This window comes from Janthinobacterium sp. BJB426 (assembly GCF_002735705.1).
Classification (GTDB): Bacteria; Pseudomonadota; Gammaproteobacteria; order Burkholderiales; family Burkholderiaceae_D; genus Janthinobacterium.
This window is the reverse complement of the sequence record NZ_PDZL01000003.1, coordinates 168422-226092: the sequence shown is the minus strand read 5'-3', so window position 1 is coordinate 226092 and position 57671 is coordinate 168422. Positions and strand designations below refer to the sequence as shown.

Sequence of the window (57671 nt, the reverse complement as noted above, 5' to 3'; positions counted from 1 at the left end):
TCGTCTACGATCTGGACCAGCACCACTCCGTGTATGCGAGCGGCACGCAGATCTTCCAGCCGCAAAGCGTGCTCGATGTCAAAGGCAATACCTTGCCGCCGTTGAGCGGCACCAACCTGGAAGTGGGCGTCAAGGGAGAATATTTTGGCGGCAGGCTCAACGCCAGCGGTGCCTTGTTCCGCATCCGGCAAAACAACCGCGCCATGACCGATGAAGTCAATTGCCCCACGGGCGGCCCCATCTATTGCGCCCGCGCGGCCGGGCAGGTGCAGAGCGAAGGCGTCGACTTGCAATTGTCGGGCTCGCCATTGCCGGGCTGGCAGATTTCGGGAGGCTACACCTATGTGCTGGCCAAGTACACGAAGGATAGCGTGGCCGCCAACGTCGGCCAGCGCATCGCTACCGATGAACCGAAGCAATTGTTCAAGCTGTACACGAACGTGCAGCTGAGCGGCAGCCTGGCGCAATGGAACCTGGGTGCCTCCGTGTATGCGCAGGACAGGATCGACCGCCGCGACAAGGCTTACCTGACGCAGCAGGGTGCTTACGCCATCGTCGGGCTGACGGCTGGCTATCGCATCAATGAGCAGCTGCAGCTGCGCGTGAACATCGATAACGTGCTCGACCGCCGCTACTACCAGGCGCTCGGCTATTCCTGGTCGGGCGGCCTGGAGCGCTACGGCGCGCCGCGCAGCGTGCTTGTCTCGCTGAACTACAAGATGTAGCGGCTGCGCCAGCAGAGCGCGCCCGTCCGGGCGCCTCTGCTACACTGCCGCCGTCTTTATCTTTCCACTTTGCCATGACCGCCATCCCTGTCCTTACGCCCCTGAAAAGCGCCTTCCAGCAATCGCGCGCCGAGAATAACATCGAGCTGATCCTGCCTGAACTGCTGGCCGCGCAATTGCACGTCGTTATCGGCGGGCAAAGCGAGCAGATCGACCTGTTCCTCGTGCCGTCGCCGAATCCCGAGCGCCGCTGCGTGACGGTGGCGGAAGACCCGACTTTCCTGGCCGGTATCAATTTCCCCAAGATTCCCGTCACGGGCGCGCAGCTGATCGCCTCGATTCCGCCCGAGATCGAAATCGTCCTGCTGCATGGCGATGGCGCCAATTACCTGACGCGCGAGCAACTGGCGTGGTTCCGCGGCATGCTGGCGCAGAACGCTTGAGCGGCATTCCCGCCAGGCGCTTCAAGCCGGCGCGTGCGGAATGGATACGCTTTGCGCCGGCCGACGATGCAAGCTCGCAAGCGGCGATGATGGCCAATCTGCGTCCCGTGCTGTGGCGCAGCGTGCTGCTGGGCGGCTGCGCCCTGATCCTCGCCTTTGTCGGGCAAGCCGTCTGGCGCGATGCGGCATACGCGGGCGATGCAGTGCTGCTGCTCCTGCCGGCGCTGGCCGCATGGATCGTCGCCCTGTTCGTGCTGACTGGCCCCGCTCTGTCTTTTCATGTCGAGATCAACGACGCCGGCCTGCTGCTGCGCCGGGTGACGCGGCGCCTGCCTGGCCATGACAAGGTGCTGCAACTGGCGCCGCGGCAGATACGCGCGCTCGAGGTGGTCACCTACGCGGGCGCCGTGAATGTCTACCGCGGCGGGCCACCGATGGCGCGCGTGGAGCTGCTGCTGCACACGACCCTCGGTGACTGTCCGCTGATCCGCGTGGTGGGCATGGATCTGCCCGTGCCGCAGCGCTGGTCGTTGCGGCAAATCAAGGACGAGCTGAGCCGCCGCTGTACACTGGCCGGTATCCCTGTGGCCGTGCGTGCCGGTCCGACTTATCAGGCATCTGCCGCCATACGCGCGCAGTGGCCGCCAGCTTGAACAGACGAGCGCTGTCGCATCGCGACCTCAGAATATTGCCTTCCTTGTCATAGTATTGCTGAAGTCCTATGAATATGTTCGCAAAGCAACTATACTCATGGCTCTTTAAAAAATCATCGTCACGCTGGCGGCCAGCCATCCGCGCCAGAGTTCGTACGCATTCCGCTTTTTCCCTCTGTAAAAAGCACCTTTCCCCCGCGCGGCAGGCGCGGGCGTGATGACCGAGCCTTGCCCTGGTCGACTGCTACCGTTGTCTTTTCCGCTGTGTTGCCGCTTTAGTAAAAAGCGTGGCGCCGGCGCGCGCGGTGCGCCGTCATGTTTTGCGACGTCACGTTTCACTCTATTGAGTTCACGACAGTATGCTGAGTTCCATCTTTGCCGTATCGACCGATACCATGCAGTACATCTATGGCACGCACAATGCGTGGCTGGTGCTGTTTTCCATCGGCATCGCCATCTTTGCCTCGTTCATGGCCTTGCAGATCGCCGGCATGGCGCGCAGCAGCGAGCGCGGCTTCCAGCGCCAGACGGCCATCATCACGGGCGCCATCGCGCTGGGCGGCGGCATCTGGTCGATGCACTTCATCGGCATGCTGGCTTTCGACATCTGCACGCGCGTCTCCTTCGACCCCAGCCTGACCTTGCTCTCGATGCTGCCCGGCGTGGCGGCCTCGTGGGTGGCGCTGCACATGCTGGCGCGCCCGAGCATCAACTGGCGCCAGCTGGTGGTGGGCGGCGTGCTCGTCGGCGTGGGCATCGGTTCCATGCATTACAGCGGCATGGCCGCCATGCAGACCTCGCTGACCCTGCATTATCAGCCGTGGCTGTTCGCCCTGTCGCTGGTGGTGGCGGTCGTCATGGCCATGCTGGCCCTGTGGATACGCTTCGGCCTGAGCGCCATGCGTTTGCGCCTCACTCCCTTGGCATCCTTGCTGGTCAGCAGCGTCGTCATGGGGCTGGCCATTTCCGGAATGCATTACACGGGCATGCTGGCGGCGCGCTTTTCCGGCACGCCCACGGCGGGCGACAACACGATCACGGTGCAAGCGTCGTTCGTGGCCCTGGCCGTGGCCCTGATCACCGTCACCCTGACCGTCTTCGTGGCCGCCGCGAACGGCTTGCTGCGCTACCGCCAGCTGCTGCGTCATGCGAATGCCAGCGAATCGCGCCTGCGCGCCATTGTCGATACGGCGGCCGACGGCTTGATCACCATCGATGGCCAGGGCAAGGTGCGCTCCTTCAATCCGGCCGCGGAAAGCCTGTTCGGCTGGCGCGAAGCGGATATCGTGGGGCGCGACGCCAGCGTGCTGCTGCAGCAGGCCGACGCGGCCGAGTACGAGGGCTATCTGCGCGACTACCTGGAAACGGGCGCCTCGCGTATCCTCGACAGTGGACGCGAACTCGATGGCTGCCACAAGGATGGCACGGTGCTGCCCATGCGCGTGGCGATCGGCAAGATCGACACGCCGGGCCAGCCCCTGTTCGTGGCGTTTGTCACGGACATGCGCTCGTCGCGCAGCATGGAGCAGGCGCTGAAAGACAGCGAGCGCCAGTACCGCACCCTGATCCGCAATATCCCCGGCGTATCCTTCCACTGCAGCTTCGCGCCCGAATGGAAGATGATCTTCATCAGCGACGCCGTTTTCAACCTGACGGGCTGGATGCCGCAGGACTTCGCCGAAGGGCGCGTCAGGCTGTTCGACCTGGTGCACCCGGACGACCGCCAGCGCGTCAACGACACCTGCGTGCAGGCGGCCGGCGAAAAGCGCGACTTCGAGAACGTCTACCGCATGATCCACCGCGACGGGCGCGAGCGCTGGGTGCGCGAAAGCAGCGGCCCCGTGCTCGATAACGACGGCGTGGTGCGCTGGATCGACGGCGTCATCCTCGACATCACGGAAAGCGAATTGCGCAACGCCGAATACGAAGGCAAGGTGACGGCCATCTCGCGCGCGACGGCCGTTGCGGAGTTCGACCTGCAGGGGCGCATCCTGGCGGTCAACCAGAACTTCCTCGACCTGGTCGGCTACCGGCTCGACGACGTGCTGGGCCTGCACCACAGCATTTTCTGCGAGGCGGGCTATGTGACCTCGCCCGATTACATCGCATTCTGGCAGCACCTGGCGCAAGGTGAATTCAATACGGGCGAGTACAAGCGCATCGGCAAGGATGGCCGCGAAGTGTGGATACAGGCCTCGTACAACCCGATCTTCAACACGGACGGCAAGCCGTTCAAGGTGGTCAAGCTGGCCACGGACGTGAGCGAACGGCGCGCCATGCAGGAAAACCTGCGCGCAGCGAAAGACCGCGCCGAGCTGGCCGCCGAATCGAAGACCAGCTTCCTGGCCAACATGAGCCATGAAATCCGCACGCCGATGAACGCCATCATCGGCTTCACGGAAGTGCTGCTGGGGACCGCCCTGGACAGCCTGCAGCGCCGCCACCTGGGCACGGTGCGCCAGTCCGCCCGTTCGCTGCTCGAGCTGCTCAACGACATCCTCGACACGGCCAAACTGGAAAAGGGCGCCACCGAGCTGGAACTGGTGGACTTCTCGCTGCCCGACCTGGTCGATCACGTGGCCGCGTCCCTGCGCGTCACGGCGCATGCGCGCGACCTGGTGCTGCATGTCGATGTCGATCCCGGCATGGGCCAGTTCTTCCTGGGCGACGCGCGCCGGGTGCAGCAGGTGCTGACGAACTTGATCGGCAACGCCGTCAAGTTCACGGAAGTGGGCCATGTGCGCGTGGCTGTCGACATGCAGGGCGAGCAGGTGCATATCGCCGTGCACGACACGGGCATCGGCATCCCGGCCGACCGCCTGGATAAAATCTTTGCCCCGTTTACGCAAGCCGATTCCTCGATGAGCCGGCGCTTTGGCGGCACAGGACTGGGCACGACGATTTCGCTGCAGCTGGTCGAGCTGATGGGGGGCACCATCACGGTGGAAAGCACCCTGGGCGTGGGCAGCGTGTTCCACGTGCTGCTGCCGCTGGCGCCGGGCAAGGCCGTGGCGCGCCGCAGCGAGCAGCCCGTGGTGGCCTTGCCGCCGCTGCGCATCCTGGCGGCCGACGACGTGCCGCAGAACGTGGAGCTGCTGTTGATCAGTCTGGGCGCGGCCGGCCACCAGGTGATCGCCGCCAGCGATGGCGAGAGCGCCGTGCGCGAGTTCAGCAAGGGCAGTTTCGACATCGTCCTGATGGACGTGCAGATGCCGCGCATGGATGGCCTGGAAGCGACGCGCCTGATCCGCGTATTCGAGCGCGAGCAGGGCCTGAAGGCGACACCCATCATCGCCCTGACGGCCAGCGTGCTGGAACAGGACCGGCGCGCCGCGCAGACGGCCGGCATGAACGGCTTTGCTTCGAAGCCGCTGGAAATGCACAAGCTGACGGCGGAAATCGCCCGCCTGCTCGATATCGCCGTGGCCATGCCGCCGCCGGCATCGGGCGCGGCGGCGAGAGTGGCGTCCGGCCAGGTCGACTGGCAGCGCGGCATCGCCCTGTGGGGCGGACGCGAAGCCTTGCAGCGCGCGATTGGCCGTTTCGTGCAGGCCAATGGCGATTGCGCCGCCATGCTGGCGGCGGAACTGGAACGCGGCGGCAGCAGCGTGGCCGGCCATCTGCTGCACCGTATCAAGGGCGCGGCGGGCAACCTGTGCCTGGTGCAGCTTGAAAGCCTGCTGGGACGCATCGAGCAAGCCATCGCGCGCCAGTTGCCGGTGACGGAATTGCTGGTGCAGCTGGCGGCCGCCTTCATGGCACTGGCCGGCGAGCTGGAAGAGGTGGGCCTGCCCGCCGTGGCCATGGCGGCGCCGGCCGCCAGCGCGCCCCTCGATGCCTCCGCTGCGGGCGCCTTGCTGCGGCAAGCCATCGCCAGCCTGGAAGGCGGACAGCTGGACGACGCCTTGATGGCGCAGATTGCTGCCGTGCTGGCGCCGCACGGTCAGCAGCCGCGCCTGCAGGCGCTGGCCAGCGCCATCGACGACTTTGAATTTGCGCGCGCCGCGGGCGTGCTGCGCCAGCTGCTGGCATGGCTGGAAGCGCCAGCGCCGGCCGACCTTTCCTGATATTGGGCTAACGATGACCTTACACGAAGACAAACCGATCCTGCTGCTGGTCGACGATGAAGCGACGAATCTGCAGGTGCTGCGCCAGATTTTGCAGGACGATTACCGCCTGCTGTATGCGAAGGATGGCGAGAAGGCGCTGGAACTGGCGCAGAACAATCCCGTCGAACTGATCCTGCTCGACATCATGATGCCCGCCATGACGGGCTATGAAGTGTGCCGCCAATTGAAGGCCATGCCGGCCACCGCGTCCATCCCCGTCATTTTTGTGACGGCACTGTGCGACGTGAAGGACGAGGCGGACGGTTTCGACGCCGGCGCCGTCGACTACATCACGAAACCTGTCAGTCCGCCCATCGTGCGCGCCCGCGTGCGCACGCATCTGTCGCTGGTGGACGCCGAGGAATTGCGCCGCTCGCGCCTGCAGGTGATCCAGACCCTGGGCCAGGCGGCCGAATACAAGGACAACGAGACGGGCATGCACGTCATCCGCATGAGCTATTACGCGCGCCAGCTGGCACTGGCGGCCGGCTACAGCGCGGCCAGGGCGGAAGATTTATTGAATGCGGCGCCCATGCACGACGTGGGCAAGATCGGCATCCCCGACGCCATCCTGCAAAAGCCGGGCAAGCTCGATGCGGACGAATGGCAAGTCATGCGCCGCCACGCGGAAATCGGCGCGGCCATCATCGGCGAGCACGCGGGCGGCCTGCTCAAAATGGCGCGAACCATCGCCCTGACGCACCACGAAAAATGGGATGGCAGCGGCTATCCGCAAGGCTTGAAAGGCGACGAAATCCCCCACGAAGGCCGCATCGTCGCCATCGCCGACGTCTTCGACGCCCTCACCAGCGAACGCCCGTACAAGCGCGCCTGGACCATCGACGAAGCCATCGCCACCATGCAGCGCGACAGCGGCACGCACTTCGACCCGGACCTGCTGGCGCTGTTTGTGGAACAGCTGCCAGCGATGCTGGAGATCAAGGACAAGTGGCGCGAGCCGGTGTAGGGCGCCTCAGGTCAGGGCGGATCCACGCGCAGGCGATCGCACAGCAAGCGTGAGTATGCCTCAGTGTCGCCGAATGGCAGCTGTGAGCACGCCATGGCCTGGCCCAAGGTTGCCATGTGGCGCGATGAAATGCCATAAGCTAGTTTGCCGGGCTGGCGGCGCGATGGATACATGAAACCGTGAATCGCGCCGGCTTCCTGTGCGATGATCTGATCCAGCTGCCAGCCCAGCCATTGGCACCAGCCGTGATCGGGGCTGCGCAATTGGTCAAAAATACCGAGCCGGCTGGCGGCCAGCCCTGTCAGATCGAGCAATTGCAGCGGGGCGCTGAATGACAAGGTCGCGATCAGCGCTTGTTGCGCGCCATGCGCGATGTAAAACGTGCCCGGGCGCGTGACGTCGTTGCGGCAAAGCTGGGCTTCCCATGCTGCCGTGCAGGTATCTTCCGCGATATATATCCAGTGATAGGGGAAACCGTTTGAGTCAGCCGGCTCGGCGGGCGGGCCGAAGCGGTAGGTGCGTTCGACCTTCGCGGGCCAGACGGATGCCGCGTTCCACGCTGCGCGTACCAAGGGTTGGCCTGCTTGATGGGTGGCAAGATTGCTTAATAATTCAACGCGCAACGATGTCAATGCCGGCAGGCGCGCAGCCATGTCCGGCGGGACGGGGGACGTTGTATGTCCGAGTTGCATGTTAACCTACGATGTCAGCCATCCCCCTATGCTGCCATTTCGCCACCGCAAGCACCTTGCGCAATCTCTCGTTTGCCGGCAGATTCAGCAGCGCCTGCTGGCCTGGATGGATTTCGGCCCGCGTCTCGAACGATTTGCCCGCAAGCATCTCTGCTGGCGACAGTTCATTGAGTTCGTCTGCACCACTGACCCAGAAGGCATGGATTTCACTGCTGGGCTGGCCGGCAAGGATGGCCAGTACCGGCGCGATCAGTTCCGGTACGGGCTGGACAAATTGCCATGCAGGAAATTCCTTGCCGATACTGCGCCCCTTGGGCGTCACGCAATAAAACCGATTGTTTTCCACCGAGCGATACAGCGACGCCTGCGACAGTTCCACCCATCCTTGTCCGATGACATCGGATACCTTGAGTTTTGACCCTGGGAGCTGGAGCGGCGTGAGCGGCGGCGGGGCGCCCAGCGAGGCGCGCGCCTCATGGAGCGCGCGCGTGGCCAGGTCGATCAGGCGCGGGCGCTCGGGCCCTTGCGCCAGTATGTCGAGCTGTGCGGTCACGAGGCGCGAGAATTGTTCCACCACCCGCAGGTCGTTATCCGTTAATGCCTGAAGCTCGGGCGCCAGAGTATCGTGATGCAGATGCGCTGTCATGATGATTCCTTTGCAGTAGCGTGGTAAAGAACACTATATACAAGATTCTCATGTTTCGCAACTTTATCATGCGATGTAACTTTCGTATCCAGCGATAAAGCATGCGGAAAGAATGCCAAGTGCATCAGGGCAAGGTGTCAGGCAGCCGCAAAATCCGCCGTATCTCCAGAATCGCCTGCGGACTTTCCTGCACGCTGTGCCACGAAGGGATGACTTTTTCCGACAGGGCGCCGTCGAGGTGGGCGCTGGCGTAGGGCACCACGCCGTCGCTCGATTCCGCCAGGGGCAGCTCCGGCGTGTCGTTGCCCATGATCGAGTAGTAGCGCACGTTCGGACTGATGGGCAGGTCGGCCACCAGGCGCACGAACGGGTCCTTGTCGCTGAGGTTATCGATGCTGTTGGGGATGCGCAGCGGTTCGCTGCTGCCCGTGTCGAGCTGCGCCAGGCTGCCGGCCGCGTCGGACAACTGGTCGAGCATGTTGATGGGCAGTGTGATCAGGTTGGCGATCCAGCGCGCCACCTTGTGGTTGGCGAACGAGGTGCCGCGGTGCGGCGCGGCGATGAAGATGGCGCGGTTCACTTGCGGCATGGCTGTGAAATTGAGGTAAGGCGCCAGGCCGGCGCGCACTTTTTCCGCCTTCTTGCCCTTCAAATTGTATTCTTCCGTGATGGCGTCGAGCAGGGTGTTGCTGGCGTCGGAGACCATCAGGCGCGCCAGCACGCCGCCCATACTGTGGCCGATCAAGACCATGTCGTTGGCCGCGTCGGCCTTGGCCGAAGGGTCGAACTGGGCCAGCGTCGCGTTCAGTGCCTTGCGGATGGCGGCGTTGTTGGCCGCCAGCGGCGCATTGCTCGGGTAGTACACTTGCCAGATCTGGTAGCGGCGGCGCAGCTGCTCGTCGCCCATCAGTTCATTCGCCACATTGATCCACGCTTCCGGGCTGCTGGCCAGGCCGTGCAGCATGACGATGGTGCGCTTGTTCGGGTCGTAGGGCTGCATCAGGTGCACCTGCGGGCGCGAGATGCCGTCGGCGCGGCCGAACAGCGTGCGCAGCGCTTGCACGCCGAAGCCGGAACGGGCCAGCCACAAACCATAGCCGGCCGTGAAATTGGCGGCCACGGGCAGTTCCTGGCCTGCCATGCGCGTCGATTCGCTACGCGTCGGGTCGACCAGCATCACCAGCAGTTGCTGCGTGGCCAGCACTTCCTGCAGGCTGTTGCCGTCGAAGCGGATCAGCGCCGTGACGACGGGGAAGCGGGTTTCCTGATAGGGCACATACTCGCCTTTCGAGGCCTGGGGCTTGGGCATGACGGCCACCAGGTCGGCGCCGAAGCCGTCGCGCCGGTACACATTGCGCAGGCCGGAAAACGACAGCGAGGTGGCCGGCAGCAGTTCTTCCGGCAGGGTGCCGTCGTCGGGCAGGCGCAGGGCCGACAATTCGCTGTCGATCTGCCAGCCGGCGACGCGGATCACATGGCCGTCCGGGCGGTATTCGCCCCGGTGGCGGAACAGGTTGCCGACGGCTTTTTGCACGGCGTAGTTATAGTAGTCGCGGATTTGCGTCTGGCGTTCTTCGAAGGCGCGCTGGCCCGGCGTGCGCGTCGTGTAGAACAGGTAGGCATACGCATAGCGGGCCGATTCGAGCCAGGCGGCCAGCGTTTCCGCACTCGGGTGGCCGCCCTGTTTTTCTTCCGCCAGCGCGCTTTCCAGCCACAGTTCGGACAGGGTGGCCAGGCGCTGCTCGTCGCTGAGCAGCTCGGAACGGGCCAGGTCGGCGCGGCAGCTGCCCGTATTGGCTTCGCAGGCGGCGATGTCGCTGCCGATGATGCGCAGCACGTCGCTGGCCGAGGCGCTGAGTTTGCCCGTGGTGAGGATGTCGCCGCGCCGCTGCTGCAGGTAGTCGGCTGGAGAAATGGCGCTGACGGTGACGGCGGCGCAGCCGCTCAGCAGCGCCGCGGCACAGAGCAGGGCGCCCAGGCGCAAGCGCCGCATCAGCGTGGCCGGCATCTCAGAACGAGTAGACCAGGGTCAGCGACGTTTGCGTATCCGTGTTCTTCTTGTCATCCGGTACGCGCGTGTCGTTGCGGGCGCTGAAGGCGGCCTTCATCTGCATGGTGCCGTTGATCTTGGTGCTGAGCGCTGTTTCGGCGATCGAGTGCGTATTCGATGTGCCCCGTTCCACGCTGATCGTCTGCGTAAACATGGCTGACTGGCTGATCTTCCACTTCATGGCGGCCGCGCCGCGCACCGTCAGGCCGTGTTCCGATTCGCCCGCGTCGTTGGTGCCGCTGAAATAGCCAGGACCGACTTCCACGTCGACGCTCTTGTCGCTGGACTGGTACCAGCGCGAGCCATGACCGACGGCCAGGGTCGAGTACTTGGTGTAGGCGCCGAACTTGTCGTTCACGTGCGAGGCCAGCACGAACAGTTTTTCATGGTCGGCCATCAGCTTGTAGGCGGCCTTGGCGGAGGCGGAAAAGCGTTCGGCCGAGCGTTCGCGCACTTTCTCGCCGTCGTCGTTGGTTGTTTCGTCTTCCTTGAAGTAGCCGCTGAAGATGTACTGGTTGCTCCAGTCATCGAGTTCCTGGCGCGCGTCGATCTTGCCCGTGACGGAGGTGCCGACCGTGTTGCCCGAGGTGGTGATGGCGCCCAGTTCGGCGGAGGTGCTCCAGCTGCCGATGGGGATTTCATCGAACAGCATGCTTTGCTTGGTGTCTGCGGCGGCGGCGCTGCCGCAGGTCATGGCCAGCGCCAGTGCGAGAGAGTGGGTCGATTTCATGGCTGTATTGGTTTTTGGCGCGCGCCAGGCGCGCCTGATATTCGTTAGTGGCAGTGGTGGTTTGCAGGCCGCGGCAAGCCGGGAGGCGCCGAAAACATGCGCACATCAGCATGCGCGCGCGGGCGCGGCCAAACATTGTCGAGGCTGTATTGTACCCGACCCTGTCATCGCGCGCCGCACGCGGCGGGGCTGGCAAGTGGCGCGCGCCTGGCGTATGCTGCGCATGTTTGCTGTCCCGATCTTTACAAGGAACTCCCGTGCGCTGCCTGGTCATCGAAGACGAAGCTGAAACTTCCCGCTATATCTGTGCCGGCCTGCGCGAGGCTGGCCACGACGTCACCGCCTGCGACAATGGCATCGACGGCATGCGCCTGGCCTGCGGCGAAGACTGGGATGCGCTGGTGCTCGACCGGCTGCTGCCCGGCGAGATCGACGGCCTGGCCATCGTCGCGCGCCTGCGCGGCTTGGGCCGCAACACGCCCGTGCTGGTGCTGTCGGCCCTGTCCAGCGTCGACGAGCGCGTGCGCGGCCTGCGCAGCGGCGGCGACGATTACCTGTCAAAGCCGTTCGCCATCGCCGAACTGCTGGCGCGCATCGAGGCACTGCTGCGGCGCGCCGCGCCCGTGCCCGAATCGACGCAGCTGCAGGTAGCCGACCTGGTGCTCGACATGCGCACCATGCGCGTGACGCGCGCCAACCGGCAAATCGCCCTGCAGCCGCGCGAATTTCGCCTGCTGGAATACCTGATGCGCCACCAGGGCCAGTCCGTCACGCGCGCCATGCTGCTCGAAGCCGTGTGGGACTACCATTTTGACCCGCAGACGAACGTCATCGACGTGCAGGTAAGCCGTTTGCGCACCAAGGTGGACAAGGAATTTTCGCCGCCGCTGATTCACACGGTGCGCGGCGTTGGCTACACCCTGGGCGTGATCGACAGTGCGTAACTGGCACCGCTCGATCGCGGCCCGCCTGGCGCTCGGCTATGGCGTGCTGGTGGTCGTCTCGATCAGCATCGTCTGCGCCGTGTTCTATTTCGGCACCATCGGCGTGCTCGATCGCAGCGTGGACCGCAAGCTGACCCTGCTCTCGGAGCGCCTCGCCGCGCTGTACCAGCAGGGTGACAGCAGCCGCACGACGGCGGAAATTGCCCATCTGCTGACCGACCGCACCGACAGCGACACGGAGATCTTCTTGCTGGTGGGCGCCGATGGCCGCCGCGTGGCGGGCAATCTGTCGTCCTGGCCCGACGTGGACAGCCCCGTGGGCCGCTTGCTGCACCGCGACGTCACGCGCGAAGGACGCCGGGTGCCCGCGCGCATGCTGATCCGCGACCTGGAGGGCGGCGCGCGCCTGTTCGTCGGGCGTGACATGGAAGAGGGCAAGTCGATTCGCTCGCTGGTGCTGCGCTCGCTGGCCTATGGCGGCGGGGTGGCCATCCTGCTGGTGGTGGCGGGCGCGTGGCTGTTCCGCCGCCAGCTCGAGGCGCGCATCGGCCAGATCCGCCGCACGGCGGGAGAAATCGAGGCCGGTGACCTGAGCCGGCGCATTCCCGTCGCCAGCGAAGATGAATTCGGCTTGCTGAGCCGCGACATCAACCGCATGCTCGACCGCATCGAACACTTGATGGAAGGCGTGCGCCACGTGTCGAACGCCATCGCGCACGACCTGCGCACGCCGCTGGGCCGCATCCGCAACAAGCTCGATGGCGCCTTGCGCCAGCAGCCGGGCGTGGCCGGCTACGAGAGCGCCGCGCAGGCGGCCATCGACGATATCGACGACCTGACGCGCGTGTTCGACAAGCTGCTGCAGATCGCGGCGGCCGAATCGGGCATGCGCCCGGAGAATTTCGATGACATCGACCTGCAGCAGATCGGCGCCGACATCGTGGAAATGTACGAAGCCACGGCCGACGAGCAGGGCGTGCTGCTGGTGCAGATGTATGGCGAGGGCGTGCCGGCGCGCGGCGACCGCAACCTGCTGGGCAGCGCCCTGGCCAGCCTGGTCGACAACGCCATCAAGTACGCGGGGCCGGGCGCCACGGTGGAGGTGTCGGCCGGCAGCGATGAACAGGGTAGCTGGCTGGCCGTGCGCGACAACGGCCCCGGCGTACCAAAGGAAGAATTGCCGAAGCTGACGCAGCGTTTTTACCGGCTCGACAAGAGCCGCCATTTGCCCGGCAATGGCCTGGGCCTGTCCATCGTGGCGGCCATCGCGGCCCTGCATGGCGGCAGCCTGGAGATCGAGGATGCGGCGCCGGGCTTGCGCTTGCGTTTGCGGCTGCTGCGCTAGCATGGCGTATCGGCACATTACCAACTTGTAACCCCCTTCATTTTCGCCTCCCCCTATCATCCGTTCTACCCGGCGTAGAGCGGCTGCGTGCGCGCAGCCGCCTGTTCCGGGCTGCCCGCGGCCTGCCGCGGCTTGCCTGTTCCGACACGTCGTAGAGCTGTTTTCATGCATACATTTACCGCCACCGGCGACAACGCCGCGCCGCAGCAGGTGCCACTGCGCCAGCATGGTCACCGCCTCAAGGCCGCGCTGGGCGCCATCGTCTTTCCCGTGCAGCGCGCGCGCTGGCAAGCGGTCATCGTCGGCACGCCGGGCCTGGCGGCGCTGGCGCAAGCCCATCCCAGCCTGCTGTACAAGATTTATCGTCCCTACGCCAGCCGCCGGTTGGGCTGCGCGGCGAGGGTGGACCTGCTGTGCGGCCATTACCGTTTCCTGTGGCAGGCGGGCGCACGGGCGCTGGTGGAATACGCGGCGCGGCGCGCACTGGTGCTGGCAGCCATCGAGGGCAAGGATGGCGGCACCTACCGTTTGCAGCTGACGGCCATCCACGATAGCCACCGCGAAGGGGAGCTGTGCCTGCGCCTGACTCGCGACGGCGTGCCGCTGTACCTGGCCAGTTTCCTGTTCCGTCCCCAGCCTGGCGGCGCCGTCATCCAGCTGGGCGCCTTGCAGGGTTTGCGCTCGCCTGCCGGCGCGCAGGCGGTGAAAGAGGCCACGCGGGCGCTGCATGGCTGCCGGCCGAAAAACCTGATGGTGACCGCCTTGCGCGACCTGGGCGATTTTTTCGGTTGCGGCCACCTTGACCTGGTCAGCAACGCCAACCGCATCGCGCTGAATTGGCGCCGGCGCCGGCATATCTCGTGCGACTACGACCTGGCGTGGCGGGAACTGCATGCGCTGCCCACCAGCGACGGCAATTACCGCCTGCCTTGCGGCCCTTGCCGGATGCCGGATATCGAGCTGGTGCCGTCGAAAAAGCGGGCGGACGCGCGCCGCCGCGGCGCCATGCTGGTGCAGATGGCGGCGGACATGCGCTGGCAAGTGTCGGCCCTGCTGCACGCGCAATGACGGCTCCGGGCGGGGTTTCTTGACCTGCGCGGCTTTTTTGCCGTGCAGCCCGGCGCAATCGGCGTGATCGGCGTATACTTGCTGGCGTTGTTAACCTGAAGCCAGTCACCCCATGCCAGCACACTACCCAACTTCGCGCATGCGCCGCCTGCGCGCGACCCCGCAACTGCGCGAGCTGTTCCGCGAAACCGAGATCAATCCGCGCGACCTGGTCTTGCCGATCTTCGTCGACGAAGGCAGCAGCGATTTCATCGACATCAAGTCCATGCCCGGCGTGCGCCGCATTCCCGAAGCGAAGCTGGCGCAGGAAGTCGAGCGCTACGCGCGCGCCGGCCTGCGCTCCGTCATGACCTTCGGCATTTCGCACCACAAGGACAGCCACGGCACGGACACGCTGAACCCGGACGGCCTGGTGGCGCGCATGTCGCGCATCATCAAGGACGCCGTGCCGGAAATGGTGATCATGTCCGACACCTGCTTCTGCGAATACACGGACCACGGCCATTGCGGCATCCTGCATGGCGATACGGTCGACAATGACAGCACGGTGCTCAACCTGGGCAAGCAGGCCGTCATCGCGGCCCAGGCGGGCGCCGACATCATCGCCCCCTCGGCGGCCATGGATGGCCAGGTGGCGGCGATCCGCAGCGCCCTTGATGCGGCCGGCTTCCACGACACGCCCGTGATGGCGTATTCGACCAAGTTTGCCTCCGGCCTGTACGGCCCGTTCCGCGACGCGGCCGGCAGCACCCTGAAGGGCGACCGCAAGACCTACCAGATGGACCCGATGAACCGCCGCGAAGCCGTGCGCGAGTCCTTGATCGACGAAGCCGAAGGCGCGGACGCGCTGATGGTCAAACCCGCCGGCGCCTACCTGGACATCATCCGCGACCTGCGCGAAGTGACGCGTTTGCCGATCGGCGCCTACCAGGTCAGCGGAGAATATGCGATGATCAAGTTCGCCGCGCAAGCGGGCGCCATCGACGAGCGCCGCGTGGTGCAGGAAACCCTGGGCGCCATCAAGCGCGCGGGCGCGGACATGATCTTTACGTACTTTGCGATGGATGTGCTGAATAACCCATATTAAGTCAACGCGGGGCAGGGCAGCCGCCTTTTCAGCTATCATGGCGCGCTGCCCAACCGGGTCTTATTTGTAGCTTCCCATGCCCCTGAAAATCTCCCGCATCCTGCACGCCGGCTATGTCTTCGAATGCGAAGGCACGGCCATCGCCTTCGACCCCATCGTCGAAAACCCGTTCAGCCGCAACTGCCACGCGTTTCCGCCCGTGCGCTTCGACCTCGACGCCGTGCGCCAGCTGTGCTGGGATGCCGTCTTCATCTCGCACTTCCATGACGACCACTGCTCGCTCGACAGCCTCGATGTGCTGGACCGCGCCACGCCCATCTATTTGTACTGCGTCTTCGACGAACTGTTCGCCATGCTGCGCGCGCTGGGTTTTAGCCGCGTCGAGCGGCTGCACGTGGACGTGCCGGTACAGGTGGGCAGCATCGAGGTGATCCCGCGCCGCGCATTCGATGACGATGTCGATTCGCTGTTCCAGGTGCGCGCCGCCGGGCTGAATGTGCTCAACGTGGTCGATTCCTGGATCGGCCCGGAAACCCTGGCGCAGCTGGCCGCTTATGCGCCGTGGGACATGGTGCTGTGGCCATTCCAGCCCATGCGCGAGATCGCCGTCATCGCGCCGTCGCAGGCGCAGCCTGGCCCGGTCGAGCTTCCCGACGACTGGGTGCCGCAGCTGCGCGCGCTGGCTCCCCGTTACCTCGTGCCCAGCTCCTGCCAGTTCGTGCAGGAAGACTGGTCCTGGTACAACCACGCGATGTTCCCGATCACCTACCGCCAGTTCGCGCAGGAGATCGGCGCCGCGCTGCCGGACGCGCACATCTTCCGCCTCGACCCATCGACGGCCGTGCTGCTCGACGCGCACGGCATGGCGCCGGCCGCGCCGCTGCCCTGGGTCATTCCCATGGGGCCGCAAGACGTGGATTTCGACTACCGCCCCGACGCGCCGCCGCCCGCCACGGCGGACATCGCCCGCCGTTTCGCCCCCTTGAGCGCGGATGATGCCGCACTGGTGCTCGATTTCTGCCGCAACGCTTTGCTTGAGCGCTACCGCGACATGGAACTGCCCGAGGATAGCTATTTCCAGGCTCCGCGTGTGTGGCGTCTGGCGCTGTACGGCCATGACGGCGCGGCCACCATCCTGCATTACCGCACGCATGGCGACTTGATCGACCTCGTGCCGGACACGGGCGAGGCGCCCGGCTGGACGACGGAAGTGCCGCTGGTGAAATGCCATGCGGCGCTGGTGCTCGGTGAATCGCTCACCTCAATGTACATGCGCATCAATGATGGTCCATTCGATGCGGCCACGCGGGCCGGACTGGCGGAAGCGGATATCGTTGACGACCCCTTGATCCGCTGCTTGTTCAACGACGCCATCGGCGCCTACCAGGCGGCGCAGCTCAAGCGCTTGCTGGCCCGCTGAAGAAAACGCCGCGACAGGGTAAGATGGACGATTGATACCAGTATCTCAGATCAAGGAATGATCAACATGACACAAAACAACGAAATCGCGATCCTGGCCGGCGGCTGCTTCTGGGGCGTGCAGGACTTGCTGCGCCGTTATCCGGGCGTGATCGCCACGCGCGTGGGCTACAGCGGCGGCGACGTGGCCAACGCCACTTACCGCAACCACGGCACGCATGCGGAAGCCATCGAGATCATTTTCGACCCGACCACCATCAGCTACCGCAAGATCCTGGAATTTTTCTTCCAGATCCACGACCCCAGCACGGAAGACCGCCAGGGCAATGACCGCGGCACGAGCTACCGTTCGGCCATCTTCTACACCAGCGACGAGCAAAAACGGGTGGCCGAAGACACCATCCGCGACGTCGACGCTTCCGGCCTGTGGCCCGGCAAGGTGGTGACGGAACTGGCGCCCGCCGGCCCGTTCTGGGAAGCGGAACCGGAGCACCAGGATTATCTGCAGCGCTTGCCGCACGGCTACACCTGCCATTACATCCGGCCGGACTGGGTCTTGCCGCAGCGCGGGCAATAAGGAGCGAGGCATGCGTTACTGGCGCGTCGAGCGGCAGCCGGCGGAAGGGCAGCTGGACTTCGGGCGTACCCTGGAGTTGATGGCGGCCATCGGCCATGCGGACGTGAATGCCGTTGCCGGGGCCATCCTGAAGACGGTCAGCACGGTCGCACCGATTGCCCAGTGCACGATCTTTGCCTATGAATTCGGCAACCGTCCGCGCACGGTCGCCGTGGCCGACCGGCGCGGCGGACGCTTCCTGCAGGATATTGCCGACAGCTATGCGCGCCATTACTATGCGCTCGATGGCAACCAGCGCGTGATCGCGCCGGCGCCGGGACGGAAAACCGATCCCGCCATCGTGCTGCACCAGCAGGCCAGCGACGAGATCGACCATCCCGGCTACCGCGCCGCCTGCTATCAAAAACCGCATGTCTCGGACCGGCTATCGCTGCTGCTGCAGCCGGCCGGCGATATCTGGCTGTCCGTCAATTTCTACCGCGACAGCAGCCAGGGCAAGTTCCTGCCAGGTGAAGTGGCGGGCATCGAAACCCTGTCACCGCTGTTTGCCCATGCTGTCAAGCATCACTACAGCCTGAACGGCCAGAATACGCAGGGCGTCGCGCCCATGATGCTGGCACGGCTGCGCCAGCATTGCCCGGCCTTGAGCAAGCGCGAACTGGACGTGCTGCGCTGCGTGCTAGAAGGCCTGACGGCCGTGGAAATCGCCGAGACCATGGGCGTGCAACCGTCCAGCGTGATCACTTATCAGAAGCGGGCCTATAAACGCCTGGGCATTTCCAGCCAGCGCCAGTTGTTCGCCCTGTGCATGGCGCCGGTCTAGTTCCTTCGGCGTAGGGATGGCTCCGCCTTTTTGACTGTTTTAGCCGCGAAACGTCCCCAAAATGGGGACAGCCGCCGGCATTGTCGTCTGCATACTGTGTTTCAAGCCGGGATCACCCGGCCGCTCTCACCCAATAAAATCAACAAGGGGAGGGCGACACCTTATGGAGACAAGCATGACCATCGCCACCACTGCGCCCGTCCTCGACGCGGCCACCGACCAAATGGAACAGCAGGTGATGCGCAAGGTATCGCGCCATTTGCTGGGATTTTTGTTCCTGCTGTTCGTGTTTTCCTTTCTTGACCGCATTAATATCGGCTTCGCCGGACTGACCATGATGCAAGACCTGGGCCTGTCCGGCACCCAGTTCGGCTTTGCCACCACCCTGTTTTACATCGCCTACATCGCCTGCAGCATTCCCAGCAACATCGTGCTGGCCCGCATCGGTGCGCGTAAATGGATAGGCAGCATGATGATCGCCTGGGGCCTGGCCTCGACGGCGACCCTGTTCGCCAGCGGCCCGGCCAGCCTGTACGCGCTGCGCTTCCTGGTGGGTGTGACGGAGGCGGGCTTCTTGCCCGGCATGCTGCTGTATCTGACCTATTGGTTTCCCAGCGCCTACCGGGCGCGCGCCAATGCCCTGTTCATGATCGCCATGCCCGTCACGGCCGCCATCGGTTCCGCTCTGTCGGGCCTGATCCTGGGACTGGACGGCCACTGGGGCTTGAAGGGCTGGCAATGGCTGTTCTTGCTCGAAGGTATGCCATCCGTGCTGCTGGGCCTGGCCGTGTATGGCTACCTCGACGATTCTCCCAACAAGGCAAACTGGCTGGGCAAGCTGGAACAGCAGGTGCTGGCGCGCATGCTGGCGGCCGAGCACAAGCCGGCTGCAGTGCACATCGCTCCCCGGCAAAACACCTCGGTGATGGCGGAAATGTGCTCGCCCACGGTATTGAAATTCGGCGTCGCCTATTTTTGCCTGGTCAATACCCTGGCGATGGTGGCCGTGTGGACGCCGCTGATCGTGAAAAGTTTTAATAGCAACGCCAGCAACACGCAGATCGGCTTGCTGGCCGCCATTCCGCAAGTGTGCACCGTGATCGGCATGATTGCCTGGGGCCGCCGCTCGGACCGCCTGCAGGAACGCCGCTGGCACATCGTCTGGCCCATGCTGCTGTCGGCGGCCGGCTGGCTGTTCACGGCGTATTCCGGCAACCCGGTGGTGCAGCTGCTGGGCGTGTGCATGGCCTCGACGGGCGCTTACACGGCTATGTCCGTCTTCTGGACGACGCCGGACCGTGCGCTGAGCCTGGGCGCGCGCGCCATCGGCATCGCCGTCATCAATGCCACGGGCAATATCGGCTCGGCCCTGAACCCCGTCGTCGTGGGTTGGCTGAAGGATTTGACGCACAGCTTTGCCACGGGCTTGCTGTACGCCAGCGTGCTGCTGGTAGCGGGCGCGGCCATCGTGCTGACCCTGCCCATCGCCCGTAGCAGCAAATAATATTGTTGAAGAGGAAACATCATGAGCGATACATTCCACCCTTATCCCCATGTGCCGAAGGTCTATCCGCCCGGCAAACCGGCCGGCGCCGGCATCGAGCACGTGCCGGTCCTGATCGTCGGCGGCGGCCCCGTGGGCCTGGCCACGGCCCTGGGCCTGGCCCGCCATGGCGTGCGCTCGGTGCTGATCGAAGCGGACGACGGCGTCTGCACGGGCAGCCGCGCCATCTGCATCTCGCGGCGCAGCCTGGAAATCATCGAACGCCTCGGTGCGCTCGACGGTTTTCTCCGCAAGGGCTTGCCGTGGGCGGGCGGACGCAGCTTTTACCGCGACGAGGAAGTGCTGCACTTCACGATGCCGCAAGACGCGAACCAGAAGTTGCCACCCATGGTCAACCTGGCGCAATACCATATCGAACAATTTCTGCTCGATGCGGCAGAACGCCAGCCGAAGCTGATCGATATCCGCTGGCAATCGAAAGTGACGGGCGTGCAGCAGCGCGCCGACGGCGCCAGCGTGACGGTGACGACGCCACTTGATACATATCAAATCGATACGGACTGGCTGGTGGCGGCCGATGGCGGGCGCAGCGTCGTGCGCGAAGCGCTGGGCCTGAAATTGCAGGGCACCAGCTATGAAGGGCGCTACGTCATCGTCGACATCCATTTGAAGAGCGAACGCCCGACGGAGCGCCTCGCGTATTTCGACCCGCCATCGAATCCCGGCTCGACCGTGCTGGTGCACAAGCAGCCCGACGATATCTGGCGCATCGACTACCAGTTGCGCGACGACGAGGATGCGCAGGCGGCCGTCCTGCTGGAAAACGTGGCGCCCCGCGTGGACAGCCTGCTGGCCATGATGGGCGAAACATCACCATGGCATCCCGTCTGGATCACCCTCTACAAGGCTAACGCGCTGACTCTGGAAAAATACCGGCATGGCCGCGTGCTGTTCGCGGGCGATGCGGCCCACCTGGTGCCCATCTTCGGCGTGCGCGGGGCGAACTCGGGCATCGATGATGCGGACAACCTGGCCTGGAAGCTCGCGTATGTCGTCAAGGGACTGGCGCCGGACAGTTTGCTGGACAGCTATTCGGACGAGCGCGTGTTCGCCGCCCATGAAAACCTGCGCCACGGCACCAAAAGCACGGAATTCATGGCGCCGCCCACCTTCGCTTTCGAGCTGATGCGCACAGCCGTGCTGGGCCTGGCGGGCAAGCATGCGCACGTGCGCTCCCTGATCAACCCGCGCCAGACGAGCGCCATCGCGTACGCGCAGTCTGCCCTGAATGCACCGGATAGCGAGACGTTTGCCGCTGGCCCCACGCCGGGCACGGTCTTGCCCGAATGCCCGCTGGCGTTGCTGCAAGACGGCGCGCAGCAAGCGGGGTATATTACCGATTTGCTGAAACGCGTTGACGGCGATTTCACGGGACTGTACTTCAGCGAAGATGGGGCCGTGCCGGCGGAACTGCTGGCGCTGGACGATACATTGCCGTTGAGTACCGTGGCGATCGGCCGCAGCGGGCAGCAAGGGCGCGCCCGGGATCACACGTCGCAGGTATTCTCGCTGTTCGACGCGCAGCCCGGCACGTTTTACCTCGTGCGTCCGGACGGGCACGTGCTGGGCCGCTGGCGGCAAGCGCAGGCGGGGCAGGTGGCGGCTGCGCTGGAGAAAGCCGGCATTGCCCAATCAAAGTAACAAGGAGACAACATGACCGATATCGAACTGGATAATTTGTATACCGAGCTGTGCCATACCATGGGCGGCCTGGGCGAGCAGCGTTCGCCCTTGTTCCTGGCCCGCTTCGCCCTGCTGGCCATGGGCGCCATCGGCAAGGCCGACGTGGTGCAGGGCTTGCTGCGCGACGCGGCCGACGGCCTGGCGGAGGGGGCATGATAGGCGCCGGCTACCAAAGCGGCTTCGGCAACGAATTTGCCACGGAAGCCGTGCCCGGCGCCTTGCCGCAGGGGCAAAATTCTCCGCAGCAGGCGCCATTGGGCCTGTATGCGGAACAACTCTCGGGCACGGCCTTCACGGCGCCGCGCGCGCAGAACCGGCGCTCGTGGCTGTACCGCATCCGTCCCGCCAGCCAGCATCCGCCATTTACCCTGGCTGAAAATACCCGCATCGTCAGCGATTTCCACGCCATGCCCCCCACGCCGCCGAACCAGCTGCGCTGGGACCCGCTGCCGCTGCCCGACAGCGCCACGCCGGTGGACTTCATCGATGGCTGGCAGACGATGGCAGGCAATGGCAGCGCAGAAACGATGAGCGGCTGCGCCATCCACGTGTACGCGGCCAACCGTTCCATGCAGCGCTTCTTTTATTCGGCCGATGGCGAATTGCTGGTCGTGCCGCAGGAGGGCAGGCTGGCGATCGCCACGGAACTGGGCCTGATCGAACTGGAACCGCAGGAAATCGCCGTGATTCCCCGCGGCGTGCGCTTCCGCGTGACCCTGCCCGATGGCGCGGCGCGCGGCTATGTCTGCGAAAACTTCGGCACGGCTTTTCGTTTGCCCGACATGGGGCCCATCGGCTCGAACGGCTTGGCCAACAGCCGCGACTTCCTCACGCCGCACGCGGCGTATGAAGATATCGACGGCGCATGCGAACTGCTGGCGAAGTTCGGCGGCCACTTGTGGCGCACGACTCTCGACCATTCGCCGCTGGACGTGGTGGCCTGGCATGGCAATTACGCGCCCTATAAATATGATTTGCGCCGTTTTAATGTCATCGGCTCGATCAGCTACGACCATCCGGACCCGTCGATCTTCCTCGTGCTGCAGGCGCCCAGCGAAAATCCGCTGTTCGGCGCCATCGACTTCGCCATCTTCCCGCCGCGCTGGCTGGCCGCCGAGCACACGTTCCGGCCACCGTGGTTCCACCGCAACGTGGCCAGCGAATTCATGGGACTGATCCACGGCGTGTACGACGCCAAGGCGGCCGGCTTCGTGCCGGGCGGCGCCAGCCTGCACAACTGCATGTCCGGCCATGGCCCCGATGCGCAGACCTTCGAAAAAGCCTCGCACAGCGACACATCCGCGCCCGTGAAGGTGGGCGACACCATGGCCTTCATGTTCGAGACGCGCACCATCCTCAAGCCGACACCATTCGCGCTGGACGGCGGCCTGCTGCAAAACGACTATTTCGCGTGCTGGCAAGGCTTGCGCAAGCATTTCGATCCGGACCAGGGGTAGTCAAACGTTGGTCACGCAGCCCGCGTCCCCGTATGCGGGCTGGCGAGCCCTTTGGCAACCGGTCATCTGTCGTGGTTGCTCCGCTGTTTGCCGCAGCACCTGTCCATGCCTGCGCAATAAATCTTGCCAAGTTGAAATTATCAATATACCATCCCCCTTGCATCGAGCACGCGATTTTTTCTGTACTCCTTAGTCGAAGAAATGAACTGCTGAAAGGGCTGCATGGACCACTTTCCGGAGAATTTTTCCCGTCGTCGTGCCCTTCGAGGCATCGGTGCCCTTGCCGTTGGCACAAGCGTCGGCTTGTCAGGCTGTTGCTTGTTCAAGCCACGCCCTTTGGATTGCGTCAACAGTCCCGACATCAACCTGCCGACGGGGCCTTTGACCATCGATGCTCACTGCCACATTTTCAATGGCACGGATATTCCTGTCATGGACTTCGTGGGAAAAGTGATGGTTGGGGAGGCGAGCCCGCTGGGGCCTGCGGCAATGGCTGTCGGTGCGCTGCTACAAGGTCTCGCGTGGTCATTGGCGCCTTCCGGTGACATGGAGCTGGAGACGCTCCGGGAGTTGTCCCCAAAACTGGCCGCTTGCACAAGCGAGCAGGCCAAGATGGAGGTCATTTCCCGGCTGCGGCGAGACGCATACGCAGCCGGTACTGCGTCCTTGAAAGCTGCTGCGGCTACCTCACCCCTTTACTTGCCATTCATTCGAGAAAAGCAAAGCAAGCTTCTTATTCCCGATATGCAGACACGTCTGCAAGTCGAGGCCCTGGAAATTATTGACAAGCTTCCTGCCACGATTCCCGATCTGGATAAAGACTCTCCCGAGCCATTGGACATGCTGAGTGGAGACAGGTCGGTGATGGGTGTCATTAAATTCATCCTTCAAAATTTCCAATACCGGTATGTAAATATTCAGCAATATCTGCGCACATTTAATGTTCCCGGTGTGCGCATGGTGGATCTCCTCATGCCCAGCATGGTCGATTATTCGTGGTGGATATCAAAGGGGAAACCAACAGCGACTTCGCTCGAAACGCAGGTCCAGGTCATGGAGCAGTTGTCCATTCTGACGGGAGGGAGAATGCACGGATTCGTGCCATTCTGTCCGCTGCGAGAAGTGGCGTTCAGCAAGGGGAAATCAGCGACCAGTTCTTTTGACCTTGTCCAGCGCGCGCTTGAAGAACATGGATTTATCGGCGTCAAGCTATACCCGCCAATGGGCTTTGCCGCGCTGGGAAATCAGTATATTCAAGATGCGGAGCCGGATTTCTGGAGGCGTCGTTGGTTGCCGGAGTGGGTACAAAATACCCCTGATTTGGGAAAGTTGCTCGATGACGCCTTGCGCCGGCTATATGACTACTGTCAAAAGCATGGTGTACCGATCATGGCGCACACGGGTCTTTCTAACGGACCCAGCATGGCCTTCAAGAATCTGGCGGGTTCCAAATACTGGGCGTGCGTCTTGAAGGAGTTTCCACGCCTGCGTGTCAACTTCGGGCATTTCGGCGACACGTCCATCGTGAAGGACCAGCGTGCAGGTTTCTCCCTTGCGGAAGCATTTGCAAAGGAGATGAATGCAAGCGGACCAGGAGAGTTCGCATACGCCGATGCCGGATTCTTTACCGAGGTGATATCGGACCAGCCTGAACTCAAGGCGGATCTGCAAAAGCTCTATAACCTTACCGCCCCAAAGGGCTCTGCATCATTGGCGAACCGCTTTCTATATGGCACAGACTGGGAAATGAGCCTGACTGCCAGCTCAATTGGAAGTTATCTGAGCGACTTCATGAAACTTTTCAAAGAGCTTGAAGAACTGCCATCTCTTAGCGGCGAAACCGTGACGACGCTCTCGAACAAATTCTTTGGCGATAACGCTGTACGTTACGCTGGCTTGTCCCGAGGCGGGGAAACGCGGTTGAGGTTGCAGGCATTCTATGACAAACACGGCGTAAAGCCGCCTGCCTGGCTCTTGAAAGTGGATGGTCGATTCAGTTAGCGAAGCATGGTGCGGATGTCCGAAATGCCATTTTCAAAACTTGGAGATTATCGATGTTTAACAGATTCCAGCATTCGCTTGCCATCATTTTCTCGCTCATGGCTATGGGCGCCTCGGCAGCGGATATCGATATGGAAAAACTCCAGCAAGAAATTCCTGCGGCAAAAGATGAATCCATATCCGTTATTTGTGAGAGATGCAATTCTGATTTCAAGATAAGCGAGCATAAAATCCTTCTGGATGGCCTGAGCAGCCGGAAGTATGTGCGTCAAATGCAAATTGCACTCTACATGCAAGATATAGTGCATCAGACAGCATCAAAGGCTCACTTCGACAACTGTGATTTTTCCGGAGCGATCGCTTATATTGCGCAGCTTAAAGCCGAGCTGGACGAGCACGCTGAAGCGGCCACGATTCTGCTCATGGCAAAGAAACCATTGTTGGCGAATCTGGAGTTGAATCTGGCTTTTCTATCCCTGGGACAGGCGCTGCATGGAATTCAGGACTTCTATGCTCACACGAATTATGTCGAAATCAATATCGATGATGCCAGCGCTTTATCGGACTTCAAGGTTGTCAAAACCTGGGGAAACCAGGCAGAAGAGAATGTGAAAAAATGGCAGGAGGCGGGTCTGACATCTGGATACGTGAGCTGGGGAACACCAAAAAAATGCGCGGCTCCCTACGAAACGCATGGAGAGATGGCGAAAGACTCAAAGGAAACTGATCGGGGGAAAAAAGCTATTTCAAAGTTTGGTAATGTCACCCATTTTGAAGTGGCTCAGCGACTTGCCAAAGATGCCTCAAGGCAATTTATTCTTGATGTATTCGCGGAGTGGCCACTTTTAAACGCGGTAAGCCAGGGAACGATTAAACTCGATGTGCTGGTCGACGGCAGAGCGACCGTTTTGAGGTAGCGGCGAAACAAATCCCGGCAAGGCCAGGGTTGAAGCCGGGGTAGATGACGCTATCGCCAAAGTGCACCGTTCACGACAAAACAGCGCCCGTTCCCGGCACTGTGCATATGCAAAATCCGGATAAGCAAGCGCAGCACCATTCGTTCACGCCTGGAGATGGCGCGCGGTATAGTCGGTCCATGGAACTCTTAGCCCACAATTTCAGCAGCGATTTCGCGCGCAGCGCCCACCTTGCCCGTGGCGCCAGCGCCGACGATGATGGTGCGCTCGTCGCCTTCCGCGACCCGCAGCAAATGAGCTTGCTGGTGCGCGCCACGGCCTTTGTCTTTGCCGACCCCCGTTCGCGCCAGCTGCACGAGCTGATCGAACGCATCGCCCCCAGCGAGGCGACGGTGCTGATCACGGGCGAAACGGGGACTGGAAAAGAACTGATTGCGCGCCACGTGCACGGCTTGAGCGGGCGCGCCGAACAGACCTTCGTGGCGATCAACTGCGGCGCGTTTTCCGAAACCCTCGTCGAGAGCGAACTGTTTGGCTATGAAAAAGGCGCATTTACGGGCGCCCAGCAGGGTAAACCCGGCTGGTTCGAGACGGCCAGCGGCGGTACCCTGTTCCTCGATGAAATCGGCGACCTGCCGCTGGCGATGCAGGTCAAGCTGCTGCGCGTGCTGCAGGAGCGCGAAGTGGTGCGCCTTGGCGCGCGGCGCGCCATCCCCATCGACGTGCGTCTGATCGCGGCCACCAACGTGGACCTGGCCGAAGCCGTGCGGGCCGGGCGCTTCCGCGAAGACCTGTATTACCGGCTGCAGGTGATCGGCCTGCCGCTGCGTCCCTTGCGCGAGCGACCGGGCGACATCATGCCGCTGACGCGCCATTTCATGGCCATCTATGCGCAGCGATTGCACCTGGGCGAGGTGGAGCTGGGCCTCGATGCGCAAGAGGCCTTGCTGGCCTATCCATGGCCGGGCAATATCCGCGAACTGGAGAACGTCATCCACCGCGCGCTGCTCGTCTGCCGCAGCGGCGTCGTGCGCTCCGAGGACCTGAGTTTGTCGGGCTGGCACAGGGCGCCTGCCGCCGCACCTGTTTCTGTACCCGGTCCAGAGGCCTGGGCCGGCGGCGCCGACATCGCCTACGCGGCCCACGGCGCGGCCGCACAGGACGATTTGCTGGCGGCCGAGCGTTTTGCCCGCGCCTGGCAAGCCTTGCTCGACTCGGGCGAAGCCGTGGAGTTCGAAGCCATGCAGCAGGAACTGGTGCGCGCTGCGTGGGAGCGCAATGAGCGCAACCAGGTGCGCACGGCCAAACACTTGAACCTGAGTCGCAACATCCTGCGCACTTTCCTGAAAAAGGCGGGCGCCATCGACTAGGCACATGACGAACCTCCCGGAGCCGGACCTGCAGCGATGCGGCTCCGGCTTTTTTCATGGCTGCTGCGCGCGCAGCATGCTGCTGCCCTGGCTGCACCCGGTTGCTGCCAAATCAACAGCGAATGGCGCTGTTGGGCCTATGCGGCATGGCATGTTTTCTGCGAGGAGGGAAGGGCAGGCCGCTGCGCGCAAGTATCCAATGCGCGCAGCGGCGTTTTCTTCGACCCACGACAGGAGTCCATGCATGACCATAGAATTCATCTGGCAATTGCCCACCAGCGGCGATGGCCGTTACGCGGCGCCCGGCGTCACGCGCCGCGGCGAGCGAAACGCTGGCGCGCCCAGTCCCTTGCAGGCGGGCGTGAGCGACCCGCGCGGCGCGCGTCCGCCCTTCAATTATTTCGATTACCTGCACCAGATCGCCCGCGCTGCCGACCTTTCCGGCTTCAACGGCATCCAGGTGCGCCACGATACGCAGGGTGATGAAAGCTGGATCGTCGCCGGCTACCTTGCGCGCAGCACGCGCCATTTGAAACTGATCGCCGAATTCGACGCGGCCTGGGGCTCGGCCGTGTACGCGGCAAAGAACGCCGTCAGCTTCCAGCGTTTCACGGGCGGACGCTTTGCCTGGCAGATCGGCCATGGCGGCGATGCGGCAGCGCGCCGGCGCCAGGGCGATGCCGTACCGGACGCCGACATTTTGCCGCGCATCGATGAATTCATCACCGTGGCGCGCGGCGTGCAAAGTACTTCGCCGTTCAGCTTCAAGGGCAGGTTTTTCGAAGTGCAGGACGGCGGCTTCAAGGGCCCGCTGGCGAACCATCCTGTCAACAGCATCTACCTGACGGGGGAATCGACGGAGGCGCTGGCCCTGTCGGCGCGCCAGGCCGACGTGCACGTGTTCGATGCGGCACCGCTGGCGGATTTGTCGCCCGCCATCGCCAGCCTGCAAACGCAGGCGCGCCAGCTGGGCCGCACCGTGGCGGCGGGCTTGCGCATCGACGTACTGGCCCGCGAAACGTTCGAGGAAGCCTTGCGCGATGCGCGCCGCTACCGCGGCGGGGCAGGACTGCCTGACGATGCGCCATTCGATGACGGTGCCGCAGCCTTCTGGCCCGGCTTTGCGCAAGCGCAAACGGGCGCCCACGGCACCCTGGTCGGCAGCTATGCACAGGTCAGCGCGGCGCTCGAAGCCTATGCGCAGGCGGGCGTCTCCAGCTTCGTGCTGGCGGCCATTCCCCATTTCGAGGAAGCCTACCGCATCGGTGAACACGTGCTGCCCCGTGTGCGGGCAGCGTTGAGCGCGCAGCTGCAAGCGGCCTGATTTCCACCCATTCAAGGAGTAACCCACATGGCAATCGATTTTTTCTGGCGTATCCCTACGCATGGCGAACCGAGTTCGCACCGCGCCCGCACGCCGTTTCGCGGCGACTGGTTTCCCGGCAATGACAACCTGCGCCAGGCCGGTCTCGGTGGTGGCGGCGCCGATGGTTTCAGCTATATCGACTACCTGGCGGAAATCGCCCGCGCCGCTGAAATATCGGGCTTTCAGGGCGGTTTGATCCCGTCCTTCCCCATGACGGACGAACCGTGGGCCATTTCCGCGCTGCTGGCGAGAGAAACGACCACTTTCCGCTTCATGATCCCGTTCCAGCCCGGCTTTTTGAACCCCGTGGTGGCCGCGCGCATGACGGCCAGCCTGCAACGGGCCACGGGCGGCCGCGCCCTGTACAACGTGATCACGGGCGGCGGCGGCCCTTCGCAGCTGTGGTGGGGCGATTCGGCCGGCCACGATGACCGTTATACGCGTACGACGGAATTTCTCGACGTGGTGCGCGGCGTGTGGCGCGGCGGGCCGTTTTCCTACCAGGGCAAGTTCTACCAGGTGGAAGATGCGGGCCTGGCCACGCCGTTGTCGGAGCAGGATTTCCCCGAGATTTATTTTTCCGGTTCGTCCGACGCGGCCCTCGGTTCCGCCTCGAAGCATGCCGACTACTACCTCACGTGGCTGGAACCGTTCGAGCAGCTGCGCGAGAAATTCGCCCGCGTGCATGAAAAGACGGCGCTGCTGGGCCGCAAGATCAAGTGCGCAGTGCGCGTCGATATCGTGGCCCGCGCCACGGAAGAAGAGGCGTGGGATGAAGTGCGCAAGGGCTTTGACGCCGTGGACCCCGCCACCCTGCGCCAGTTCCTCGGCGCCGATGGCGGCGATTCCGTGGGCGCCGCGCGCCAGCGGGGCAACCGCCCGACCACCCTGAACAGCTACAAGGATTTGATCACGGCGCCGAATATCTGGTCCGGCTTCAATCTGCTGCGCGGCGGGCAGACGCAAGGCATCGTCGGCAGCTACCAGCAAGTGGCCGAACGCCTCGACGAACTGGTACAACTGGGCGCCGACGCCTTCATCCTGGCCAGCACGCCGCACCTGGAAGAAGCGTACCGGGTGGGCGAGGAAGTGCTGCCCCTCGTGCGCGGGCATACATCGGCGTTGTTGCGCGCCGCTTGACCTTCACACTGTTGCCGCGACAGCAGCGTCATCGCCTGCTGTCGCGCAGGCAGCACGCGGCAGCGCCGCTGCTGCCAAATCAACAGCACTATCGTGACGATAGTCTTCCTTTTAAATCAACCACTTAACGATGATTTTGCTGCGCCGCGGCAGCGGGCATGCGCCTTGCAATGACATTCATCACCATCTCGCGTTTTGACTTTACTCAAGGATAATCACCCATGCGCCGTTCGACTGCCCCCGCCGCCTTCTCCTCTTTTCCCTTTCATCTGACGCCAGTGCGCCGCGCGCTGCGCTCGGCCTTCGCCATCGGCGGCCTGATGCTCGTCCATGGCATGGCCCATGCGGAAGCGCCTGGCGCCGATGTCATTGCCGCCGCCGACGCGAACGGCGCCGGCGAGGGCGCCTCGCTGCAATCGGTGACGGTGACGGCGCAAAAGCGCGAGGAATCGGCGCAGAAGGTGCCCAGCGCGATCACGGTATTGGGCGGCAAGGAGCTGCTCGACACGGGCATCGGCCGCTCGGCCAGCGAAATCCTCAATTACGTGCCGAACGCCTCGGCCGGCACGCAGCAGCATGGCCGCCCGCGCTGGTGGATACGCGGCGTCGGTGCGGGCCAGCAGCAGATCGATTTCCCAAACCCTGTCGGCTTTTACCTCGACGATGTCTACATCAGCAATTCCAGCGCCACGGGTTTCCCCTTGTTCGACCTGGACCGGGTGGAAGTGCTGCGCGGGCCGCAAGGCACCTTGTGGGGCAAGAATACGACGGGCGGCGCCATCAACGTGATCTCGCGCAAACCCTCGTTCAAGTCCAGCGGCTACGCCAAGCTGGATTACAGCAGCTACGACACCAAGCTGGCCGAAGGCGCCATTGGCGGCGCGCTGGTCGACGAGGTGCTGGCGGGGCGCTTGTCCTTCCACACGGAGCAGCAGGACAAGGGCCGCTTCCACAATCAGTTTACGGGCGAGCGCGATGGAAAGCTCAAGGACAGCGCCATCCGCGGCCAGCTCAAGGCCCTGATCGGGCGCGACCTGACGGCGAACCTGAACCTGCACTACCGCGACTACACGACCAAGGGCGCCACCACGACGGTGGCCAGCTATGGCGCGAATGGCGTGTACCGCAATGGCTATATTCCCAGCACCAATCCCGATGACGTCAGCACGAATGCGCCGGCCGACAGCGACGTACAACAGGGCGGCGCGCAGCTGAACCTGGAATATGCGCTGGGCGAACTGACCCTGACGTCGATCACCGGTTATGAAAATTTCAGGAACGAAGCGACGGGCGACAGCGACAACACGCCGCTGGAAGTGGGCCGCAGCCGCTCCAAGGCCAGCAGCCGGCAAGTGTCGCAGGAGCTACGTTTGACGTCGCCGCAAAACGGCGCCGTGAGCTGGGTCGCCGGTTTGTTCTACTTCAATGAAAAGATCGATTCCGATGCGGCCGGCGCGCGCCTGCCCAACGGTACCGTGCCGGCGCTGGCGGGCAGCACGCAGCCCGTCGGCTACAACCGCACGCTCTACCAGCACAAGGCGCGCAGCGCGGCCATCTTCGGCAGCACGACCGTCAACTTCAGCGAGCAGTTCCTGTCGACGTTTGGCCTGCGCTGGACGACGGAAACCAAGGATCTCGACTTGCAGCGCGTGCAGGCCGCATCGAATTCGGTGACATTTGGCGATGCGGCCAACTGGTGGAACACGGTCCGGGGCGGCAATTACGGCGCCGCATCGGTGGCCAACAACAACTTCACGTCGAATCCGTCCACCACGTGGAATGCGCTGACCTACGACGTGACGCCCGAGTACCGCTTCAGCCGCACCCTGCGCGGCTACCTGAAATACGCGCACGGCATCAAGTCCGGCGGCTACAACACGAGCGCCACGGACATGCGGGCATTGAATACGGTGAAGCCGGAAACCCTGAACTCGTTCGAGGCGGGCATCAAGTCGGAATGGCTGGACGGGCGCCTGAACTTCAATGCCAACGTTTTTCACTATGACTACAAGAACGTGCAGGTGAATATCACGGGCGTGTACAACGGCGACCCCACGCAAAGCGTCAATTACCTGCAAAACGTGCGCAAGGCCCACGTGAATGGCGCGGAATTCGAGATCGAGGCACAGCCGACGGACAAGCTGCACCTCAACGCCAATATCGGCCTGCTGCGCACGGAATTCGACGATTTCGCCATCCAGAACAATGGCGGCGACCGCTCCGGCAATGAATTCGTGCGCTCGCCCCACGTGACGGCCTTGCTGGCGGCCGACTACCGCTACCCGCTGGGCGATGGCGCGCAGCTGGTCTTCAGCGGCGACGTGCGCTACACGTCGAAGCAGTATTACTATGTCGACCCGCAAAACGCCGCGCGCGACTTGCTGAACCAGGGCGGTTTCGCGCTGGCCAATGCGCGCCTGTCGTATGTGCTCCCGGGCGGCAAGCAGCGCATTACGGCGTATGCGAACAACCTGGCCGACAAGGTGTACCGCAACCACACCTTGACCAGTTTCGTGCCGGGCGCCGTCAACGGCGACACCGTCATCATCGGCCAGGGCCGCACGGTGGGCGCGTCGTACACGATCCAGTTCTGACCCTGATTGCCTGATGCAGAAAGGCCGGCGCTTGCGCCGGCCTTCTCATTTAAGCTGCCTGCAGCAGCAATGCCTCCAGGCGCCGCTGTGCCTCCTCCAAAGGCCTGCGATCGATCCAGCGCTCGATATCCACGTCGCGGTCGAGGAAACCGTGCTGCAGCTGGAAATCCTTCTGCTGGCGGAACAGCGCCACCTTCTCGTCGGACAGGTCGGGCGCCAGGGTCAAATGAAAACCATCACGGTAGGCTTCGGCCACGGCTTCGGCGCCGGCCCGCGTTTCGTCCTGCAAGATGGCGAGCACGTCGGCATGGTGGTTGCGGGCCCAGTGGGCGGCGCGCAGGGTTTGCGTCAAAAAGCGCACGACCAGCTCGAAATGCTGTTCCAGCATGGATGCATGCACGGTGATCGGGCGCGGCGTGCCGTTGTTCACGCGGAAGCGCCGGTCGGGCAGGGCGTCGATGTCGATGCCCACTTCCAGTCCCGCCGCGCGCGCCGCTTCGGCCGCTGCCGCGCCTTTCACGTAGACGGCATCGACTTCGCCGCGCAGCAGCGGCGCGATGCCTTGCCACAGGCCCGCCCCCAGATTGGCCGATGCCTGGGCGTCGGCCCCCACTTCCACCAGCTGCACGTCGTCGAGCGTGAGGCCGGCCGACGCCAGCACGCCCTTGTAGCCGGCCAGGCTCATGCCGCGCGCAATGCTGCGTCCGCGCCGGTTCTCGCGCAAGTCCTCGGCGCGGAACACGGGCAGCGCCAGGCGCTTGCCCTGCAGCTGCGCCGGCGTCGTGATGCCGGAACCTGGGCGCACGAGGATGGCTTGCCATTCGTCGATCCAGGTCAGGCCGATCAGGCGCGTGGGTGCCCCTTGCGCGCGCGCCGGCAGGGCCAGCAGGTTGCCCCCTTCGCGCACGAGCGTGGACAGGCCGTGGTCGTAATGGTGGCGCGCCAGTTCGCCGCCCACTTCCTGCAGGGACTTTAACGCGATGCCGTCGCGGGCGAATTCCTCGTCCAGCCAGCCCAGTTTATAGGCCAGGCCCGTGGCCGTGGGCACGGGGCAGCGCGTGAACCAGACGGTATCGACGGCGGGAGATGGTGCGGTAGTCATGGGATTCCTTCGTGGTGGGTGGAGCCTGGAACCGTGCAGGAAACGTGCCCGCGCCGCGTGCTGGCTTGACGACAGCGCGTGGCGACAACGCTGCTGCCACGCCAGCAGCCGCTGTTGCGCAGGCAGCAGCAGCCCACCATTTTTGCGGCGCTGGCGCTGGCACGCGTCTTGCAAACGTAGAGGCATGACTGACCCGTATTCCAACCCAAGCAAATGGAGCATGACATGACGGACGTGGCACAAGCGGAAGCACAACAAGTACAGGTGCAGGAGTTGACGGCGGCCGAACTGGCCTTCGTGGAGCAGGTGCGCCGCGATGCGCAGACGGCCTTCGACGGCTTGCGCGAAACGGGCAGCCTGACGGCCAATGGCACGGTGGGCTTCGTCGAGCGCACGCCCGGCGGCGACAAGGTCGTGGTGGTCAACGATCCGGGCCCGTTCCGCCGTGGTCAGCCCCTGAAGGCGGCGGTGCTGGCGCTGGACGGCACGGTGCTCGTGGGCGATGCGAACAACGGCGGCGCGCGCTACTTAAAACTGTTCCGCGAGCGGCCTGAGGTCACGTCGATCTCGCACGTGCACTCGCCGTCGCTGGGCGCGTGGGCGCAGACGCACCGCACCCTGCCGATCCGCTACGTGCCCGTGCAGCGCTACCAGCTGGTGCGCGAAATCCCCATCTATATCGACCGCCGCCAGCCGGAAGTCGATTTCATCCTCGGCGAAATCGCCCGCAACACGCATGCGACGGCCATCCTGGAAGCGAACGGCGGCGCCACCGTGTGGGGCAAGCAGGGCTTGCTGAAGCTGGCCGAGTTCATCCTGCTGCTGGAAGAGGGCGCGAAGATCCAGATCGCGGCCGAAGCCATCGGCGGTTCGCGCGATTTCGGCCCCGGCGTGCTGCTGCAGCAATGGAAGATGAGCAAGCTGATCGACACGGCGCGCGCGCTGTCGCTGCTGCCCGCCACCGACCTGGTGTAACCCTTTCACGAACAGGCCCGCAATGTCATTGAAATTCTTACGTTTGAGCTGGCGCAAAGCATTCGCCGCCGCCGTGGCGGTCAGCCTGCTGGCACCCGCCATCGCGCTGGCGGCCGCCGCCGAGCCTCTGCCGGCCGCCGTACGCATCGCCGTCGTGGCACGCACGGCGCCGTCCGGCAAGACCGTGTTTGCCGGCTCGGCTGCCCAGGTGGCATCAACGGGCTGGCTGGCGGCCGAACTGGGCAAGCTGGGCGTGAAGCTGGAATGGGTGCCCGTCACGACCAATTCCGTGGCCACGCAAGTCAACGAGGCATTTGCCAACCGTTCGATCGACCTGGCCCAGTATGGCGATCTGCCATCGATTATCGCCAATGCCTCGGGCTTGACGACGCGGCTGATTTTGCCGGGCGGCAGCGCCAACAATACCTATCTGGTGGTGCCGAACGGTTCCACGGCCAGGTCGATCAAGGATTTGAAGGGCAAGAAGGTCGCCCTGCACCGGGGCCGGCCGTGGGAATACCCGTTTGCCCGCCTGCTGGAAGCGAACGGCATGAGCTTGCGCGACGTCAAGATCCTCAATCTCAATCCGCAGGCCGGTGCGGCGGCCGTGGCGACGGGCGGCGCCGACGCTTTCTTTACGCTCAGCGACGCCTTCCTGCTGGAAGATAAAAAGGTGGGCAAGATCATCTGGGCCAGCAAGGCGCCGCCGCAGGACTGGAAGATGCGCGCCGAACTGTGGGCCGACAGCGGTTTCCTGAAAAGCTATCCGCAACTGGCCCAGCTGGTGGTGACGGCGTATGTGCGCGAGCACCACCGGGCTGCTGGCGCTGGCGGCGAAGACGAATACGTGCGCACCGAGGCCGCGGCGGGCCAGGTGGAAAGCGTCGTGCGGCGCGAACTGGCGGGCGACCATACGCCATGGCAGGCGCGCTGGTCGCCCTTGTTTACGGCCAGCCTGCGCCAGCACTACGTGGGCGAGGCGGCATATGCGAAGAGCGCGGGCCTGATCGGGCGGCCCCTGCAAGTCGACAGCCTGTTCGCGCCCCAGTTCGTCAACCAGGCGCTGGCGCAGCTGAAGCTGCAAACTTACTGGTCGCCATGACGGGGGGCATATGAATACTCTTGTCAACGCCATCGCCTTGCCGCGCGCCTCTGCGCCAGTGCGCGCCGCCGCTGTGCCCTGGCTGCAGCGCTTTATACGCTCACGCTGGTCCGTGTGGGCATCGCCGCTGGCCTTGCTGCTGCTGTGGACGGCCGCCACCACGTTCGAGTGGATGCCTGCGCACATCTTGATGTCGCCCTGGCAAGTGCTGCTGACGGCCCGTGACCTGGCCGACAGCGGCGAACTGGGCCAGCACCTGGGCATCAGCCTATTCCGCCTGCTGGCCGGCTTCGGCCTGGGCGCCAGCGCGGGCCTGGCGTTTGGCGTCGTGCTGGGGCTGTCGCCTGGCTTGCGCAGCTATGTCGACCCCACCTTCAATGTCTTGCGCCAGCTGCCCACGGTGGCCTTGATCCCCCTGTTTATCTTGCTGTTTGGCATAGGTGAGAGCTTCAAGGTGTTTATCGTGGCCAAGGCCAGTTTCTTTATCGTCGCGCTGGCCGTGCATGACGCCATCCGCAACCTGTCGCAACGCTATTTTGAGGTGGCGCAAGTGTATTGCTTCTCGCGCTGGCAGCGCATCCGCCTGATCGTCCTGCCCGCCATCGTGCCGGCCGCGTTGACGGGCATGCGCATCGCCCTGTCGCGCTCGTGGATGGTGCTGGTGGGCGCGGAATTGCTGGCCGCCGACAGCGGCCTGGGCCAGATGATGGAAATGGGCCGGCAAATGTTCCGCCTCGACGTGGTGATGGTGGGCGTGGTGCTGACGGGCGTGATCGGCTTTGGCCTGGACCGGCTATGCCATGCGCTGGAAGCGCGGCTGATGCGCTGGAAGCGTAATGGGGAGTCCATATGAAACAACGTTTGATCCAGATCATCAAGGGCGCGCTGCTGCCGCTGGCCTTGCTGGGCGCCTGGCAATGGGCCTCCGGTCAGGGCGCGGCGGCCGCATATATCTTCGTGTCGCTGGGCGACCTGGCGCACAGCCTGCGCGATCTGGTGTTGACGGGCGAACTGTGGGTGCATTTGCGCGCCAGTCTGGGCCGTACCCTGGCCGGCTTGCTGCTGGGCGGCAGCGCCGGCATCGTCACGGGTGCGCTGATGGCGCAGTCGCCGCTGGCGGACAGATTGATCGGCCCGTTGTTCCACAGCATCCGCCAAGTTCCGTTGCTGGGTCTGATCCCCCTGCTGGGACTGTGGGTGGGCAATGGCGACGGCGCCAAGCTGCTGGTGATCGCCATCGCGGCCTTTTATCCGACCGTGCTCAACACCTATGCGGGCATGCGCCAGGTGGAAGGACGATTGCGCGAAGTGGGGCAGGTGCTGACCCTGACGCGCTGGCAGACCCTGCGCCAAATCTTGCTGCCGGGCGCCATGCCGGCCATCGTCACGGGTGTCACGCATGCGCTGGCATTTGCCTGGCTCGCGTGCCTGGGCGGCGAACTGCTGTTCTCTGCCGGCCCCGGCATGGGTTCATTGCTGCTCAATGGCGAGGTGTCGGGCCGCATGGACGTCGTCCTGCTGGCCGTGCTCGTGATCGCCTTGCTGGCACAAGCGATGAACGTGGCGTTTGCGCGGCTGGCGCGTTTGCTGGTGAAGGGGCGCAGCAGTGAGTGAATCGTTGCCATTCCAGCCAGACGCGGCAGTCAGCGCCCGCGAAGGGGAGCTGCGCGCCTTTCTGCTGCGCTTTATCGGCCTGACCCTGCTGTCGGGCGTGACCATCGGCATGAACAAGGTGCTGGCCACCTTGCTGGGCTTGCATCTGCACGTGAGCAATTTCCAGCTAGCTGCGATCAGCAGCGCGGAAACCCTGGCCATGGCGCTGGGCACCATACCGGCCGGCTACATCTTGTCGCGCGGCAACCCGAAGCATCTGTATGCAGGCGTCAGCCTGAGCCTGGCACTGGCGTTCTGCGTGCTGCCGTGGCTGCCCGGCTGGCAATGGGTGGCTTTGCTGATGTTTCTCGTCGGCCTGTGCATCTCCCTGCGCATCGTGGCCATGAGCACGGTCTTCCTTGTGCGCCTGCCGGAACTGGGGCAGGGCAAGGCTGGCTGGTACAAGGGAACCTTGATCCTCGGCATGCAATTTCTTGGTCCCCTGTGTGGCAATTACCTGATCGCGCAGCTGGGCCTGAAGGCGGGCTTTTTGATCTCCGCCCTCATGTTCGCCATTCTGGCCGTGCTGGGCTGGCAAGTGTTGCCCAGCAATACGGCGCCGCGCAAGCTGGATGGCCAAGCCTTGCTGCCCGGTGCGGCCAGCCTGCGCGAACTGCTGCGCCTGCCCATCGTGCGCGTGACTTACCTGTTCGAAATCCTCGCCAGCTTCACGGCGTCCAGCGTGGGCGTGTTTTCCATCCTGCTGGCCATCCGCGTGCTGCACTGGCCTGCGCATCACTCCGTCTGGCTGATGGCCGTGCAGGGACTCAGCTGCGTGCTCGTGCTGCTGTTCCTGGGGCGCTTCGTGCTGGCCAGCCGCTATCGCGAGCAATTGTATGGCGGCGCGCACCTTGCCATCATGGCGGCTTTGCTAATCCTCGGCCTGTGGCCAAACAGCATCGCCTACCTGGCTGCCTCCGTGCTGCTGGGCCTGGGCCTGGGCGTGAATAACCTCGTCAATACAGACAATATCGCCCGCGCGCCAGTCGACAAGGCCCGCGTTTCCGCCCATTTGACCCTGTTCGGCATGGTGGGCGGCACGGTTGGCGCGCTGGCGGCGGGACGCCTGGCCGACCTGACGGGGCTGCGCAATGTGTTTCTGATCTGGTTATTTCCCTGGCTGGCCGCCTGGCTGGTGTTCCACGGCAGCCGCTGGCTGCGCCGGGCGCCGCCCGCCGCCATTCCTTCCCTCGCCCCCACCGCAGAGAGTGCGCCATGAATGATTTCGTTTCCCCCTCGGCCTTGTCGCCGCAAAAGCAGCACCTGAGCGGCGGCTTGCAAGTGCAGCACGTGAGCAAGTCGTTTTCGCTGAAAGGCGCGCCGCTGCCCGTGCTCGACGATATTTCGCTGACCATCGTCCCCGGCGAATTCGTCGCCATCGTTGGCGCGTCCGGTTGCGGCAAGTCCACCTTGCTGCGCCTGCTGGCGGGCCTGGACACCGATTACACGGGCTTGCTGCTGCACGATGGCGTGCCCATCCGTGGCACGGACCTGCGCCGGGGCCTCGTATTCCAGGACCACCGCCTGTTTCCGTGGTTGACGGTGCAGCAGAACGTGGCCGTGGCTTTCAGCAATACCAAGGTGCCGCTGGCCGAGCGCGACGCGCGCGTGGCGGCGGAAATCACGCGCGTGGGCCTCGACGGCTATGCGGATGCTTACCCGCATCAGTTATCGGGCGGCATGTCGCAGCGGGCCGCGATTGCCCGCGCCCTCGTGGGGCGGCCCGACGTGCTGCTGCTGGACGAGCCGTTGGGTGCGCTCGACGCGCTGACCCGCTTGCGTTTGCAGCAGGAACTGCGTCGCTTGTGGCAGGACGAGGGCATCACCATGGTGATGGTCACGCATGACATCGATGAAGCCGTCTACCTGGCCGACCGCATCGTCGTGCTCGATGCTCGTCCGGGCAAGGTGCGCCGGGTGCAGGACGTGCCGCTGGCCCACCCGCGTCAACGCGGTTCGCCCGGTTTTGTGTCCATCCGCGACGGTTTGCATGCGGATTTCAGCGATCTGGACGAATCGCATGCACCCGTGGCGCAGGAAGAACACCCCAGCAGCTTGTGGGATGGCAATGAATGGGCGCGCAGGATGGCGCTGTAGTTTCCTTTTTGACCGGTCCACCCACTCTGGAGATACAAGATGAGCAATAACAACGTACTCGACACCCTGTGGTACACGCGCTGCCCCGTCCCGACGGGCTTAGGAATTTCTCTGCAGCAGGGCTGGCTGGAAGAAGCCCTGCGCGCCGACGGCACCAGCCTGCGCTCCTTGCGCGAATCGGAGCAGGAAGCCGTGCGCGAATCGCATTTTGACCATACCCTGCAAAATTCCGTGCGTCACGGCGGCAATATTCCCGCCCTGTGGGCGCGCGCGGCGGGACGCGAGACGCGCGTGATCGGCCTGTCGTGGTCGGATGAGACGCAGCTGATATTGACCTTGCCCGGCAGCGGCATCCAGACGGTGCGCGACTTGAAGGGGCGGCGTTTCGGCTTGCCATTGTGGGCCAAGGCGCAGATCGATTTTGCGCGCGCGCAAGCCTTGCGCGGGCTGGAAAATGCGCTGAGCCTGGAAGGGCTGGCCGTGTCCGATGTAGAACTGGTCGATTATGTGGTCAACACGGGCCAGAGCGAGGCGGCGCCGGAGAAGGGCGCGGCAACGAACCTGTTCAGCGGCGCGCGGCGGGGCGGGCAAAGCCCGGAACTACTGGGACTGCTACGGGGCGAGGTGGACGCCATTTTCCTGAAAGGCGCCTCGGCCGCCCAGCTGGCGCAGCAGTTTGGCTTGCACACGGTGATCGACACGGGCATCCATCCGGAACCCTTGATTCGCGCCAACAACGGCACGCCGCGCACCCTGAGCGTCGATGCGCACTTGCTCGACAACCATTTCAGTTCCGCCGTGACCCTGGTCGACCAGGTGCTGCGGGCCGAAGCGTGGGCGCGCGGTCACGCGGACGAGACGCGGCGTTTCCTTGCGCGCGAATCGAATGCCAGCGAGCACTGGGTGCAAGTGGCGTATGGCAAGGATGCACATTTGCGCCTGGACACGGACCTGGCGGAAACGTCGGTCGCGGGCTTGCAGGATTTCAGCGATTTCCTGTTCCGTTGGAATTTCTTGCCCAGCAAGGTAGACGTGCGTGCCTGGATCGACCCGCGTCCCTTCGAAGCGGCGCTGGCGCAGACGCGCCGGGCGGCTTGAGCGGGAAGTACGTCAACAGTGGCCATGCTTGATGATGAGGAGAATGCGATGCGGCGACGCACGGTGATGGGCGGGCTGGCCTTGCTGCCCCTGGCGGGACAGGCGGTGTCGGCGGCGAAAACGGCGGGGGCGCCGCCGGCGGCCCTGCGCATCGCCTCGACGGGCTTTGCGGAAAACGGCAAGGCGGAACTGGGCGGCATCGCTTACCGGGTGCAGCAGGAAGGCTGGCTGGCGCGCGAACTGAAGCAGCGGGGCGTGCGGCTGGAATGGCTGCCCGTCACGGGCGACACGGGCGCGACCATGAACGAGGCGTTCGCCAGCGGGCGCATCGACATGGCCGCGTATGGCGACTTGCCGTCCGTCATCCTCAACGCGGGCGGCGTGCGCACGCAGGTGATCGTGCCGGCGGGACGGGGCACGGACCAGTTCCTGCTGGTGCCTACCGGTTCGCGCGCCACGTCGCTGGCCGAGCTGAAAGGCAAGCGCATCAGCGTGCACCGGGGCCGGCCATGGGAACTGGGCTTGCGTCAGTTGATCGCCGACCAGCGCATGTCGCCTACGGATTTTCGTTTGATCAATATGGATTTGAAGCCTGGCACGGCCGCGCTGGCCACGGGCGCCGTCGACGCCTTGTTCATGATCAATGGCTATCCGTTGGAAGACAAGGGCATTGGCCGCATCATCTGGTCCAGCAAGGGGCTGCCGGAACGCAAGATGCGGGCGGAACTGTGGGCGCGGCGCGATTTTACGCAAGCCCATCCCGACATCGCCGAACTGGTGGCCACGGCCTGGCTGCGGGCCCAGCACTGGGCGGCGTTGGACGGCAACCGCGAGGCGATCATCAAGGATGGCACGCGCAACGGTACGCCCGACAGCGTGGTGCGGCGCAGCTATGACGATCCGGGCTTGCAGTGGAAGGAGCGCTGGTCGCCCCTGTACGATGACGCCGTGTACCGCCATTACCGCCGGGTGCTGGCGTTTGCGCAGGAACAAAAGCTGATCCGCCAGCCCTTGACGGCGGAGGAATTGCTGGAACCGCGGTTTGTCGCTGCCGGCTTGAAAAAGCTGGGGCTGAGCAATTACTGGGAACCGGCCAAGGTGTAGTGCCGGAAGACGGGCGCGTGGATCAGTGCGGCAGGCACACGCGTCCCGCCACATTGATCAGGTCGTCGCCCGCATGCGCGCGCAGTTGCAGCAGCATCAGGGCCACGCCCAGCATCAGCGCGGCAGCGCAGAGTTTCTTGTGCATCGTCTTTTCCGTTTTCACTATCTATGGGGGTGTTCAGCGATATTATTGCCGAAATTCACCGTGCGGGCTGAGCTTGTGCCAGGCGTGCTTTACAATTATGCATCGTGCGCATCCGCGCCATCTGAATGCTATGCATAGTATGTGAAGGGAATGACAAGCCTGTGACTTCCAAACCGATCAAGATCGCCGCCACCGTTTTCGTGGCACTCGCCGCTGGGGCCGGCATTTATAGCTACACGCGTCCCGCCGCCACTGCCACGCCGGGCGCACCCGTATCGGGCAGCCCGTCCGCCGCCGCCCAATCGACGGTCGACACGGCCGCCGTGGCCGCCCAGTTCCGCGATTTGCTGGGCAATTTCCGCAAGATTATCGTGCTGCTGGCCGACGAGCAAAGTCTGCCGGAAGGCGCGCGCGACGAAGCGCGTAAAGTGGGGCAGGGATTGTTCCATGAAAACCAGGAACGCATCGCCAAGCTCGATCTTGCGCTTGATCAATTGACGGCGCCCACCAATCCGGGCCGCTTCGAGGCGCTCGACAGCCTGTTGACGTATATCGAATCCGATCCCGGCCTGTACGACGCGGACCGCCTGGCCTTCCGCGAGCTGCTGCAAAGCATGCTGGCCGACGTGGCCAAGGATTCGTCTTTGCCGGCGATCAAACTGCACAAGCGCATTTCCGAAGACCTCGATGCGCTGGGCGAGATCGAGCGCAATTACGAGAAGGAAATCCGGCAAATCTTCGGCAACCTGGGCCAGCGCGCGATCGAACTCAAGCGCGAACGGTGGGACGATTACGTGGCGCAGCTGAAAAAGCTCTACAGCCGTGAACAGATTTTGAAGGAAAACGGCATCGTCGTACCGTATGCAGTACCTCCAGCCGCGCCGTCAGCTGGTACGATACCCGAAGTCAAACCGGCGCCAAAAAAAGATGAGGCAGAAATCTTTGGCCTGGGCTTGCCGAAGAAAACCATCGTGCTGACCTTTGACGACGGCCCGCACCGCCGCTACACGGAAGAAATCAGCGCCATCCTGAAACAGTATGGCGTGCCGGCCGTGTTCTTCAACGTGGGCCGCAACCTCGGTTCGCTCGATGCGGAAGGCCACGCCAAGCTGGGCGCGGGCGCGGAAGTGAGCCGCAAGCTGATGAAAGAGGGCTATGCCGTGGGCAACCACAGTTTCAGCCACGCACAATTGTCGAAACAGACGGGCGACAAGCTGAAAGGCGAAATCCTCGGCACCGACACTTTATTGAAGGCCATCAGCCCAGAGCGGGCCGCGCTGTTCCGCTTCCCGTATGGCGCGCGCAATAGCGAAGGCATGGCCGCGCTGGCCGATGCGCATTTGAAATCCGTGATGTGGAATATCGATTCGCTGGATTGGGCCGACCCTGTGCCCAGCTCGATCACGAACCGCGTGCTGGCGTCCGTCGACAAGGCGGGACGCGGCATCGTCCTGTTCCACGACATCCACGAACGCACGGTGAAAGCCTTGCCGGCCGTGTTGGACAAGCTGATTGCCGAAGGCTATCAATTCGCGGGCTGGGATGGCGCCAGCTTCCAGGTGGCGAAAAGCTCGGCGCCCGCGCCCGAGAAAGTGCCCGTGACCACCGGTTACGCCAATTCCTGGGCCGTCGTGATCGGCATCGACGATTACGCGAAATGGCCGAAATTGCAATATGCGGTACGCGACGCGCAAGGCATCCGGGAAACGCTGATTGAAAAATTCGCATTTGCGCCCGAGCGTGTCGTGACCCTGAAAAATGGCGAAGCGACGCGCAACAACATCCTGGCCGCTTTCCACGACAAGCTGGCGCATGGCGGCGTGCAAAAGAATGACCGCATCTTCGTGTTTTTCGCCGGCCACGGCGCCACGCGCAAGCTCAGTTCCGGGCGCGACCTCGGCTACATCGTGCCCGTCGATTCCGACCCGGCGCAGTTCGCCACGGATGCGATCCCGATGACGGAAATCCAGAATATCGCGGAATCCCTGACGGCCAAGCACGCGTTCTTCGTCATGGATGCCTGCTACAGCGGCCTGGGCCTGACGCGCGGCGCCGGTTCCAGCTCATTTTTGCGGGACAACGCCAAGCGCATCGGCCGGCAAATGCTGACGGCTGGCGGCGGCGACCAGCTAGTGGCCGACGGCGGACCGAACGGTCACTCCGTGTTTACGTGGACCCTGTTGCAGGGTTTGGCTGGCAAGGGCGACCTCAACGGCGATGGCCTCATCACGGCCACGGAACTGGCGGCGTATGTGGCGCCGGCCGTGTCCAGCGTATCGAACCAGACGCCCGCGTTTGGCAGCTTGCCTGGCTCGGAGGGGGGCGATTTCGTCTTTGAATTGCCGGGCGAGACGGAGTTCCTCAGCCCGAACACGACGCAGCTGTCGACGGAAGCCATCGCCCTCAATAGCAAGCTCGATGCGAAACCGGCGGCGGCCAGCGTCACGGTGAAGGATTTGCAGGGCGGCGAACAGAAGATCGTCACGCCGGGCGCCGTGCCGACGTCCACGCGCCAGCTGGCGCAGCGGGCCAATGACCGTGGCTTGCAGCTGTACAAGGAGAAACAATATGCGGCGGCGGAAGCGCAATTTACGGAAGCGCTGAAACTGCGTCCCGACTTCGCGTTGGCGGCGAATAACTTGGGCTTTGTCTTCTACAAGCAGGAAAAATACCGCGAAGCGGCCCGCTGGTTTGAAAACACGGTCAAGATGGACCCGTCGCGCGCCATCGCCTATCTGAACCTGGGCGACGCCTATGCCAAGGCCGGCGACGCCGCCAAGGCGAAAGCGGCCTATAAAACCTACTTGGAACTGGCGCCGACGGCTTCGACGGCCCCGGCCGTGCGGCAAAAGATGGAGAAGCTGTAAGCGTGTGCGGCAGCGCGCCCATCGTCCACGTGTTTGTGTGCCGCGGGCGCTTTGCCAGCTGGGACGCGCTGCAGGCCTTCCTGGCGCCCACGTACACGGAGGATGGCGATGAAGTAGCGTCGCCATTCTTCCTGGAAACAGGCCTCACGCACTACGAGCCTGCCTGTGTTGAGAGCGCCATGCTGGCGTCGCCGGCGCCGCTGGCCCGGTTGCTCGATGGCGTGTCGTATGGCGACAGCTGGCTGGCACAGGCGTGCGCGGACGCGGATGGGCAGCACTTGCTGGCTGACACGAGCGTGTGCGTATTTGCGCCGAATCAGCTGGCGCACCCACAGCGCAGTTCGCTGCATCACGTGGGCAGTTACCGTTACTGCGTGGAAGACTGAGCGCCATCCCCCCGTTCCTCATGCAATAGCTTGTTGACGCTGGCCAGCAGGCTGGTGCCCGACGTCGTGATGAAGCGGGCGCCGGCCGCCTCCGCTTCCGTTCCGTAACTGGCGACCGTATCCTTACTGCAATACACAATGATGGGTAACGCAGGCTGCGCCTGCCGCACTTCGCGCACCGTGCGCACGCCTGCATCCTTGATGCGCCGGCGGTTTTCCACCCGCGCCATGTCCGTGATGAGCAGCGCATAGGGCTTCTGTTGCAGCATGGCCAGCGCCTGCCGCGTCGAGACCGCCTGGTCCACCTTGATGTTTTCCCGTTCCAGCTGTTCCACCAGCAAGGTATTGTTGCGGGGATGGTCGTCCAGCCACAGCACCTGACTGGCCGGCTTTTGCGCCGTCGGCATGCCGGCCAGGGCTGTGACGGCCGCGCCCCCGTCCGGCGGATGGGCCAGCAGCAGTTGCGTGACGGCTTCCTGCATGTCGTCGAGCGATTTTTGCTGCAGACGGCTCAATTCCGTGACTTCGATTTCCTTGCCGCTCTCCAGGCGCACGGATTCGTTCTTGACCATGCTGTCGGCCCGCTTGATCATGATGGACAGGTAGATGCGCGTGAGCAGGTAGCCGATCAAAAAACCGTGCACGGAAAAGAACAGCATGATGCCGCCCACGACGGCCATGGCCGTGGGCGTGTCCGTATCCAGGCTCGGTGCGATGAAGGCGGCCATGCTGCGCGCGCTGCCAGGCAGGCTTTTGAGCTCGATCAAGCCCACGCCGACGATGATTTTCGTCAGCCAATCCGATACTTCCACCAGATTTGAATTGATTTCCATGGGTGTGGGCGTGCCCAGGAACAGGGTATTGCTGGCGTTGCCCGTTGCCGCATCAGCCCCGGCGGCAGGCGGTTCGTCCGTGGGGCGGCTCTTGCCATTGCTGCGCTCGTCGGGCGGCGCCATGTTGACAGTGCCCGATGGCAGGGTACGCGGTATGCCGAACAGGAATCCCAGCAGCATGCCGCTGACGCAAAAGCCCAGGCTCCACAGCAGTGCCGGCACGGCGTGGTAGTAGGGTGGCAGCAGGGCGCCTGCCAGCACGGCCAGCAAGCCCGCCAGCAGGATGAACAGCAGGATATACGGCAGCACATCGCGCTTGCGCACGGCGGAGGCGGCGGTTGTTGCCTTGCCGGTGCTGTCGTTCGGGTCCACGGTCGCTCCTTGAGAAATCTGAATCCAGGCAGCCATCCGCCGCGTATATGGTCTGCAGAAGCCTGTACAGACATCATAAAAACTGGAGACGCGATGCGATTGAGAAAACGCAAACAGGTGGCAGCTTGTGCACTGGTAATGTTGAGCATGGGTAGCCGGGTGGCGTCAGCCGAGACCGCCACCGTCGACGACGAAGCGCGCACCGTGCGCGTGACGGGCCATTACGACAACGCCGTCGGCACGTCGGACGCGGCTAGCCAGGGCGTCATTACCAGCGAACTGATCGTCAACCGCCCCGCCTTGCGCACGGGTGAGTTGCTGGAATTCGTGCCGGGGCTGATCGTCACCCAGCACAGCGGCGACGGCAAGGCCAACCAGTATTTCTTGCGCGGCTTTAACCTCGACCATGGCACGGATTTCGCCACCCATGTCGACGGCATGCCAGTCAACATGCGCACGCATGCCCATGGACAAGGCTATTCCGACCTCAATTTCCTCATTCCCGAGCTGGTGCAGCGCATCGACTACAAGAAGGGGCCGTATTTCGCCGGCGAAGGCGATTTCTCCTCGGCAGGCAGCGCCCGCATCCGCCTGGCCGACAAATTGCCGCAAGGCCAGGCCAGCGTGTCCGTGGGCCAGCACGGCTATGTGCGCGGCGTCGTGGCCGATTCTTTTGGCGCCGGACCCGGCACCTTGCTGGTCGGCCTGGAAGTGAACCGCAACAACGGCCCCTGGGACGTGCCGGAAAACGTGCGTAAATATAGCGGCGTGCTGCGCTACAGCCAGGGTACGCAAGACGACGGCTACAGCGTGACGGCCATGGCCTACAAAAATAGCTGGAACGCCACCGACCAGGTGCCGCTGCGCGCCGTGGAATCGGGCCAGATCGGCCGTTTCGGCAGCCTGGCGCCCAGCGACGGTGGCGATACTTCGCGTTACAGCTTGTCCTATGCGATGCGCCAGCGCACGGAAAACCGGCTGTTTGAATTCGACGCCTACGTGATCCGCTCGCAGCTGGAACTCAATAGCGACTTCACGTATTTCCTTGCAGATCCGCAACAGGGCGACCAGTTCCAGCAAAGCGAGCGGCGCACGGTGGCGGGTGTGAACGCCAGCGAAAGCTGGACCACGCAGCTATTCGGTCTTCCCCTGCGCAACAAGCTGGGCGTGCAGGCCCGCTACGACCGGCTGTCGCCCGTGGGCCTGTACAACACGGTGGACCGCGTCCGGCAAGGCACGCTGCGCGAAGACCGGGTGCGCGAAGCCAGTATCGGCCTGTATGGCGAAAGCACCGTGCAATGGCTGCCGTGGCTGCGCTCCGTGGCGGGTGTGCGCTACGACGCCTACCGTTTCAATGTGGCTAGCAGTATCGAGGGAAACAGCGGCGCGGTGAATGACCACGTGGTGTCGCCGAAGCTGTCATTGATCCTTGGGCCGTGGAGCAAGACGGAATTCTTCGTGAACTACGGAAAAGGTTTTCATAGCAATGATGCACGCGGCACGACGCAGACGCGCCTGGCCGATGGCGCGCCGGCCACGCCCGTCACGCCGCTGGTACCAACCAAGGGAATGGAATTGGGCGCGCGCACGGAATGGCTGCCGGGACTGCAAAGCTCGCTGGCTCTGTGGCGCCTCGACATCGCGTCGGAATTGCTGTTCGTCGGTGACGCGGGCGAGACGGAGCCCAGCCGCGCCAGCCGCCGCCACGGCATCGAGTGGAACAACCATTACATAGCCGCGCCATGGCTGCTGTTCGACCTGGACCTGGCCGCCTCGCGCTCGCGCTATAAGGAGAATGATCCGGCCGGCAATTTCATTCCGGGCTCCATCGACAAGGTGGCCTCGTTCGGCGTGACGGTGACGGACCAGGGGCCATGGTCGGGCGCCTTCCAGCTGCGCTATTTCGGTCCCCGTCCCTTGATCGAAGACAACAGCGTGCGCTCGGCCTCGACCACCCTGGCGTATGCAAGAGTGGCTTACCAGCTCAACCGCAAGACGCGGTTGTCGCTTGACGTGTTCAACCTGTTCGACAAGCGCGCCAGCGACATCGATTACTACTATGCGTCGCGCCTGCCCGGCGAGGCCACGGAAGGGGTGAACGACCGGCATTTCCATCCGGTGGAGCCGCGTTCCGCCCGCCTGACCTTGTCATATGCGTTCTGATAACGGTAGACTGGGGGATGACAGATCATTTAGTACAAACCAGCAAATTCCTTTCCCTGATCCTGCGCCATGCCCCCGAAAAAATCGGCCTGGCGCTCGATCCAAACGGCTGGGCCGACATCGGCCAGCTGCTGGCGCTGGCGGCCCGGCATGGCCGCCGCCTTTCCCGCGAGCAATTGGATGAGGTGGTGGCGCGTGACAGCAAGACGCGCTACGCCATCAGTGATGATGGCTTGCGCATTCGCGCCAACCAGGGGCATTCGCTGGCGGCCGTCGATATCGCTCTGCCGCCCGCCACGCCGCCCGCCATGCTGTACCACGGCACGGCCAGCCGCTTTGTCGAGGCTATCCGGGCCGGCGGTTTGCTGCCGGGATCGCGCAACCACGTGCACCTGTCCAGCAACCGCGAAACGGCCGTGGCCGTCGGCGGGCGCCATGGCAAGCCCGTCGTGCTGACGGTCGATGCGGCCGCCATGCGGGCGCAGGGTCACGTGTTTTATGTGTCGGACAATGGCGTGTGGCTGACTGACGCCGTGCCGCAGGCGTTCATCGGCTTTCCCTGAGGACAGGCCGAACTGCGGCTTCCACGCCCGAATAAACCTGCACGGCGTCGGGCAGCCTTGCTCCTTGCACCGGGATTGCTGCCACAGCCTGGTTCAGTTCCGTCACTTCCGCGGTTGTAAAACGCACATTGGCCGCGCCGACATTGTCCAGCATGTGCGCCATCTGCGTGGTGCCGGGAATCGGCACGATCCACGGCCGCTGCACCAGCAGCCAGGCCAGGGCGATTTGCGCCGGCGTGGCCTGCTTGCGCGCCGCCCAGCGATTGACCAAGCTCACGAGCGCCAGGTTGTGCGGCAGGTTTTCCGGTGCAAAACGCGATTCGATCTTGCGGATGTCGCCGTCGGCAAAGCGGGTCCTGGCGTCGATGGCGCCTGTCAGGAAGCCCACGCCCAGCGGGCTCCACGGCACGAAGCCGATGCCGAGTTCCTGGCACAGGGCCAGCACGCCGTCTTCCGGCCCACGCCACAGCATCGAGTATTCGCTTTGCACGGCACTGACGGGCAGGGCCGCATGGGCCCGGCGCAAGGTGTTCAAGCCCATTTCCGACAAGCCCCAGTGCAGCACCTTGCCTTCTTTCATGAGGTCCTGCACGGCGCCGGCCACGTCCTCGATCGGCACTTGCGGGTCGACCCGGTGCTGGTACAGCAAGTCGATGCGGTCCGTGCGCAGGCGTTTGAGCATGCCTTCCACGGCCAGCTTGATGTGCGCCGGACGGCTGTTGCGGCCCGGACGCCGCTCGCCCGTTTCCAGGTCGATATCCCAGCCGAATTTGGAAGCGATGACGATCTGGTCGCGGAACGGCGCCACGCCTTCGCCGAGGATGCGTTCCACCTCGTGCGGACCATACGCCTCGGCCGCGTCATAGAAGGTGACGCCGCGCTCGAATGCCGTGCGGATAATCTTATGCATCTCTGGACGGCTGGGCACGCTTGTCTGGTAGGTACGGCTCATGTTTTGCACGCCCAGGCCCAGGCTCGATACTTCCAGCGTGCCCAGCTTGCGGCGCCCGTCCAATGTCGTTTGCACCGCCTGGCCTTGCGCCGAGCTGATCAATGGCGTTGCGGCCAGGCTGCCGGCCGCCAGCAGGAAGCCGCGGCGGCCCGTGCTTGTATCTTCTGTTGGCATATGTGCTTTCCCTTAAATATCAAGCTTGCGTTCGGCCATCCACTGGACAATGGCCGGGTCGCGGTGCGAAAAGAAGCTGCTGGTAGCCGTCTCCAGGGTGGCCATGGCGGCCATGTCCGCTTCATCGAGGTCGAAATCGTCGATGGCCAGGTTTTCCGCCATGCGCTCGCGGCGCACGGTCTTGGCCAGCACGGCGATGCCCCGGTGCGTGAGCCAGCGCAAGACGACCTGGCCCACGGACTTGCCATGTCTGGCGGCGATGCCCAGCAGCAACTCATTGTGGAAAAGGTTGTTGCGGCCCTCGGCGAATGGCGCCCACGCTTGCGGCTGCACGCCGTGCTCGAGCATGAAAGCCACGCTGTCGGCTTGCTGGTGAAAAGGGTTGATTTCGATCTGGTTGACTGCGGGCGCGATGTCGTTGAAGGCGATGATGTCCATCAGTCGGTCAGGCTGGAAATTGCTCACGCCGATGGCGCGCAACTTGCCGCCGCGATATGCGTCCTGCATGGCGCGCCAGGAGCCGTGGACGTCGCCAAACGGCTGGTGGATCAGGAATAAATCCAGATAATCGAGCTGCAAGCGTTGCAGCGACTGGTCGATGGCGTCGCGCGTGCGTTCGTAGCCCGTGTCCTGCACCCACAGTTTGCTGGTGACAAACAGTTCCGCGCGCGCCACGCCGCCATGCTTGATACCCTGGCCGACGGCTGCCTCGTTCATGTAGGAAGCGGCCGTGTCGATCAGGCGGTAGCCGGAAGCGATGGCGTCGATCACGCTGCGCTCGCATTCGGCCGGATCGGGAATCTGGAAGACGCCGTAGCCGGCGACGGGCATGCTGATGCCGTTATTCAGGGTGACGTGGTTCATGGCTAGCTCCTTCAATCATTGACAGGGGCTACTTTACGGCCTAAGCCATTCGTTGATAAGCCGCTGGAATCGGCATGCTCTTATTAGCTGTACTAATGAATAAGCGCCCTGGCCTTGGCTTGCCCCTGACGCTTGCGGCGCCAGATCAGCACGCCCGTCACGCTCAGGCCCGTCACCAGCATGCCCATGGCGCAGATGAACAGTTTAAAAGGCCAGCCCCACATCGAGGCCATGTGCAGGGCGCTGATCCAGCTGCGGATGGTGTCGCCGCTGGCTGCGCCCGTGGGCAGCCAGGCGGCCAGCTGCCGGCCGCTGGCTGCATCGAAAAAGACAGTGGTGAGGCCCTTGTGGGCGCGCACATCGCGGCTGCTGCGCACGTTGTAGCTGTACACGCCCAGCGCGCGCTCATACGCCAGCGCGTTTTCCTCGATGATGCTGAAAGCGTGCCGGCGCGCCAGTTCGCCCATCAACAGGCGGCCCTGCGCGCGGGAGGCCGGCCAGTCCAGCTGCGGCCCCGGCGACGGCGTGTGCCGCGCGACGATTTCCTCGGCACCCTGGTGGGCAAACAGCGGATGCATCACGGCCGCATAGGCGCCGTACAGATTGAAGGCGACGCCGCTCCAGGCAAACACCAGCAGCATGGCCCACAGCCACAGGCCGCCCGCGCGGTGCAGGTCGAACACCAGTTTATAGCTGCCGCCGTTGCGGCGCAGCAGCCACGATGGCCGCCAGCGCAGCAGCCACGGTTTCATGCCCGGTGCGCGTTTTTTCAGGCGCGCGGGGAAGGTCAGGGCGGCGCCGATGAAGCAATCGAGCGTCCACACGATGGCGACCAGGCCGAACACCAGCAAGCCCGTGTCGCCCAGCGCCAGCGCGTAATGCAGGCGCTCGATGAAGGGCAGCAGGTTGATGGCGCCCTGGCTGATGGCGCCCCAGCGACGCTGGCCCAGTATCGCGCCCGTATAGGGATCGACGAACACTTCGTCGCTGGCCAGCGGTGATTCGTCGCCCGGGCGCAGGTAAAACACCATGCTGCGGCCTGGCGGTGCGGACAGCGGCGCGTAGCTCACCTGTGCCCGGGGAAAGCGCGCCGCGATCGTCTCGCGCAGCAGCAGGGCGTCGAGCGGCATCGCGCCCGGCGTGGGCGGCGCCACGCGGAAGACGGCGGGCAGCATGGCCGCCTCCAGTTCATCCTTCCACGCGAGCGCGCTGCCCGTGACGCCAGCGACGATGAGGAAGCCGGCCATCAGCAGGCCGGCATAGCGGTGCATGGCCGCCAAGACAGGGCGCATCAGAACCTGTACATCGCGCTGACGTTGGCCGTGCGTTCTGCATTGCGGTAGCACAGGTTGGGCAGGTAACCGCAGTCATACAGGGTCTGCTTGTTCAGCACATTGTTCACGTTGAGGGCGAACTGCCACGGCCCGCGCGACACGCCCAGCGCCGCATCCCATTGCGTCAGGCCGCCATTGCGGATGTTCAGGTTCTCGCCATCGGAGTTCGAGCGCATGGCGCCAAGAAAACGCATGCCCAGTGCCGCGTACGCGGGCAAGGCCGTGCCCAGGTTGAACGACTGGCGCGCCCACGCCGAGGCGCTGTGGCGCGGCGCGCCCGCTTGCTGCAAGCCCAGGTCGCCGTTATTGCTCTTTGTGACTTCCGTATCGAGGTAGGTGTATTGCGCGATCAGGCTCAGACGGCTGGCGAACTCCGTGCGCGCTTCCAGTTCCACGCCGCGCGAGCCGACTTTGCCCGTTTGCTGAAGGCGGCCCGGGTTGCCGATGTCGGAGGTGGTGACGTTGTCACGCACCAGGTCGAACACGGCGGCCGTGTAGCTGGCGCGCTGGCCCACGGGTTCGTAGCGCACGCCCGCTTCGAACTGCTTGCCGCGCGACGGTTTCAAGGCGTCGCCGTTGGCCGTGATGCCCAGCTCGGGCGAGAACGAGGTGGCGTAGCTGACATACGGCGCCCAGCCGCCATCGAACAGGTAGACGGCGCCCACGCGGCCCGTGGTGGCCGATGGCGACTGGTGGAAGTCGGGCTTGACGGTGCCGCTATGGAGGTCGGTGACGTCGCGCGATTGCGTCGCCTTGTCGCGGCGCAGGCCCGCCGTGACGACCCAGCGGTCCCATTTCATTTGATCCTGCGCATACAGGCCCAGCTGGCGCGACGGCGCTTCAGCGCGTGTCGGCGCCTTGGCCGGAACCAGGGGCTGCTTGCCATACGCGGGCAGGTACAGGTCAATCGGCTCGATAAAACCCTTCTGGTGGCGGTAGTCGTCCGTGTTGCGGATATTCGCGTAGTCGACGCCCAGCAGCACTTGGTGCGCCAGGCCGCCCGTGGCAAAGCGCGCCTGCAGCTGCGTATCGGCGAACAGGCTTTTCGATGCCGTATCGACGGGCATGAAGTAGCGCTCCACCGTGCCATCGTCATTCAGGCCCAGGGGGAACATGTCCGTGCGGTCGTTCTTCAGGCGCGTGTAGCGCAGATTCTGGCGCAGCGACCAGGTATCGTTGAACGTGTGTTCGAACTCGTAGCCCAGCATGGTGTTGCGGCGCTTGAAGCGGTTATCGTCGCCCATCAGGTTCACGCTCGGATCGACCTGGCCGCGCGGACCCGGTTGCAGCAGCTGGTTGGGAAACGCGTATTGCTGGTTGTCCTGCTCGTAGCGGGCCAGCAGGGTCAGACGCGTGGCGGGGCCTGCCTGCCACGTCAGCGAGGGGGCGAAGTACAGGCGGTTGTCGCGGTCGCGGTCCAGCCGCGTATGGGCTTCGCGGCTCAGCATGACGACCCGGTAAGTCCAGGCGCCCGGCGCGTCGATGGTGCCGCCCACGTCGGCTTTCAGCTGGCGGCGCTGGTAGCTGCCGTACTCGAGCCCCACTTCGCGCACGGCGTCCGCGCTGGGACGCTTGCTGACGGCGTTGACCATGCCGCCCGGCGGAATCTGCCCGTACAGCACGGACGCGGGGCCGCGCAGCACTTCCAGGCGTTCCAGTCCGTATGGTTCGATCGAGGCGCCAAAGGTGCGGCCCGAATTGCGCAAGCCATCCTGCAGAATCCCGTTCGTCTCGATGGTGAAACCGCGCAGCAGCGAGGAATCGTCGCTGCCCAGCGGGCGCTGGTTCGGCGTCACGCCAGCCGTGTAGCGCAGGGTTTCGTCGAGCGATTCGGCATTGCGGTCGCTGATTTCATCGGCCGTGACGACGGACACGGATTGCGGGTTTTCATTCAGCGCCGTATCCGTCTTGGTGGCCGAGCCGGCGCGCCGCGCCACGTAGCCGCGCACGGGGCCCGTCGCCGTTTCGCGTTCAGCCGTGGCATTGATGGTGATGGCGGGCAGGGTGGCGCTGGCCTGCGCCGGTGCCGCCTGTGCGCCTGCCAGTGCAGGTGCAATCTCCGCCCGCAGCGCATACGCGCCGTTGGCGTCCGCCACCACGCGCACGCCATGGCCGCGCAGCAGTTCCTCGAAACCCTGGCGCACCGTGTAGCTGCCCGCCAGGCCGCCGCTGCGCTTGCCCTGCAACAGGGCCGCATCGGCCGACAGTTCCACGCCAGCCGCGCTGGCGAACGTGGTCAGGGCCCGCTCCAGCGATCCGGCGGGGATCGCGTAGGGGCGCTTGGCTTGCGTAGTGTCGACCATCTGGGCGTGGGCGGCGGAGGCCGTGACGGCCAGGGTGCCGACGGCGGCGCCAGCCAGGAACAGGGCCTGGATGGCGGCAGCGAGGGGAAACGGACGCAGTTTGTGCGCGGGTGCGGTCAGGCGAGGGGGCATGGTGCAAATCCTTGGAAAGTGGCAGGAAAAAATCGGTTCTTCCCGTATTCCGAACGAAAAGCCAAAACCCTCAACTTTTTTTCACTTATTTTTCAGGCGGTGGGGCGCGGCCCCACGCTGACCCAGTAGCGCGTGCGGTAGCGCAGTTGCACGGGCAGGCTGGCGGCCAGGTTGGCCAGCGAGCGGTCCGTGTCGCGCAGCGAATACACGCCTGTCACGCGCAGGCCGGCGATGGAATCGTCGCAGCGCAGCACGCCGTGGCGGTAGCGCCCCAGTTCGGCCAGCAGCTCGCCCAGGGGCATGCGCTCGGCCACCAGGCTGCCATCGGCCCAGGCGGCGGCGCTGTTTTCGACGTTCGTTACGTCTTGCACGTCCAGGCGCGTATAGCCGGCTTGCTGGCCCGCCTGCAGGCGCAGGGAGAGTGCATCATCCCGTACCGGCTGCAGGGCGACTGCGCCCTGGAACACGGCGACACGGCTCTCGCCATCATCGAGGCGCACACTGAAGCGCGTGCCCAGCGCCGTGGCCGTGCCTTGCGGCGTTGCCACCAGCAGCGGGCGGTAGACGGGCGCTGCTTCATGCGCGCTGGTGACGAGGATGGCGCCGGCGCGCAGCACGATGCGCCGTTCGCCAGCGCTGTATGCCACGTCTATGGCGCTGGCCGTGTCGAGCACCACTTGCGTGCCGTCGGCCAGCATGATGGCGCGCGTCTCGCCAACGATCGTGCGGTAGTCACTGGCGGCGCGCTGCCACAAGCCCGTTTCGTGCGCCAGCAGGGCCGTGCCGCCGCCCGCCGCGATCAGGCCCAGCAGCTGCAAGGCGCGCCGGCGGCCGATGGCATGGCGCGGTGCTGGTGTCAGGGCGCCGCGCGCCACTTCGCGTGGCAGGGCATCGAATTGCTGGGCGAAGCGCTGCAGCCGGGCCCAGGCCCGTTCGTGCTCGGGGTGGGCGGCGCGCCAGACGGCGCAGGCGTCGGCATCGGCCGCGCTGGCGTCTTCCGCCCACAGCCGTGCCATCCACTCGGCGGCGCGCTGCAGCACGGCGGGGGCGATGGGGGCGCTGTCCAGCTGGGAACTCATGCGCATTGCGCCGCGCAGCAGGCCAGCAAGGCGCGGGCGATGTATTTTTCCACGGACGAGACGGAAACGTCGAGGCGCGCGGCGATGTCGGCGTAGGTTAGGCCTTCCAGCTTGCACAGCAAAAAGGCGTCGCGTACTTTATGCGGCAGGCTGGCGAGGATGGCGTCGATTTCCATCAGCGCCTCGACGATCAGCGCGCGCATTTCCGGCGTGGGCGCGGCCGCTTCCGGCTGCGCGGCGATGGCTTCCGCGTAGGCTGACTCGATATGCCGGCGGCGGAACAGGTCCACCACCAGGCCGTTGGCGATCTGCGCCAGGTGCTGGCGCGATTCGTCGGGTTCGGGCGCGCGGCCGCGCGAGATGATGCGCAGATACGTGTCGTGCGCCAGGTCGGCCGCATCGAAGGCGTTGCCCAGCTTGCGGCGCAGCCAGCCCTGCAGCCAGCCATGGTGGTCGCTATAGAGCACTTCGATTTGCCGGTGCAGTTCCAGTTCGGGGCGTAGCATGCAACCTTTCCATGCCACGGTCCACAGGACAGACAGGCCTTGATGCGATTGAGAATTGTTCGTATTGTAGCCCGATTGCCGGGACTTGTGGCCCGGCAGTGGCGGGCCAGCAACGCTATTCTCCAGCCGCTACGCCGAAATCAGCTTGATATCAGCCACCCGCTCCACCAGCCACACGCACGCCACCAGCGCGATGGCCAGCGAGCCGACGGTCAGCACTTGCCGGTACAGCCAGGTCTTGCGCAGCAGCCAGGCGAGGGGCAGGAACGCGGCGACGATGGCCAGCTGGCCCAGTTCCACGCCCAGGTTAAAGCCCAGCAGGCTGGCCAGCAATGAACCCTGCGGCAAGCCCAGGTCGCGCAGCACGCTGGCAAAGCCGAAACCGTGGATCAGGCCAAACGCGAAGGCGGCTACGGGCCGTTTTCCCCGGAACAGCGGCAGCAGGTTGTTCAGCGCCGCCAGGATCACGGAAGCGGCGATGGCCGACTCCACCCAGCGCGAGGGCAGGGAGACGAGAGACAGGCTGGCCAGGCTCAAGGTGATGGAATGGGCAAGTGTAAAAGCCGTGACGACTTTCAACACGTCATAGAACGCCGCCTTCAAGCCGCGCTGCTGCTCGCGCAGCCCAGGCAGCAGCACGGCCGGCAGCAGCAGGGACAGCAGGAACAAAATATGGTCGTAGCCGATCCAGATATGCCAGATGCCGTGCTTCACGTAGGCACCGAACTGCGCCAGGCGGTCGGGCGCGGCCAGGGAAATCGTCTGGCGCGGGCTGTCCGGGTCGAAGATGGCCGTTTGCGTGGCGCCGCCACTATTGATCTTGAACAAGCCCTTGTGCTGAGGATCGAGGTCGGCGAACAGGGTATAGCCGATGGTCAGACTGGCCGGGGCGGCGCCGGGGCAGCTGGCCTGGAAGCGCAGCACGCTGTAGGCGCCGTCCGTATGGTGGTCGATCAGCTGCTCGACGGCTTGCAAAGGGCAGACGCCCTGGTCGCTGGCCACCTGCAGGCGCTGCAAGGCGTAGGCGGCGATGGCGTCGTGGCGCGCGCGGATTTCATCCCACGTCAGTGCGCCGTCGCCATTGCCATCGAGGCCGATGGCGAAATCGAGATCGCGCAGGGCGATATCCCATTGCCCCTCGATCTGCTGGCCGTGCACGGCCAGGCTCACATAACTGTCGCTGGGCTTGTGGGCTTGCGCGGGGGCCAGCCAGGCGCACAGCAGCAGGATGAACAGGCAGCGTTTCATAGCGCACCCGCTTTCTTCGCGCTACTGAGTTTCTGCCCATCCTGCGGCCCCAGTTGCCTGACGAGCCGTTGCAGGGCCACGTCTTCCACGCCGTTGGCGGCGATCCAGGCCAGCACGGCTTGCGCCGCCCCGTAATTGCGCGCGGCCAGCGCTGCTTCCAGCAAGATGCGCATGTCGGGCACTTCCTTCTGGATGACCCAGTTCTTCTGCGCCAGTTGCAGGGCCGCCGGCACATCCTGTTGCACAAAC

49 protein-coding genes (2 of these 49 running past the window's edge) are annotated in these 57671 nt (G+C 64.3%); 34 read left to right on the top strand and 15 right to left on the bottom strand.

All coding sequences use genetic code 11. The annotated features are described in order from the left end of the window. The 5 genes from CSQ93_RS06525 to CSQ93_RS06505 all read left to right on the top strand — a co-directional run. Nucleotides 1-725 carry the final stretch of a TonB-dependent siderophore receptor gene (locus CSQ93_RS06525; RefSeq protein ID WP_233516076.1) on the top strand. Its footprint begins 1735 nt before the window's first position, so only the last 725 of its 2460 coding nucleotides appear in the window; its start codon lies off the left edge, out of view; the stop codon is at nucleotides 723-725. 74 nt (nucleotides 726-799) lie between these two features. Beyond that, the gene (locus CSQ93_RS06520; protein ID WP_099377327.1) at nucleotides 800-1168 is read left to right on the top strand and encodes a hypothetical protein; all 369 of its coding nucleotides are present in this window, start codon (nucleotides 800-802) and stop codon (nucleotides 1166-1168) included. After that, nucleotides 1165-1821 (top strand): hypothetical protein, encoded by a 657-nt coding sequence (locus tag CSQ93_RS06515; RefSeq protein WP_099377326.1) that lies wholly within the window; start codon nucleotides 1165-1167, stop codon nucleotides 1819-1821. The genes CSQ93_RS06520 and CSQ93_RS06515 overlap by 4 nt, the downstream gene beginning before the upstream one ends. Nucleotides 1822-2180: 359 nt before the next feature. Continuing rightward, complete coding sequence (locus CSQ93_RS06510) at nucleotides 2181-5888, top strand: PAS domain S-box protein (RefSeq protein ID WP_099377325.1); 3708 nt, start codon at nucleotides 2181-2183, stop codon at nucleotides 5886-5888. Nucleotides 5889-5901: 13 nt separating this feature from the next. Beyond that, on the top strand, nucleotides 5902-6897 hold the full coding sequence (locus CSQ93_RS06505) for a response regulator (protein ID WP_099377324.1): 996 nt from the start codon (nucleotides 5902-5904) through the stop codon (nucleotides 6895-6897). A gap of 11 nt (nucleotides 6898-6908) precedes the next feature. On the opposite strand, the gene CSQ93_RS06500 is transcribed toward CSQ93_RS06505, so the two are convergent. The 4 genes from CSQ93_RS06500 to CSQ93_RS06485 form a co-directional block, all read right to left on the bottom strand. Then, nucleotides 6909-7550, bottom strand: a complete 642-nt coding sequence (locus CSQ93_RS06500) for an RES domain-containing protein (RefSeq protein ID WP_158301150.1) — start codon at nucleotides 7548-7550, stop codon at nucleotides 6909-6911. A gap of 40 nt (nucleotides 7551-7590) precedes the next feature. Next, the gene (locus CSQ93_RS29365) at nucleotides 7591-8235 is read right to left on the bottom strand and encodes a hypothetical protein (protein ID WP_233516075.1); all 645 of its coding nucleotides are present in this window, start codon (nucleotides 8233-8235) and stop codon (nucleotides 7591-7593) included. Nucleotides 8236-8359: 124 nt separating this feature from the next. After that, the gene (locus CSQ93_RS06490) at nucleotides 8360-10243 is read right to left on the bottom strand and encodes an esterase/lipase family protein (protein ID WP_099377322.1); all 1884 of its coding nucleotides are present in this window, start codon (nucleotides 10241-10243) and stop codon (nucleotides 8360-8362) included. A gap of 1 nt (nucleotide 10244) precedes the next feature. Beyond that, complete coding sequence (locus CSQ93_RS06485) at nucleotides 10245-11015, bottom strand: DUF481 domain-containing protein (protein WP_099377321.1); 771 nt, start codon at nucleotides 11013-11015, stop codon at nucleotides 10245-10247. A gap of 257 nt (nucleotides 11016-11272) precedes the next feature. Here CSQ93_RS06485 and CSQ93_RS06480 point away from each other — a divergent pair, with 257 nt between their 5' ends. The 17 genes from CSQ93_RS06480 to CSQ93_RS06400 all read left to right on the top strand — a co-directional run bounded on the left by CSQ93_RS06480 (nucleotide 11273) and on the right by CSQ93_RS06400 (nucleotide 32370). Beyond that, entirely contained in the window at nucleotides 11273-11959 is a 687-nt protein-coding gene (locus CSQ93_RS06480) for a winged helix-turn-helix domain-containing protein (RefSeq protein WP_099377320.1), read from the top strand. After that, nucleotides 11952-13304 carry a sensor histidine kinase gene (locus tag CSQ93_RS06475; RefSeq protein WP_099377319.1) on the top strand — a complete coding sequence of 451 codons (1353 nt, stop codon included), beginning with the start codon at nucleotides 11952-11954 and terminating at the stop codon, nucleotides 13302-13304. Before CSQ93_RS06480 ends, CSQ93_RS06475 begins: the two co-directional genes overlap by 8 nt. 165 nt (nucleotides 13305-13469) lie before the next feature. Continuing rightward, nucleotides 13470-14372 carry a VirK/YbjX family protein gene (locus CSQ93_RS06470; RefSeq protein WP_099377318.1) on the top strand — a complete coding sequence of 301 codons (903 nt, stop codon included), beginning with the start codon at nucleotides 13470-13472 and terminating at the stop codon, nucleotides 14370-14372. Between the two features lie 112 nt (nucleotides 14373-14484). Continuing rightward, on the top strand, nucleotides 14485-15459 hold the full coding sequence (gene hemB / locus CSQ93_RS06465) for a porphobilinogen synthase (protein WP_099377317.1): 975 nt from the start codon (nucleotides 14485-14487) through the stop codon (nucleotides 15457-15459). 76 nt (nucleotides 15460-15535) lie between these two features. Next, nucleotides 15536-16879 carry an MBL fold metallo-hydrolase gene (locus CSQ93_RS06460; RefSeq protein WP_099377316.1) on the top strand — a complete coding sequence of 448 codons (1344 nt, stop codon included), beginning with the start codon at nucleotides 15536-15538 and terminating at the stop codon, nucleotides 16877-16879. 66 nt (nucleotides 16880-16945) lie between these two features. Beyond that, nucleotides 16946-17455 (top strand): peptide-methionine (S)-S-oxide reductase MsrA, encoded by a 510-nt coding sequence (gene msrA / locus CSQ93_RS06455; RefSeq protein WP_099377564.1) that lies wholly within the window; start codon nucleotides 16946-16948, stop codon nucleotides 17453-17455. A 10-nt stretch (nucleotides 17456-17465) separates the two neighbouring features. Further along, nucleotides 17466-18278, top strand: a complete 813-nt coding sequence (locus CSQ93_RS06450) for a helix-turn-helix domain-containing protein (RefSeq protein WP_099377315.1) — start codon at nucleotides 17466-17468, stop codon at nucleotides 18276-18278. A gap of 175 nt (nucleotides 18279-18453) precedes the next feature. After that, nucleotides 18454-19782, top strand: a complete 1329-nt coding sequence (locus CSQ93_RS06445; RefSeq protein ID WP_233516074.1) for an MFS transporter — start codon at nucleotides 18454-18456, stop codon at nucleotides 19780-19782. Between the two features lie 21 nt (nucleotides 19783-19803). Then, entirely contained in the window at nucleotides 19804-21483 is a 1680-nt protein-coding gene (locus tag CSQ93_RS06440) for an FAD-dependent oxidoreductase (RefSeq protein WP_099377314.1), read from the top strand. A gap of 12 nt (nucleotides 21484-21495) precedes the next feature. Further along, a complete protein-coding gene (locus CSQ93_RS06435; protein WP_099377313.1) occupies nucleotides 21496-21681 on the top strand; it encodes a DUF2783 domain-containing protein in 186 nt (61 codons plus the stop codon). Further along, the gene (gene hmgA, locus CSQ93_RS06430) at nucleotides 21678-22982 is read left to right on the top strand and encodes a homogentisate 1,2-dioxygenase (RefSeq protein ID WP_099377312.1); all 1305 of its coding nucleotides are present in this window, start codon (nucleotides 21678-21680) and stop codon (nucleotides 22980-22982) included. Before CSQ93_RS06435 ends, hmgA begins: the two co-directional genes overlap by 4 nt. Before the next feature lie 222 nt (nucleotides 22983-23204). Then, nucleotides 23205-24983, top strand: coding sequence for an amidohydrolase family protein (locus CSQ93_RS06425; protein ID WP_099377311.1), 1779 nt, complete (start codon nucleotides 23205-23207; stop codon nucleotides 24981-24983). Between the two features lie 53 nt (nucleotides 24984-25036). Continuing rightward, nucleotides 25037-25900 (top strand): HET-C-related protein, encoded by an 864-nt coding sequence (locus CSQ93_RS06420; protein WP_099377310.1) that lies wholly within the window; start codon nucleotides 25037-25039, stop codon nucleotides 25898-25900. Between the two features lie 179 nt (nucleotides 25901-26079). Continuing rightward, a complete protein-coding gene (locus tag CSQ93_RS06415; RefSeq protein WP_099377309.1) occupies nucleotides 26080-27270 on the top strand; it encodes a sigma-54 interaction domain-containing protein in 1191 nt (396 codons plus the stop codon). A gap of 244 nt (nucleotides 27271-27514) precedes the next feature. Further along, entirely contained in the window at nucleotides 27515-28594 is a 1080-nt protein-coding gene (locus CSQ93_RS06410; protein ID WP_099377308.1) for an LLM class flavin-dependent oxidoreductase, read from the top strand. A 27-nt stretch (nucleotides 28595-28621) separates the two neighbouring features. Then, complete coding sequence (locus CSQ93_RS06405) at nucleotides 28622-29776, top strand: LLM class flavin-dependent oxidoreductase (protein WP_099377307.1); 1155 nt, start codon at nucleotides 28622-28624, stop codon at nucleotides 29774-29776. 221 nt (nucleotides 29777-29997) lie between these two features. Next, entirely contained in the window at nucleotides 29998-32370 is a 2373-nt protein-coding gene (locus tag CSQ93_RS06400) for a TonB-dependent receptor (RefSeq protein WP_099377306.1), read from the top strand. 49 nt (nucleotides 32371-32419) lie between these two features. Here CSQ93_RS06400 and CSQ93_RS06395 read toward each other — a convergent pair whose 3' ends face one another. Beyond that, entirely contained in the window at nucleotides 32420-33472 is a 1053-nt protein-coding gene (locus CSQ93_RS06395) for an ABC transporter substrate-binding protein (protein WP_099377305.1), read from the bottom strand. Nucleotides 33473-33697: 225 nt separating this feature from the next. On the opposite strand from CSQ93_RS06395, the gene CSQ93_RS06390 reads away from it, so the two are divergent. Genes CSQ93_RS06390 through CSQ93_RS06355 form a run of 8 tightly spaced genes read left to right on the top strand, consistent with a single transcriptional unit; the run spans nucleotide 33698 to nucleotide 41501 of the window. Then, entirely contained in the window at nucleotides 33698-34447 is a 750-nt protein-coding gene (locus CSQ93_RS06390) for a class II aldolase/adducin family protein (protein ID WP_099377304.1), read from the top strand. Between the two features lie 22 nt (nucleotides 34448-34469). Then, nucleotides 34470-35549, top strand: a complete 1080-nt coding sequence (locus CSQ93_RS06385; protein WP_099377303.1) for an ABC transporter substrate-binding protein — start codon at nucleotides 34470-34472, stop codon at nucleotides 35547-35549. 10 nt (nucleotides 35550-35559) lie between these two features. After that, the gene (locus CSQ93_RS06380) at nucleotides 35560-36402 is read left to right on the top strand and encodes an ABC transporter permease (RefSeq protein WP_099377302.1); all 843 of its coding nucleotides are present in this window, start codon (nucleotides 35560-35562) and stop codon (nucleotides 36400-36402) included. Beyond that, the gene (locus tag CSQ93_RS06375) at nucleotides 36399-37163 is read left to right on the top strand and encodes an ABC transporter permease (RefSeq protein WP_099377301.1); all 765 of its coding nucleotides are present in this window, start codon (nucleotides 36399-36401) and stop codon (nucleotides 37161-37163) included. Before CSQ93_RS06380 ends, CSQ93_RS06375 begins: the two co-directional genes overlap by 4 nt. Then, the gene (locus tag CSQ93_RS06370; RefSeq protein ID WP_158301149.1) at nucleotides 37156-38421 is read left to right on the top strand and encodes an MFS transporter; all 1266 of its coding nucleotides are present in this window, start codon (nucleotides 37156-37158) and stop codon (nucleotides 38419-38421) included. Before CSQ93_RS06375 ends, CSQ93_RS06370 begins: the two co-directional genes overlap by 8 nt. After that, nucleotides 38418-39299 (top strand): ABC transporter ATP-binding protein, encoded by an 882-nt coding sequence (locus CSQ93_RS06365; protein WP_099377299.1) that lies wholly within the window; start codon nucleotides 38418-38420, stop codon nucleotides 39297-39299. The genes CSQ93_RS06370 and CSQ93_RS06365 overlap by 4 nt, the downstream gene beginning before the upstream one ends. A 39-nt stretch (nucleotides 39300-39338) precedes the next feature. Beyond that, a complete protein-coding gene (locus CSQ93_RS06360) occupies nucleotides 39339-40397 on the top strand; it encodes an ABC transporter substrate-binding protein (RefSeq protein ID WP_099377298.1) in 1059 nt (352 codons plus the stop codon). Nucleotides 40398-40445: 48 nt separating this feature from the next. Beyond that, on the top strand, nucleotides 40446-41501 hold the full coding sequence (locus tag CSQ93_RS06355) for an ABC transporter substrate-binding protein (RefSeq protein ID WP_158301148.1): 1056 nt from the start codon (nucleotides 40446-40448) through the stop codon (nucleotides 41499-41501). Between the two features lie 22 nt (nucleotides 41502-41523). On the opposite strand, the gene CSQ93_RS29655 is transcribed toward CSQ93_RS06355, so the two are convergent. Further along, nucleotides 41524-41646: a hypothetical protein gene (locus CSQ93_RS29655; RefSeq protein ID WP_267891635.1), complete on the bottom strand. Its 123-nt coding sequence runs from the start codon at nucleotides 41644-41646 to the stop codon at nucleotides 41524-41526. Nucleotides 41647-41807: 161 nt separating this feature from the next. On the opposite strand from CSQ93_RS29655, the gene CSQ93_RS06350 reads away from it, so the two are divergent. Further along, the gene (locus CSQ93_RS06350; protein ID WP_099377296.1) at nucleotides 41808-44513 is read left to right on the top strand and encodes a polysaccharide deacetylase family protein; all 2706 of its coding nucleotides are present in this window, start codon (nucleotides 41808-41810) and stop codon (nucleotides 44511-44513) included. A 2-nt stretch (nucleotides 44514-44515) separates the two neighbouring features. Then, nucleotides 44516-44899, top strand: a complete 384-nt coding sequence (locus CSQ93_RS06345) for an immunity 22 family protein (protein ID WP_099377295.1) — start codon at nucleotides 44516-44518, stop codon at nucleotides 44897-44899. On the opposite strand, the gene CSQ93_RS06340 is transcribed toward CSQ93_RS06345, so the two are convergent. Then, entirely contained in the window at nucleotides 44881-46104 is a 1224-nt protein-coding gene (locus CSQ93_RS06340) for a response regulator (RefSeq protein WP_158301147.1), read from the bottom strand. The genes CSQ93_RS06345 and CSQ93_RS06340 overlap by 19 nt on opposite strands. A gap of 93 nt (nucleotides 46105-46197) precedes the next feature. On the opposite strand from CSQ93_RS06340, the gene CSQ93_RS06335 reads away from it, so the two are divergent. After that, nucleotides 46198-48267 carry a TonB-dependent receptor gene (locus tag CSQ93_RS06335; RefSeq protein WP_099377293.1) on the top strand — a complete coding sequence of 690 codons (2070 nt, stop codon included), beginning with the start codon at nucleotides 46198-46200 and terminating at the stop codon, nucleotides 48265-48267. 17 nt (nucleotides 48268-48284) lie between these two features. Beyond that, on the top strand, nucleotides 48285-48830 hold the full coding sequence (locus CSQ93_RS06330; protein ID WP_099377292.1) for an RNA 2'-phosphotransferase: 546 nt from the start codon (nucleotides 48285-48287) through the stop codon (nucleotides 48828-48830). On the opposite strand, the gene CSQ93_RS06325 is transcribed toward CSQ93_RS06330, so the two are convergent. From CSQ93_RS06325 to CSQ93_RS06290, 8 genes are all read right to left on the bottom strand, one after another. Beyond that, complete coding sequence (locus tag CSQ93_RS06325) at nucleotides 48814-49956, bottom strand: aldo/keto reductase (protein ID WP_099377291.1); 1143 nt, start codon at nucleotides 49954-49956, stop codon at nucleotides 48814-48816. The two genes, CSQ93_RS06330 and CSQ93_RS06325, sit on opposite strands and share 17 nt — an antisense overlap. Before the next feature lie 12 nt (nucleotides 49957-49968). Then, nucleotides 49969-50820 (bottom strand): aldo/keto reductase, encoded by an 852-nt coding sequence (locus CSQ93_RS06320; RefSeq protein WP_099377290.1) that lies wholly within the window; start codon nucleotides 50818-50820, stop codon nucleotides 49969-49971. Between the two features lie 92 nt (nucleotides 50821-50912). Continuing rightward, on the bottom strand, nucleotides 50913-52112 hold the full coding sequence (locus CSQ93_RS06315; RefSeq protein ID WP_099377289.1) for a PepSY-associated TM helix domain-containing protein: 1200 nt from the start codon (nucleotides 52110-52112) through the stop codon (nucleotides 50913-50915). Further along, nucleotides 52112-54589: a TonB-dependent siderophore receptor gene (locus tag CSQ93_RS06310; RefSeq protein ID WP_099377288.1), complete on the bottom strand. Its 2478-nt coding sequence runs from the start codon at nucleotides 54587-54589 to the stop codon at nucleotides 52112-52114. The genes CSQ93_RS06315 and CSQ93_RS06310 overlap by 1 nt, the downstream gene beginning before the upstream one ends. Nucleotides 54590-54681: 92 nt before the next feature. Further along, entirely contained in the window at nucleotides 54682-55668 is a 987-nt protein-coding gene (locus CSQ93_RS06305) for a FecR domain-containing protein (protein WP_099377287.1), read from the bottom strand. Further along, entirely contained in the window at nucleotides 55665-56174 is a 510-nt protein-coding gene (locus CSQ93_RS06300) for a sigma-70 family RNA polymerase sigma factor (RefSeq protein ID WP_099377286.1), read from the bottom strand. The genes CSQ93_RS06305 and CSQ93_RS06300 overlap by 4 nt, the downstream gene beginning before the upstream one ends. A 129-nt stretch (nucleotides 56175-56303) precedes the next feature. Next, nucleotides 56304-57422 (bottom strand): HupE/UreJ family protein, encoded by a 1119-nt coding sequence (locus tag CSQ93_RS06295; RefSeq protein WP_099377285.1) that lies wholly within the window; start codon nucleotides 57420-57422, stop codon nucleotides 56304-56306. Next, a protein-coding gene (locus CSQ93_RS06290; RefSeq protein ID WP_099377284.1) for a tetratricopeptide repeat protein crosses the window boundary here: on the bottom strand, nucleotides 57419-57671 show its 3' portion. Its footprint extends 959 nt past the window's final position; the window shows 253 of its 1212 coding nt (coding positions 960-1212); the start codon falls outside the window, past its right edge; its stop codon occupies nucleotides 57419-57421. Before CSQ93_RS06290 ends, CSQ93_RS06295 begins: the two co-directional genes overlap by 4 nt.

Bases quoted from the DNA above. Each gene is read 5' to 3' on its own strand.
- CSQ93_RS06320 (WP_099377290.1), bottom strand. From the start codon at position 50,820: ATGAACCACGTCACCCTGAATAACGGCATCAGCATGCCCGTCGCCGGC.
- CSQ93_RS06405 (WP_099377307.1), top strand. From the start codon at position 28,622: ATGGCAATCGATTTTTTCTGGCGTATCCCTACGCATGGCGAACCGAGT.
- CSQ93_RS06420 (WP_099377310.1), top strand. From the start codon at position 25,037: ATGTTTAACAGATTCCAGCATTCGCTTGCCATCATTTTCTCGCTCATG.
- CSQ93_RS06360 (WP_099377298.1), top strand. From the start codon at position 39,339: ATGAGCAATAACAACGTACTCGACACCCTGTGGTACACGCGCTGCCCC.
- CSQ93_RS06435 (WP_099377313.1), top strand. From the start codon at position 21,496: ATGACCGATATCGAACTGGATAATTTGTATACCGAGCTGTGCCATACC.
- CSQ93_RS06425 (WP_099377311.1), top strand. From the start codon at position 23,205: ATGGACCACTTTCCGGAGAATTTTTCCCGTCGTCGTGCCCTTCGAGGC.
- CSQ93_RS06380 (WP_099377302.1), top strand. From the start codon at position 35,560: ATGAATACTCTTGTCAACGCCATCGCCTTGCCGCGCGCCTCTGCGCCA.
- CSQ93_RS06315 (WP_099377289.1), bottom strand. From the start codon at position 52,112: ATGCGCCCTGTCTTGGCGGCCATGCACCGCTATGCCGGCCTGCTGATG.
- CSQ93_RS06445 (WP_233516074.1), top strand. From the start codon at position 18,454: ATGACCATCGCCACCACTGCGCCCGTCCTCGACGCGGCCACCGACCAA.
- hmgA (WP_099377312.1), top strand. From the start codon at position 21,678: ATGATAGGCGCCGGCTACCAAAGCGGCTTCGGCAACGAATTTGCCACG.
- CSQ93_RS06500 (WP_158301150.1), bottom strand. From the start codon at position 7,550: ATGGCTGCGCGCCTGCCGGCATTGACATCGTTGCGCGTTGAATTATTA.
- CSQ93_RS06490 (WP_099377322.1), bottom strand. From the start codon at position 10,243: ATGCCGGCCACGCTGATGCGGCGCTTGCGCCTGGGCGCCCTGCTCTGT.
- CSQ93_RS06365 (WP_099377299.1), top strand. From the start codon at position 38,418: ATGAATGATTTCGTTTCCCCCTCGGCCTTGTCGCCGCAAAAGCAGCAC.
- CSQ93_RS29365 (WP_233516075.1), bottom strand. From the start codon at position 8,235: ATGACAGCGCATCTGCATCACGATACTCTGGCGCCCGAGCTTCAGGCA.
- CSQ93_RS06415 (WP_099377309.1), top strand. From the start codon at position 26,080: ATGGAACTCTTAGCCCACAATTTCAGCAGCGATTTCGCGCGCAGCGCC.
- CSQ93_RS06385 (WP_099377303.1), top strand. From the start codon at position 34,470: ATGTCATTGAAATTCTTACGTTTGAGCTGGCGCAAAGCATTCGCCGCC.
- CSQ93_RS29655 (WP_267891635.1), bottom strand. From the start codon at position 41,646: ATGCACAAGAAACTCTGCGCTGCCGCGCTGATGCTGGGCGTGGCCCTG.
- CSQ93_RS06400 (WP_099377306.1), top strand. From the start codon at position 29,998: ATGCGCCGTTCGACTGCCCCCGCCGCCTTCTCCTCTTTTCCCTTTCAT.
- CSQ93_RS06520 (WP_099377327.1), top strand. From the start codon at position 800: ATGACCGCCATCCCTGTCCTTACGCCCCTGAAAAGCGCCTTCCAGCAA.
- CSQ93_RS06395 (WP_099377305.1), bottom strand. From the start codon at position 33,472: ATGACTACCGCACCATCTCCCGCCGTCGATACCGTCTGGTTCACGCGC.
- CSQ93_RS06310 (WP_099377288.1), bottom strand. From the start codon at position 54,589: ATGCCCCCTCGCCTGACCGCACCCGCGCACAAACTGCGTCCGTTTCCC.
- CSQ93_RS06460 (WP_099377316.1), top strand. From the start codon at position 15,536: ATGCCCCTGAAAATCTCCCGCATCCTGCACGCCGGCTATGTCTTCGAA.
- CSQ93_RS06470 (WP_099377318.1), top strand. From the start codon at position 13,470: ATGCATACATTTACCGCCACCGGCGACAACGCCGCGCCGCAGCAGGTG.
- CSQ93_RS06300 (WP_099377286.1), bottom strand. From the start codon at position 56,174: ATGCTACGCCCCGAACTGGAACTGCACCGGCAAATCGAAGTGCTCTAT.
- CSQ93_RS06390 (WP_099377304.1), top strand. From the start codon at position 33,698: ATGACGGACGTGGCACAAGCGGAAGCACAACAAGTACAGGTGCAGGAG.
- CSQ93_RS06440 (WP_099377314.1), top strand. From the start codon at position 19,804: ATGAGCGATACATTCCACCCTTATCCCCATGTGCCGAAGGTCTATCCG.
- CSQ93_RS06295 (WP_099377285.1), bottom strand. From the start codon at position 57,422: ATGAAACGCTGCCTGTTCATCCTGCTGCTGTGCGCCTGGCTGGCCCCC.
- CSQ93_RS06355 (WP_158301148.1), top strand. From the start codon at position 40,446: ATGCGGCGACGCACGGTGATGGGCGGGCTGGCCTTGCTGCCCCTGGCG.
- CSQ93_RS06330 (WP_099377292.1), top strand. From the start codon at position 48,285: ATGACAGATCATTTAGTACAAACCAGCAAATTCCTTTCCCTGATCCTG.
- CSQ93_RS06375 (WP_099377301.1), top strand. From the start codon at position 36,399: ATGAAACAACGTTTGATCCAGATCATCAAGGGCGCGCTGCTGCCGCTG.
- CSQ93_RS06325 (WP_099377291.1), bottom strand. From the start codon at position 49,956: ATGCCAACAGAAGATACAAGCACGGGCCGCCGCGGCTTCCTGCTGGCG.
- CSQ93_RS06505 (WP_099377324.1), top strand. From the start codon at position 5,902: ATGACCTTACACGAAGACAAACCGATCCTGCTGCTGGTCGACGATGAA.
- msrA (WP_099377564.1), top strand. From the start codon at position 16,946: ATGACACAAAACAACGAAATCGCGATCCTGGCCGGCGGCTGCTTCTGG.
- hemB (WP_099377317.1), top strand. From the start codon at position 14,485: ATGCCAGCACACTACCCAACTTCGCGCATGCGCCGCCTGCGCGCGACC.
- CSQ93_RS06450 (WP_099377315.1), top strand. From the start codon at position 17,466: ATGCGTTACTGGCGCGTCGAGCGGCAGCCGGCGGAAGGGCAGCTGGAC.
- CSQ93_RS06510 (WP_099377325.1), top strand. From the start codon at position 2,181: ATGCTGAGTTCCATCTTTGCCGTATCGACCGATACCATGCAGTACATC.
- CSQ93_RS06335 (WP_099377293.1), top strand. From the start codon at position 46,198: ATGCGATTGAGAAAACGCAAACAGGTGGCAGCTTGTGCACTGGTAATG.
- CSQ93_RS06305 (WP_099377287.1), bottom strand. From the start codon at position 55,668: ATGAGTTCCCAGCTGGACAGCGCCCCCATCGCCCCCGCCGTGCTGCAG.
- CSQ93_RS06485 (WP_099377321.1), bottom strand. From the start codon at position 11,015: ATGAAATCGACCCACTCTCTCGCACTGGCGCTGGCCATGACCTGCGGC.
- CSQ93_RS06410 (WP_099377308.1), top strand. From the start codon at position 27,515: ATGACCATAGAATTCATCTGGCAATTGCCCACCAGCGGCGATGGCCGT.